Annotated in this window: 43 protein-coding genes (2 of these 43 only partly in view); 18 read left to right on the plus strand and 25 right to left on the minus strand. The window is 56.7% G+C overall.

What is annotated here, in order from left to right; all coding sequences use genetic code 11:
- A protein-coding gene (locus ROI90_RS11725) for an SDR family NAD(P)-dependent oxidoreductase (protein ID WP_315998535.1) crosses the window boundary here: on the plus strand, positions 1–563 show its 3' portion. 196 nt of this gene lie to the left of the window's left edge; only the last 563 of its 759 coding nucleotides appear in the window; its start codon lies beyond the left edge, outside the window; the stop codon is at positions 561–563.
- Positions 564–618: 55 nt separating this feature from the next.
- On the opposite strand, the gene ROI90_RS11730 is transcribed toward ROI90_RS11725, so the two are convergent.
- The 5 genes from ROI90_RS11730 to ROI90_RS11750 all read right to left on the minus strand — a co-directional run bounded on the left by ROI90_RS11730 (position 619) and on the right by ROI90_RS11750 (position 11,478).
- On the minus strand, positions 619–2,028 hold the full coding sequence (locus ROI90_RS11730) for a RagB/SusD family nutrient uptake outer membrane protein (protein WP_315998536.1): 1,410 nt from the start codon (positions 2,026–2,028) through the stop codon (positions 619–621).
- Between the two features lie 11 nt (positions 2,029–2,039).
- Positions 2,040–5,165 carry a SusC/RagA family TonB-linked outer membrane protein gene (locus ROI90_RS11735; RefSeq protein WP_315998537.1) on the minus strand — a complete coding sequence of 1,042 codons (3,126 nt, stop codon included), beginning with the start codon at positions 5,163–5,165 and terminating at the stop codon, positions 2,040–2,042.
- Between the two features lie 217 nt (positions 5,166–5,382).
- A complete protein-coding gene (locus tag ROI90_RS11740; protein ID WP_315998538.1) occupies positions 5,383–6,471 on the minus strand; it encodes a cytochrome c in 1,089 nt (362 codons plus the stop codon).
- 372 nt (positions 6,472–6,843) lie between these two features.
- Positions 6,844–8,289, minus strand: a complete 1,446-nt coding sequence (locus ROI90_RS11745) for a SusD/RagB family nutrient-binding outer membrane lipoprotein (protein WP_315998539.1) — start codon at positions 8,287–8,289, stop codon at positions 6,844–6,846.
- Positions 8,290–8,358: 69 nt separating this feature from the next.
- Positions 8,359–11,478, minus strand: a complete 3,120-nt coding sequence (locus ROI90_RS11750) for a SusC/RagA family TonB-linked outer membrane protein (protein ID WP_315998540.1) — start codon at positions 11,476–11,478, stop codon at positions 8,359–8,361.
- Between the two features lie 416 nt (positions 11,479–11,894).
- Here ROI90_RS11750 and ROI90_RS11755 point away from each other — a divergent pair, with 416 nt between their 5' ends.
- Both ROI90_RS11755 and ROI90_RS11760 read left to right on the plus strand, forming a co-directional pair.
- Positions 11,895–14,939: a SusC/RagA family TonB-linked outer membrane protein gene (locus tag ROI90_RS11755; RefSeq protein ID WP_315998541.1), complete on the plus strand. Its 3,045-nt coding sequence runs from the start codon at positions 11,895–11,897 to the stop codon at positions 14,937–14,939.
- A 35-nt stretch (positions 14,940–14,974) separates the two neighbouring features.
- Positions 14,975–16,378: a RagB/SusD family nutrient uptake outer membrane protein gene (locus tag ROI90_RS11760; protein WP_315998542.1), complete on the plus strand. Its 1,404-nt coding sequence runs from the start codon at positions 14,975–14,977 to the stop codon at positions 16,376–16,378.
- Between the two features lie 71 nt (positions 16,379–16,449).
- Here the strand turns inward: ROI90_RS11760 and prfB are convergent.
- From prfB to ROI90_RS11800, 8 genes are all read right to left on the minus strand, one after another.
- Positions 16,450–17,527, minus strand: a protein-coding gene (gene prfB / locus ROI90_RS11765; RefSeq protein ID WP_315998543.1) for a peptide chain release factor 2 whose coding sequence is annotated in 2 segments (ribosomal slippage) — positions 16,450–17,466 and positions 17,468–17,527 — 1,077 coding nt in all. Because the reading frame shifts where the segments join, the coding sequence is not laid out codon by codon here.
- A gap of 155 nt (positions 17,528–17,682) precedes the next feature.
- Complete coding sequence (locus ROI90_RS11770; protein WP_315998544.1) at positions 17,683–18,747, minus strand: branched-chain amino acid aminotransferase; 1,065 nt, start codon at positions 18,745–18,747, stop codon at positions 17,683–17,685.
- 169 nt (positions 18,748–18,916) lie between these two features.
- A complete protein-coding gene (locus tag ROI90_RS11775) occupies positions 18,917–19,465 on the minus strand; it encodes a cob(I)yrinic acid a,c-diamide adenosyltransferase (protein WP_315998545.1) in 549 nt (182 codons plus the stop codon).
- Between the two features lie 73 nt (positions 19,466–19,538).
- Positions 19,539–20,258 (minus strand): ABC transporter ATP-binding protein, encoded by a 720-nt coding sequence (locus ROI90_RS11780; RefSeq protein ID WP_315998546.1) that lies wholly within the window; start codon positions 20,256–20,258, stop codon positions 19,539–19,541.
- Between the two features lie 19 nt (positions 20,259–20,277).
- A complete protein-coding gene (locus tag ROI90_RS11785; RefSeq protein ID WP_315998547.1) occupies positions 20,278–23,268 on the minus strand; it encodes a hypothetical protein in 2,991 nt (996 codons plus the stop codon).
- Positions 23,269–23,340: 72 nt separating this feature from the next.
- On the minus strand, positions 23,341–23,628 hold the full coding sequence (gatC, locus tag ROI90_RS11790) for an Asp-tRNA(Asn)/Glu-tRNA(Gln) amidotransferase subunit GatC (protein WP_315998548.1): 288 nt from the start codon (positions 23,626–23,628) through the stop codon (positions 23,341–23,343).
- A gap of 46 nt (positions 23,629–23,674) precedes the next feature.
- Positions 23,675–24,493 carry a lysophospholipid acyltransferase family protein gene (locus tag ROI90_RS11795; RefSeq protein ID WP_315998549.1) on the minus strand — a complete coding sequence of 273 codons (819 nt, stop codon included), beginning with the start codon at positions 24,491–24,493 and terminating at the stop codon, positions 23,675–23,677.
- Positions 24,494–24,655: 162 nt separating this feature from the next.
- Positions 24,656–25,228 (minus strand): NUDIX hydrolase, encoded by a 573-nt coding sequence (locus ROI90_RS11800; RefSeq protein WP_315998550.1) that lies wholly within the window; start codon positions 25,226–25,228, stop codon positions 24,656–24,658.
- A 449-nt stretch (positions 25,229–25,677) separates the two neighbouring features.
- On the opposite strand from ROI90_RS11800, the gene ROI90_RS11805 reads away from it, so the two are divergent.
- Both ROI90_RS11805 and ROI90_RS11810 read left to right on the plus strand, forming a co-directional pair.
- Positions 25,678–25,917, plus strand: a complete 240-nt coding sequence (locus ROI90_RS11805) for a hypothetical protein (protein ID WP_315998551.1) — start codon at positions 25,678–25,680, stop codon at positions 25,915–25,917.
- A 318-nt stretch (positions 25,918–26,235) separates the two neighbouring features.
- Positions 26,236–26,811: a ribonuclease HII gene (locus tag ROI90_RS11810; protein ID WP_315998552.1), complete on the plus strand. Its 576-nt coding sequence runs from the start codon at positions 26,236–26,238 to the stop codon at positions 26,809–26,811.
- 149 nt (positions 26,812–26,960) lie between these two features.
- Here the strand turns inward: ROI90_RS11810 and ROI90_RS11815 are convergent, their stop codons facing one another.
- The 3 genes from ROI90_RS11815 to ROI90_RS11825 are packed head-to-tail and all read right to left on the minus strand — an operon-like array spanning position 26,961 to position 29,387.
- Positions 26,961–27,404 carry a response regulator gene (locus ROI90_RS11815; RefSeq protein ID WP_315998553.1) on the minus strand — a complete coding sequence of 148 codons (444 nt, stop codon included), beginning with the start codon at positions 27,402–27,404 and terminating at the stop codon, positions 26,961–26,963.
- 50 nt (positions 27,405–27,454) lie between these two features.
- A complete protein-coding gene (locus ROI90_RS11820; protein WP_315998554.1) occupies positions 27,455–28,996 on the minus strand; it encodes a sensor histidine kinase in 1,542 nt (513 codons plus the stop codon).
- Positions 28,997–29,021: 25 nt separating this feature from the next.
- Positions 29,022–29,387: a CZB domain-containing protein gene (locus ROI90_RS11825; protein WP_315998555.1), complete on the minus strand. Its 366-nt coding sequence runs from the start codon at positions 29,385–29,387 to the stop codon at positions 29,022–29,024.
- A 198-nt stretch (positions 29,388–29,585) separates the two neighbouring features.
- Between ROI90_RS11825 and gcvT the strand changes: the two genes are divergently transcribed.
- Positions 29,586–30,692 carry a glycine cleavage system aminomethyltransferase GcvT gene (gene gcvT / locus ROI90_RS11830; protein WP_315998556.1) on the plus strand — a complete coding sequence of 369 codons (1,107 nt, stop codon included), beginning with the start codon at positions 29,586–29,588 and terminating at the stop codon, positions 30,690–30,692.
- 147 nt (positions 30,693–30,839) lie between these two features.
- Positions 30,840–31,580: a 2-phosphosulfolactate phosphatase gene (locus ROI90_RS11835; protein ID WP_315998557.1), complete on the plus strand. Its 741-nt coding sequence runs from the start codon at positions 30,840–30,842 to the stop codon at positions 31,578–31,580.
- 129 nt (positions 31,581–31,709) lie between these two features.
- Here ROI90_RS11835 and aceA read toward each other — a convergent pair whose 3' ends face one another.
- Positions 31,710–32,996 carry an isocitrate lyase gene (gene aceA / locus ROI90_RS11840; protein WP_315998558.1) on the minus strand — a complete coding sequence of 429 codons (1,287 nt, stop codon included), beginning with the start codon at positions 32,994–32,996 and terminating at the stop codon, positions 31,710–31,712.
- A 187-nt stretch (positions 32,997–33,183) separates the two neighbouring features.
- On the minus strand, positions 33,184–34,815 hold the full coding sequence (aceB, locus tag ROI90_RS11845) for a malate synthase A (protein WP_315998559.1): 1,632 nt from the start codon (positions 34,813–34,815) through the stop codon (positions 33,184–33,186).
- 202 nt (positions 34,816–35,017) lie between these two features.
- Here aceB and ROI90_RS11850 point away from each other — a divergent pair, with 202 nt between their 5' ends.
- The 4 genes from ROI90_RS11850 to ROI90_RS11865 all read left to right on the plus strand — a co-directional run bounded on the left by ROI90_RS11850 (position 35,018) and on the right by ROI90_RS11865 (position 40,476).
- On the plus strand, positions 35,018–36,502 hold the full coding sequence (locus tag ROI90_RS11850) for a helix-turn-helix domain-containing protein (RefSeq protein ID WP_315998560.1): 1,485 nt from the start codon (positions 35,018–35,020) through the stop codon (positions 36,500–36,502).
- Between the two features lie 125 nt (positions 36,503–36,627).
- Complete coding sequence (gene mltG / locus ROI90_RS11855; protein ID WP_315998561.1) at positions 36,628–37,662, plus strand: endolytic transglycosylase MltG; 1,035 nt, start codon at positions 36,628–36,630, stop codon at positions 37,660–37,662.
- A gap of 141 nt (positions 37,663–37,803) precedes the next feature.
- Entirely contained in the window at positions 37,804–39,039 is a 1,236-nt protein-coding gene (locus ROI90_RS11860; RefSeq protein WP_315998562.1) for an OmpP1/FadL family transporter, read from the plus strand.
- Positions 39,040–39,057: 18 nt separating this feature from the next.
- A complete protein-coding gene (locus ROI90_RS11865; RefSeq protein ID WP_315998563.1) occupies positions 39,058–40,476 on the plus strand; it encodes a hypothetical protein in 1,419 nt (472 codons plus the stop codon).
- A gap of 74 nt (positions 40,477–40,550) precedes the next feature.
- Here ROI90_RS11865 and ROI90_RS11870 read toward each other — a convergent pair whose 3' ends face one another.
- Entirely contained in the window at positions 40,551–42,038 is a 1,488-nt protein-coding gene (locus tag ROI90_RS11870) for a hypothetical protein (protein ID WP_315998564.1), read from the minus strand.
- Positions 42,039–42,177: 139 nt separating this feature from the next.
- Here ROI90_RS11870 and dtd point away from each other — a divergent pair, with 139 nt between their 5' ends.
- Both dtd and ROI90_RS11880 read left to right on the plus strand, forming a co-directional pair.
- On the plus strand, positions 42,178–42,627 hold the full coding sequence (dtd, locus tag ROI90_RS11875) for a D-aminoacyl-tRNA deacylase (RefSeq protein ID WP_315998565.1): 450 nt from the start codon (positions 42,178–42,180) through the stop codon (positions 42,625–42,627).
- A 72-nt stretch (positions 42,628–42,699) separates the two neighbouring features.
- Entirely contained in the window at positions 42,700–43,026 is a 327-nt protein-coding gene (locus ROI90_RS11880) for a nucleotide pyrophosphohydrolase (protein ID WP_315998566.1), read from the plus strand.
- A 62-nt stretch (positions 43,027–43,088) separates the two neighbouring features.
- Here the strand turns inward: ROI90_RS11880 and ROI90_RS11885 are convergent, their stop codons facing one another.
- Positions 43,089–44,264: a ribonuclease D gene (locus ROI90_RS11885; protein WP_315998567.1), complete on the minus strand. Its 1,176-nt coding sequence runs from the start codon at positions 44,262–44,264 to the stop codon at positions 43,089–43,091.
- 303 nt (positions 44,265–44,567) lie between these two features.
- On the opposite strand from ROI90_RS11885, the gene ROI90_RS11890 reads away from it, so the two are divergent.
- Both ROI90_RS11890 and ROI90_RS11895 read left to right on the plus strand, forming a co-directional pair.
- A complete protein-coding gene (locus ROI90_RS11890) occupies positions 44,568–47,618 on the plus strand; it encodes a SusC/RagA family TonB-linked outer membrane protein (RefSeq protein WP_315998568.1) in 3,051 nt (1,016 codons plus the stop codon).
- A 23-nt stretch (positions 47,619–47,641) separates the two neighbouring features.
- Positions 47,642–49,000, plus strand: coding sequence for a RagB/SusD family nutrient uptake outer membrane protein (locus ROI90_RS11895; protein WP_315998569.1), 1,359 nt, complete (start codon positions 47,642–47,644; stop codon positions 48,998–49,000).
- Between the two features lie 34 nt (positions 49,001–49,034).
- On the opposite strand, the gene ROI90_RS11900 is transcribed toward ROI90_RS11895, so the two are convergent.
- A complete protein-coding gene (locus tag ROI90_RS11900) occupies positions 49,035–49,508 on the minus strand; it encodes a hypothetical protein (RefSeq protein WP_315998570.1) in 474 nt (157 codons plus the stop codon).
- A 158-nt stretch (positions 49,509–49,666) separates the two neighbouring features.
- Here ROI90_RS11900 and ROI90_RS11905 point away from each other — a divergent pair, with 158 nt between their 5' ends.
- Entirely contained in the window at positions 49,667–49,927 is a 261-nt protein-coding gene (locus ROI90_RS11905) for a hypothetical protein (RefSeq protein ID WP_315998571.1), read from the plus strand.
- A gap of 91 nt (positions 49,928–50,018) precedes the next feature.
- On the opposite strand, the gene ROI90_RS11910 is transcribed toward ROI90_RS11905, so the two are convergent.
- A complete protein-coding gene (locus ROI90_RS11910) occupies positions 50,019–51,956 on the minus strand; it encodes a CocE/NonD family hydrolase (RefSeq protein ID WP_315998572.1) in 1,938 nt (645 codons plus the stop codon).
- Between the two features lie 142 nt (positions 51,957–52,098).
- Here ROI90_RS11910 and ROI90_RS11915 point away from each other — a divergent pair, with 142 nt between their 5' ends.
- Positions 52,099–54,690 carry a M14 family metallopeptidase gene (locus ROI90_RS11915; RefSeq protein WP_315998573.1) on the plus strand — a complete coding sequence of 864 codons (2,592 nt, stop codon included), beginning with the start codon at positions 52,099–52,101 and terminating at the stop codon, positions 54,688–54,690.
- Between the two features lie 71 nt (positions 54,691–54,761).
- Here ROI90_RS11915 and ROI90_RS11920 read toward each other — a convergent pair whose 3' ends face one another.
- The 3 genes from ROI90_RS11920 to ROI90_RS11930 all read right to left on the minus strand — a co-directional run bounded on the left by ROI90_RS11920 (position 54,762) and on the right by ROI90_RS11930 (position 57,291).
- Entirely contained in the window at positions 54,762–55,079 is a 318-nt protein-coding gene (locus ROI90_RS11920; RefSeq protein ID WP_315998574.1) for a hypothetical protein, read from the minus strand.
- Positions 55,080–55,245: 166 nt separating this feature from the next.
- Positions 55,246–56,475 carry an S-adenosylmethionine:tRNA ribosyltransferase-isomerase gene (locus tag ROI90_RS11925; RefSeq protein ID WP_315998575.1) on the minus strand — a complete coding sequence of 410 codons (1,230 nt, stop codon included), beginning with the start codon at positions 56,473–56,475 and terminating at the stop codon, positions 55,246–55,248.
- Positions 56,476–56,514: 39 nt separating this feature from the next.
- Positions 56,515–57,291 (minus strand): class I SAM-dependent methyltransferase, encoded by a 777-nt coding sequence (locus ROI90_RS11930; RefSeq protein ID WP_315998576.1) that lies wholly within the window; start codon positions 57,289–57,291, stop codon positions 56,515–56,517.
- Between the two features lie 225 nt (positions 57,292–57,516).
- Here ROI90_RS11930 and ROI90_RS11935 point away from each other — a divergent pair, with 225 nt between their 5' ends.
- Positions 57,517–57,671, plus strand: partial view of a hypothetical protein gene (locus ROI90_RS11935; protein ID WP_315998577.1) — the 5' end (the start) only. It continues 421 nt past the right edge of the window; the window shows 155 of its 576 coding nt (coding positions 1–155); it begins with the start codon at positions 57,517–57,519; its stop codon lies beyond the right edge, outside the window.

Genomic DNA, 57,671 nt, shown 5'->3' on the forward strand with positions numbered 1-57,671 from the left:
CTGTGCAGAACAACCTGCATAAGGTATTTCCTCCCTTTTCTGAGGCTAGCAGCATCACCCTCATTAACAATGCAGGTGTGGTAGGCGAAATAGGCTACATGGGGGAACAGCAGAATGAGCACTTTGAGTTTGTATTCGATGTGAACCTAATAGCGCCGGCCATGCTCATGAACACCTTCCTGCGTACGTATTCTGGCCTACCAGTAACCCGTACTATTCTCAACATCAGCAGCGGTGCCGCTCAACGGCCCGTGGATGGCTGGGCCGCCTACTCCGCCTCCAAAGCTGCCCTCGATGCCCTTTCCCGCACCGCCCAGAAAGAGCAGGATATCCGCGGTACCGGTGTCCGGATTCGCAGCCTCGCGCCTGGTGTGCTCGACACGGCTATGCAGGAGCACATCCGCTCAGCTGATGTGCAACACTTTAGTGAGGCAGATAAATTTCTCGGATTGCATAGGGGGGGCCAACTGGTAAAGCCAGCCGAAGTTGCGTCTAGGATAGTAGCGTGGTTGCAAAGTGATAAAATGACATCAGAAGTAGTAACTCGAATTGATACCATATAAGCCGGTCAATAAAAAAAAGCCCTGGTGATTCACCAGGGCTTTTTTTATCAGATCCTTAATAGCTGGGATTTTGTACCAGGTTAGGATTTAAACGAATCTGTTGATCCGGAATGGGGAAGATAACTCGCGGATCGTTGTACTTAATTGCTGTAGCAATTGTGCTATGCGGCGGAATGTCACGCTTGTAGCGGAGCAGGTCGTACAACCGGTGGCCTTCGAAAGCCAGTTCCAAGCGACGCTCTTCCAGAATGGCGTCAATCAGGGCTGCTTTGGTAAGGAAGGACGTTGCTGGATAAGCAGTGGTAGAACGGCTACGTACTTGGTTCAGTAGCGTAATCGACTCTGTGTTTACTCCGTTCAACTGTGCCAAAGCCTCTGCGCGGTTCAGCAACACTTCAGGGTAACGCACAATTGGAACATAGTTATCTACAAGGTTGAACTTGGCCGTAAACCGGTTGGTCCCTCTGGAATCAATCAGTTGCGTACGGCGCAAGTCAGTTGTCGACAACGAAGTCAGGTTGAAGTAAGGCGTGATGGTGATATCCGCTCTCCGATCCGGGCCATAATGCTGTCCAATAGCATTGTTGGTATTGGGATTGTCAGCGGGGTTCATAGCCACCGAGAAGATAGACTCCTTGGTATTGTAGGTGCGAAATGGAGTCAATGGGCTGGCATTCAGCGTATAACCTCCAGTTGTGATAACTTGGCCAGCCAAGTCGGCGGCCTTGGTGTAGTCAGCCTTATACAGGTATACGCGTGACAACAAGGCTTGAGCAGCTCCCTTCGAGATTCGAATATTGGAGTTAGCACCAGCGTAGGTAGCAGGCAACACAGGAATGGATTCCAGCAGATCCTTTTCAATCTGGTCGTACACCTCCTTCACAGTTGCCCGAGCCTGGCGCAATGCCGGATCAAACGCTTCTGCTGCCGACTTAGGAGCGGTTAGTTGCAAAACGACTCCAGGATGCGAGGCATCAGCGGTGAAACCGTATGGTTGAGCAAACAGATTGACTAAGTGGAACATAGCTAAGGCGCGTATGCTCTTGGCCTCGGCCGTATACTGTGCTTCCAGAGCAGCCGACGATTTACCGGAGTTGGCTGCCAGGTTTTGAATGAAGGAGTTGGCTGTAAAGATGGTCCGGTAACCTCCTGCCCATGAGCTGGCTGCAAACCCATCAGTAGAAAGCATCTGGTAGCGTCCTACGTTACCAAAATAAGTTGGTACGTCTGTGTCGCCACTCCGGATATCTGAATAAATCAGCGCACGGCCACCCAGAAATTCAGCGTTTTGTAAACCGTCATATACTCCAATCAACGACTTTTCAATGCGGGTAGCATCAGCAAATGTTTCGTCGATGGTAAAAGCAGTTGGTGGCTCCTGGTCCAGAATATCACACGCAGGAAGGGTGCCAATTAGAGTTGCGGAAAGGATAGCTTTCCACAATATCTGAGAATGGTATTTCATGAAAGCGGAAATTAGAGGCTGATGTTGAGGCCAAGGGTGTAGCTACGAGGCTGAGGTACTGACCGGTTATCAACCCCGAAAGCAATGTTACTGTTGTTGCGGTTAGAGTTTACCTCTGGGTCAATGCCTTTGTAGTTCGTAATAACAAAAGCGTTTTGTACTTGACCGTAAACGCGCAAGTTGTTCAGGCCAAAGCGCTCATACAATCCTTTCGGCAAGTTGTAGCCTAAGTTGATCTGACGGAGACGGAGGAAATCCCCGTTCTCCAGCCAGCGAGTAGAGGCTTGGTTGGGCAGGTTGTCGGCGAGGTAAAGACGCGGTACGTCCGTTTCCTGACCAGGAGTGGTCCAACGCTCTTTGATTTCCTCTATGTTGTTGTTATAGAGGTTAGTCATCAGCTGAGCGCGGGAGGAGTTATAGATTTTGTTACCTCCGCTGAACTGTAAGAACACACCCAGCTCGATGCCTTTGAAGCTGAAGGTGTTGTCAAAGCCTCCGTAGTAAGTCGGGTAACCCCCAGCCTTCGTGTATACTGCGTCAGCCTGCGTGATGGGAGTAGTCAAGTCGCCCGATGTATTACGGTAGGCGCCTACAACCGGATCATACTGTTTAACCTCACCAGATGCAGTTAAAAACTGAGCATTACCATTGGCGGGGTTTACACCGGCCCAGCGTACGAGTTTATATACACCCAACGACCGGCCAATGCTAGCTACCTGTACACCGCCTGGCAAATCAGCCGGATCATTCAGACCGGTAACACGGTTTTTGATAACTGTTCCGTTGATAGAGGAAACCCACCGGAACCCACTTTCGGTTTCAATATTGGTCGTAGAAAGGGATGCTTCTACCCCGCGGTTGTACATGGAGCCTACGTTCCGGAAGATGGAGCCTCCAGGCACCCCGAATTGGGTAGGAATGGGAGCAGCAAGCAGCAAACCGCTGATGTTGGTATTGAAGAAGTCGAATACCAGGTTGACGCGGTTCTGCAGAAAGCCGACATCAAGGCCGACGTCCAGTTTGCGGGACGTTTCCCACTTAATCTCGTTGTTGCCAATTTGCGAAATACCGAAGCCGTTCAGCTCTGTGTATTGAGCGCCTCCTGCCAAGTTCCGTGATGCGTAGGAGCCAATACCGTTCGAGTTACCTACTAGGCCGTAGCTACCACGCAGCTTCAGGTTAGAAACAAACTCATAGTTCTGCATGAACGCCTCCTCCGAAATCCGCCAGCCAGCGGAAACAGCAGGGAATACGCCCCGACGGTTCTCAGCACCGAAGCGCGAGTCTTCGTCAGCTCGCAAGGCAAACTGTACGTAGTATTTGTTGGCGTAGTCGTAAGATGCCAGGCCGAAAACGGAGCGGAATGCATTGCCGAAAGCAGTACCACCAGCGAAGGGTGTACCGGAAAACAACCCGTCCAGAATGGTGTTGAATTTAGGATCGGCCAAGCCCGGCGCGCCAGTATATACTTGCTTCTCCTGCGTTTCTTGGTATTCTAAACCAGCGGTAGCCGTTACAGTGTGTTTTTCGGCGAATGTTTTGTTGTAGTTGGCATAGTTCTGCCAGTTCCACTGCGTCCGGTCCAACCGGTTATTTTGCACCAGACCGCCATAAGAGCGGCCTAGGCCCGACAGACGGCTGTCACTGTACTGGTCCTCGAAGTTGTCGAGGTAGTCAACCCCATACTTGGACGTAATCCGAAGGCCTTGGATTGGCTGGATTTCTACGTACCCATTGGAGAGCAAGCGGCGCGACGTATTGGCGTTCCGGTTCAGTTCCAGCACCGCAAGGGGGTGGCTTACGTTGTTGGCAATGAAGGCAGCAGTGGTGGTGTTATTGCCACTACCCAGGTTACCCGCTGCGTTGAGGTAATACTGTCCATCCGTACCGTATACTGGTACGTTAGGCGCTGCATTGAAGCCAGAAACGGTTGCCCCGGCCAAATAGCCGTCCGTTAGTACCCCGTTGTTCTGCGACTGAGCGTAGTTGGCGCTTACACCTGCTTTCAGCCATTTCTTAGGGGTAATATCCAGGTTCAGGCGGACCGAGCCACGACGCAGTCTGTTGGTATTGATGATACCATTCTGGTCGGAATAATCGCCTGAGCCGTAATAGCTGGCTTTATCATTGCCGCCTGACAAAGCTACCTGATAGTTCTGCGAGAAGCCTGTACGGAATACCTCTTTCAACCAGTCGGTGCGGTCGGCCTGGCCGTCCCCGTTTAGGTCAATGTCGCGGGCAATAACCGAATTAGCAGTTCCCGCTCCATAGCGGTTGAATGCCTTTTCGTTCTGGATAGCGTTGAAATCGTCCCCATTCAGCAGTTTGGGAAGGCGCACTGGTTCATTCCAGCCAACGTAGGAGTTAAGGGAGATGTTATTTTTGCCAGCCTTACCACGCTTCGTTGTAATAATAATTACTCCGTTAGCGGCTCGTGAACCGTAGATAGCAGAAGCGGAAGCGTCTTTCAAAACGTCCACCGATTCAATATCGTTAGGGTTAATGTCAGCCAATGGGTTGTACCGAGTACCGTTGCCACCATTGAATACGTTGGCATTTTCCCGAGTGCTTACTGGCACACCGTCCACTACATACAGGGGCTGCGAACTGCCGCTGATAGAATTGGCACCCCTGATGCGTACGGCTACCCCATCACCGAGTGTACCACCCGTGCTGGTTACCTGTACCCCGGCGGCCCGACCAGTAAGAGCTTGGTCTAAGCTGGAGACTGGCTGATTAAGAAATTTATCGGCTTTGATGGTGGCAACCGAGCCCGTAATATCCTTTACGTCCTGCGAACCGCCGTAGCCAGTCACTACAACCTCGCTCAGCGTCTTGGTATCAGCGGCTATGCCAATGTTGAAAGACGTTTCATTGCCTAGCTGAACTTCCTGCGTAATGAAACCAACTGAGGAAACGCTGAGCGTTGTGGCTCCAGCCGGAACATTCAGAGTGAAAGAACCGTCAGAATTAGTGGAAACGCCGGTAGTAGTACCTTTTACTAGAACCGTTACGCCCGGAAGACCTTCTCCGGTTGCGCGGTCCGTAATGCGACCAGAAACAGCTCGTGTCTGAGCCATTACCTGAGTCATAGCAGCCACCAATAGCGGGGCTGTTAGCAGTAGGTGTTTTTTCATGAAGCAGAGAATTGAAAAGAAGCGCGCTTTATCCAGTGTATATCTGAATGAATCCTAAAAATACAGCCCAAAAATTGAAAACCAGGCAACTGGGTTTGAAAAAAATGATAAATCACGTTTAATAATCGGTATTAGCGGGTGAGAGTGCTATTTATCACGACTAACAGAAGTTAGTCGGCACTTTAAAAATGCCTCTATCGGTAAGCCTACAGCCTATCTAGTTCATGTGTTCATCACCTGGCTTGTACTCCAGGAAGAGCATAATCAGATTCAACATCTCGCTCCTAGATTCCATCAGGTCCTGAGATATGATCATCTGGGGGGGGCTGAATGGATTGTTGGGATTCTGCGAAGTGTTGTCGTATGTGCCGCGTATGTGAATAGTGGAGCCTTTTGGTATATGCAGTAGGTTCTTAAACTTGTAAGACTCCTGCCAGCGAAAATCCCACTCTGGTATTTTGACCATTGGTAGCGTCTGATTATCGGGGGTAGTAGCCCAGGCTTCGAAGTTTTTGCCTAGTAAGTGCATATGGGGCCACACATACAGGACAGATAGGTCAAGAGACGTAACCATATCTACCCGGAATGTCTTGACGCTATCTGCCGGAATAATCAGGGGGGGCTCAATCTCACCAATACCTCCTGAACCTATACTGGTTGCCTGCACAACCCGAGTGATAGGGGCGGAGGAGAAATAGATATTTAGCTTGGAAAGGTCCTGAGCAGGCACACCGGAAGGGCCATAATGCATGGTTAGTAGAATAACTCCCCGTGTTGGCATCGTGAAACCCATGCCAGCAGGGAAGCTTTGTGGGCTGGCTCCAGGAATCCAGCCACCGTAGTAGACTACATCCTGCATAAAGGGCTGAAATTCTCCCAGATTTGTTTGAAACTGATCCGATAGAGCTACCTCACTGCCCCGGTAAATGTCTACCTCTTTGCCAACTGCCTGGACTGCAAAGTTGGCGTGATGCACTAGTTTACGGTTGCCCGGAATAAACTCGAGGGCTTTGACTGCTTTACCTTGAGGCAGCTCAAAAGGAATTTTAAAAATTACGAATGTCTCGTTTCCGTCGCCCTTAATCTCCAAGGCCTGTTTCGGCTGCAGTACCATATCCGGTTTGTTCGGTACATCAGTTGCTGCCTGTACCAGTGCAACACTGGAAGCCCCACTACCTTGCGGGCCACCTTTCTCAACCCAACGGCTGATTAGTTGAATCTCAGAATCAGTAAGGCGCCGTTCGTTAGCAAAAGAGACGTAGTGCGGATCAGCCTTCCACGGAGGCATGTAACGGTTTTTCGTCACAGCCTGAATGGTTTTACGGTGACGAAATACCTCCTCATAGGAGGTTAAAGAAAATGGCCCTGCCCCCCCAGGCTTATGGCACGAAACACAATTTCGGCTAACGATAGGGGCAATATCTTGAGCGTAAGTAACTGCCTTATTCTGTGCCCAAACAGGTTTACACACAAGCACGGAAACCAAGCACAAGACAAGAGTGATGACCCCGGATGAAATTGAAGGACGCACGATAAGTTGCCGAGAAGTAGTGTGAAAGGAGAATTGCGGTTCTAAACAATATGCAAGCTACAAGACTTGAAAATAGTATTTAGTTCATCCACAAAAAAAGGCTCTCACGTAACGTGAGAGCCTTTTTTTGTGGATGAACTATCTGTGCTAGAATTTATCCCACCACAGTTTAGTGGTCAGAAGGTCGGCGCCCTGACGGGCAACAGCAGCTGAGTAGCTAGCTTGGTTGATCGACTGTTCCTGAGTAGGATAAAGGAAGCGTACGGGGATTTTACCACCAGCAGCAGTCACCGGACGACGAGCTACAGTCAGGGTAGGAGCATCAAGACGACGCCATTCCGACCATGCTTCCAAACCTTGGCCAAACAGAGCAATCCATTTCTGGTTGCCAATGCTGGTTTTGTAAGAAGCAGGGTTGTACGCTACATCAGCCTGAGCCAAGTACGTAGTAATAGCTGCGCCGTCAGTAATACCATGCTGATTCATGGAGGCCGTAATGGCGGCGTTATATTCCGTAGCTGCTACACCAGTAACGAATCCACGCTGAATGGCTTCAGCTTTGAAAAACAGCACCTCCGCGTACGTCATCAGCACAGCAGGTGAGGTTTCGCGGCGGAAAGCAATACCAGGGAGTGAGGTTTTCTCGAGACCTAATGCGGTAGCATCAGCCGCCAATAAACCATTCGGCACACCCTTGTAGTCGCCACCAGCAACCGGACGGTCGGCATATACAGCCAAACGGGGGTCATTAACAGCTTTAAGACGCGTTACGAGCGTTTCACTTACCCGGTGGTCGTCACGCGTTTTATACGTTTCGTATACGGGGTTGTCGTTCGGGAACGTGGCGTCCAAAAATACCAACCGGGCGTTGTCGCTGTTGGAGCGGAACACGTTGTCAGCACCCAGAACTTCAGCAACTACAGCACGCGCAGTAGCCGGATCAGCATCAGCAATCCGCATAGCCAAGCGCAGACGCAGCGAGTTGGCAAAGCGGCGCCATTTTTCAGTGTCACCGTTGTATAGAATGTCGCCCTGAATGCTGCCCTGCTTGCTGGCCAGTAAATCGGAAGCCGTTTTAAGGTCGGCTAGCAACCCCTTGTAAACGTCCTGCTGCGCATCATAAGCCGGCGAAACGAATTTGTCGGCTTGCAGTGCCTGCGAATATGGAATGTCACCAAACATATCCGTCAGCAGTGAAAACTGCCAGGAGCGCATGACGAGTCCAACACCCTGGTAAGAGGCATTGTTGGCAGCCTTACCCTGGTTGATGACCACGTTGGCATCCTGCAGACCACCAGCGTAGAAACCATCCCACAGTGCCTGAATAGCCGCTGGGCGGAAAGAATAACGGTCTTCGTTGGTATACTGAATTTTGGCCCAGTGCTGCACAATCAGCAGACCACCATCCATGTTCGCCGCTACGTCCCAAGAACGAGTAACGTTGGAGCGGATAATTTGCGTGAGCAGCAAGTTAGGCTGCGCAACCTCCGAGTTATTGGGGTTGGTGTTGATTTTGTCGAAGTCACTTTCGCAAGCACCCAAAGACAGGGCTAGCGGAAATAACAGAGCTAGTTTTTTGTATGAAGATTTCATGAGCAGTAAAGCTGTTTCTTAATGGCACCGCTGCGAAAACAGCGGTGCCTAATAAAAGAGTTCAGTGATTTACAGAGTCAGGTTTATATTAAAACCGTAGCTCCGAGTCGAGGGAATCTGACCGAACTCCAAGCCCTGAACATCACCGCTGTTGAAGGAAGTTTCGGGGTCGATGTTGGGAGCTTTCGACGAAATCAGCCACAGGTTACGACCAACGAAGGAAACCCCAATGGTTTTGAAAGGCGTTTTACCGATAATGCCTTTGGGCAACTGATAACCCAGTTTCACTTCGCGCAGCTTCACAAAAGAAGCATCGTATACACTTGGCTCGTGCAGAGCGTTAACGTATGTTTCTTTGTAATACGTCTCGGCATCAGCTGCAACAGTGTTGGGGCTGTAGCTACCGTCAGCGTTCTGTACTACACCTTTGCCAACTACACCACCTTCGCGGCCGGCCAGTGAGTTTTTCAGCACCCCGGCGTAGTTACCCCAGGTGTTGGTTACGGAGTATACCTCGCCGCCCTGACGAGTATCCAGCAAGAAGCTGAAATTCACGCCTTTGAAGGAGAATTCGTTGTTCAGACCACCAAACCAATCGGGGGTGTAGTTACCAAGTACCCGGCGGGTTGGGTCAACAACTGGAAGACCATCTGCTGAGTAGATAACTTCTCCTTTGTAAGGACCATCTGGTACGCGCAGGTAGCCGTTGCCAAACAGGGCACCATATGGCTCCCCTACGCGGGCTTCCACGTTTAGGCTCCAGGTTCCACCCAATACTAGGTTGTTGATACCGGGCAGCAGACTTTCTACGCGGTTGCGGTTAGCAGCAGCATTGGCCGTCAGCGTCCACTGGAAAGCACTTTCGGGCTTCAGGGGAGAGATGGTCAGGATACCTTCCAAACCTTTGTTGGAAATTTCCCCGGCGTTTACCAGCGTAGTAGTGTAGCCCGTAGCAGCAGTTACCGGCAAGTTGATGATCTGGTCAACCGTGTTGTTTTTATACGCGGTCAGTTCCAGGCCCAGGCGATTCTGGAAGAAGCGAACTTCGGCACCAACTTCGGTAGAACGGCTACGCTGAGGCTTCAGGTTAGGGTTCAGACGGGCGTTGGAAGTGGTAACCGTTGGCTGGGAGCCGAATGGCAGGCCACCGCTGAGGTACACGTCATTCAGACGATACGGATCAGTGTCGGAGCCTACTTCAGCGTAACCGCCGCGCAGCTTGGCAAACGACAGGAAAGAATCTTCCAGTTTGAAGGCTTCCGTCAGCACCAAGCTAGCGTCAACCGAAGGATAGAAGTAAGAGTTGTCGCTGTTTGGCAGCGTAGAAGACCAGTCGTTACGGGCTGTACCACCCACGAACAGGAAGTCCTTATAGCCAAACTTGACGGAAGAGTACAAGCTGTTTACCCGACGACGGTAGTTACGGCTGTTAGCTGTAAGCGGCGTTGAGAAGTTGTCAAGCGTATACAGACCAGGAATTGCCAGGTTGCTGACGGCAGTTGCGCCAGTTTCTGAACGGGCATCCCGACGGTTAGCACCAACCAAGAAGTCCAGCGTTACGTCCTCCGTGAGGTTACGGGTAACGGTGGCCAGGAATTCCGTGTTACGCTCCAAGGCATAGATTCTCTCCTCGGTGTAATCGTCTACGATGGACTGCTCAATATCATCCTGAGCAATCCGGCGAGTATGGAATTCGTTATAGAAGTCGTTAGTGGTACGGCCTGTCAGCGTCAGCCAAGAGGTGGGCGAATAGCTCAACGTAATGTTACCGATTACACGGTCACGACGGTCGTCGTTGAGGTTTTCGTAGAGCGTAAAGTAGGGGTTGTTGTGGTAGTTATAGTTCCAGTTATATTTCTGGCCACCCCGGTTGTAGTCCTTCAGCTCGGCAATGTTTACCTGACGGCCAAACCATACGAACTGCTGCATTACGTTCTGAGCATTATAGCCCAGCTGCGGACGACGGCCCCGGTTTTGCACGTAGTTCACGTTCGTGCTGAATTTCAGCTTGTCCGTGAGGTCAGCACCACCATTCAGGTTTACCGTATTACGACGGATGAAGGTGTTCGGGAGAATACCATTCTGGGTGAGGTTGGTATAAGAAAGACGAACCCCAGCCTTCTCGTTGCCACCCGAAAGGGCAATGTTGTTGGTGAACGTGCGGCCAGTTTCAAAGAAATTACGGACGTTATCAGGATTAGCTACCCAAGGAGTAGCCTGACGCACACCGTTTTCTACGGGCGAGTTGAATTGAGGAATCAGGCGGCCGTCCAAACGGGGACCCCAGCTTTCATCCACCCCGTCGTTGACTCCACCACCGCGACCATTAACGAACGAGAATTCACCTCCGTTGCCTTGGCCATATTCGTTCTGGTAGTCGGGCAGCTTCAGTACGCTTTCGAAAGAGGTAGTACTGTTTACAGCAATACCCAGACCACGGGATTTACGGCCTGATTTGGTTGTAATAACTACTACACCGTTTGCGCCCCGCGAACCGTACAGAGCGGCGGCGTTTGCACCCTTAAGTACCGAGATGCTCTCAATATCGTCGGGGTTGATGTCAGAAGCAGCGTTACCGTAGTCAACACCACCGTTCGGGCCACTGTTGGCGTACGAAGAGTTGTCAATGGGCTGGCCGTCAACTACGAACAGGGGTTGGTTGTTACCAATGGTTTTGGCACCCCGGATTACGATACGTGACGAGCTACCAACGGCACCCTGGCTGTTCGAAATCTGAACACCAGCGAGCTTGCCTTGCAGCGAGTTCACCACGTTAGACTCGCGGGCCTGCGTCAAAGCTGCTCCCTGAACGTCCTGTACGGAGTAACCCAGCGTCTTTTTCTCTTGCTCGCGGCCCAAAGCCGTTACCACTACTTCACCAAGAACTTTGGTGTCAGCGGCCAGACCTACCGAAATATTAGTTTCGGTGCCGATAGCACGCTCTACCGTTACAAAGCCTACCGAGCTGAAAACCAGGGTAGAAGCAGTAGTAGGGGCGCTAATGGTGAATGAACCGTCGCTGTTGGTAGAGGCACCAATGGTAGTGCCTTTCACCAGCACGGTAACGCCCGGCAGACCTTGACCATTACCACGGTCAGTGACCCGGCCGGAAATCTCGCGGTTTTGAGCGGCCACCTGCTGCAACAGGATAGGCGAGATCAAAACCGCACTAAATAGTGCTTTACGCATAATAAAGTGAGTGTGAAATGTGAGAAAGGTGAGTGATGATGAATGGATGGAACGCTTCCCAACTTCTAAAAAAAGCCAGCAGCAGCATGGCATGCAAGTTTCGGCGCGAAATGTTATATTTATTCACGCAATAATCATGTGGTGCCGGCTCCTGTTAGCAATAATAGAACAATTTGCCCTGATAATTACCAACCTATTGAATAACACACTCTGCTAGGTAGCTAATTCACAATGCTGTAGCACATCACTTGGAATGTTGCAAGACTGATCTAGTGCCTGTAAACAGAAAATATATATTGTATTGAATATATTAGTTGATTATGAAAAACATAATATATTGGGTATATTTTTGATAATAATCCTGTTGTCAACTGATTTTAGTGCCCTTCCCTTCATTTTTCTCAACACTCACTCACATGCGGAAAACATTACTTTCTGCGTTTCTGGCCTCCCCCATTCTGTTGCAGCAGGTGGCCGCCCAGAACCGCGAAATCTCTGGCCGAGTCACGGATTCAGCCAGTGGTCAGGGGCTGCCGGGCGTTACTGTACTCGTCAAGGGTACTACTGTCGGGGCCTCTACTAACAGCGACGGCTCATTCACTCTCAGTGCGCCTGCAACTGCTTCCACCTTAGTCTTTAGCTCGGTAGGCTTTGTAACAGCGGAGCGTGCTATCGGCGCCAGTTCCACATTTGCGGTAGCACTATCGGCCGACTCACGCGCGCTGGATGAGGTAGTAGTAACCGGGTTGGCCACCTCCGTTAAGCGGTCTAATTTGGCCAATGCTATTACCACTATATCGGCAAAGGAACTGACGGGAAGTACGCGGCCCGTTACGGTTGATGCAGCACTGAGTGGGAAAGTTGTTGGGGCCAATATTGCCCAAACAAGCGGTGCGCCGGGAGGGGGCTTATCGGTGCAGTTGCGGGGTATCTCTACTATTAACGGCAGCTCCCAACCACTCTACATTATTGATGGGGTATATGCTGTGAATGCCGAAGTGGGCAACGGTGCCGGAGCTGCTGCTTTCAGCGGGGCAGCTGCCGGCACAGGACGCACTAGCCAAGACAACGGTATAAACCGCCTTTCCGACCTCAACCCTAATGACATTGAGAGTATTGAAATTCTCAAAGGACCAAGCGCAGCGGCCATTTATGGGACGCGAGCTAACGCTGGGGTTGTAATTATTAAAACAAAACGAGGAGCTGCCGGGAAAACGCGTATCAGCTTTAACCAGGATTTGGGGTATGCCGAGGCATGGCGCCTGCTAGGGAAAGAGGACTGGACGGACAGCAAGATAGATACCTATTACGCTTATCCTAACAATGCTACGCCGGCTCAGATAGCGGGCGTGAATGCTACTCGCGCAAGTGAAAAAGCAAAGTTGGCGGCAGCACAAGCTTCGGGCAATATCCACGACTACGAGAAGGAGATTTATGGCAACACTGCTTTCCTGCGTAACACTGGGCTGAGCATTTCGGGTGGTAATGAGCGGACAAAGTTTTTTGTATCGGGCTCTACCACAAACGAAGAAGGTATTGTGAAGCGAACGGGCTTTGAGCGCCACTCTATTCGGGCCAACGTGGACCACAAGATTGGTGAGCGGGTTGATTTGGGCGTAAGCGCCAACTATATTAACTCGATGAACCGCCGGGGATTTACCGGGAATGACAACCGGGGAGTGGCGCTGGGCTATACGTTGGCCTATATTCCTAGCTACGCTCAGCTCAACAAGAACGAGTTAGGGCAATTCCCCGATTCGGAATACACGGGCGACAATCCGCTGGCCGTAGTGGAGCGAGCTATTAATGAGGAAACAACGAACCGCTACGTACAAACGGCCAGCTTAACGGTGCGGCTGATTGATAAGGAGTCGTCGTCGTTGCGTTTTGCGGCCCAGGGTGGGGTCGATTTTTCCAGCAGCAATGCCTTGCTGGCGTTGCCCTCCGACATGCAGTCGCAGCGTAGCCTGGCCTTGCCGGGGGCAGCTCGGGTGGCCAAAAACCAATTCTTCAACTCCAACCTGCAGGGCTTCCTGATTTATGACTGGAAACTGGGGGATGCTGTTAGCCTTACTTCACAGGCAGGTACCGTCCGCCTGTCGCAGAAACAGAACCTGACGTATAACCAGGGGCAAAACCTGTCGCCCGGCCCGCCTTATACGCCTAACCGGGGCACCGTAACAACGCAGGAAACTACCATTACTGAAGAGGCTGATTTGGGCTTTGTGGCTCAGCAGGAAGCTAACTTCCGGGACCAGATTATTGCAACGGCCGGGGTTCGTTTTGATAAATCGAACCGGAACGGCGACCCTGAAAAATACTATGCCTTCCCCAAGGCATCCTTGGCCGTTAACATTGCCAAGTTCGGGTTCTGGTCATTTGATGCGGTGAACTTAGTGAAACTACGCGCCGCTTACGGAGAAACCGGCGGCCCGGCTTTCTTCGGTGGTCTGTACTCCCCGTTGGTAGCTACTTCTACCGGGGGGCGGCCCGGCCTGCTGACGTCAACACTGCTCGGAAATCCTGACATCAAGCCGGAAACTGCTTCTGAGTTGGAATTAGGAATTGACCTAGGATTTCTGGAAAACCGCATTGGTCTGGAGGCCTCGGTGTATAATAAAAAGGTATTTGACCTGATCAATACCTACGCACTAGCACCAGCTACCGGTCTAACATCTATTCGGGCGTACAATGTGGGTGATTTGCGCAATCAAGGGCTGGAACTGGCGCTGAACATAAATCCGGTGCGCAGCAATTTTATCAACTGGAACTCGACTACGCAGTTTTGGCTGAACCGCTCTGAGGTAACCAAGCTTTACACTGATCCGCTGGTAGTGCCTCCGTTCAACACTGGTTCTGGCTTCGGAGCCACATTCGGGCGGAACGTGTTTGTGGTGGGCGAATCGCCCTCCCGCTGGTACGGTACCCCCGCCGACCCCAATAGCCCAAACTTCAGCGGGCTGACGCGCTACGAGGATGCTCAGCCCACCTTCCAGATGTCCTTCCTGAACTCGCTGACCATTGCGCGAAGCTTTGATGTGTCGTTTCTGTTGCACTGGAAGAAAGACGGCTATAACAGCAACCTGAGCCGTTTACTGAAGGATGAGGGAGGTACAACCGAGGACTGGAGCACGCCTAGTCCGGAGTCAGGAGTGCCCAACGGCCTGTACCGCCAGGGGCTGACGGCCCGGGAGTTTATTCAGAACTCAGGATACGTGCGTTTGCGGGAAGCATCCATCTACTACTCGCTACCGGCCCGCCTGCGCACCAGCTTGTTTAAGGAGTATGTGCAAAACATTCGGATTGGAGTTTCAGGGAACAATTTGATTACCTGGACGGATTACGTGGGCTACGACCCGGAAGTATCCAACTTTGGCTCAACGTCCAATTTTGCTCAGGTAGACGTGGCTAGCTACCCGAGCACCAGACGGATTTTCTTCCACGTCAATATTGACTTCTAGCCTTGAATTCCTCTCCACATCAGCATTTCACTCTCATGCAATATTTTCGTCAGAAGCTAGTAACCGCCACCGTGGTGTTGGGGTTACTAGGCACAACCTCCTGCGGTTTCTTTGATGTAGAAGCCGTAGAGGATCCTAACAACCCCAGCCTTGGCTCCGTGCTGAGCAACGCCAGCAAGGCGCAGCTCGATGCCCTGGCTGTTGGCGTTGAAGCCTCTTTGCGCAATGTACACAACGGCAATGCTCCGTATAACTGGTTGGCGGGTACGCTAGGGCGGGAAGTAACTATCCTGGCCTCCACAGAATCTCGCTGGTACGGGGAGTTGCAAGGCACCCGCACTACCCTAGATGATGCTGCCTACTACAATGGCTATTATACCCCCCTGGCCCAAACGCGCCGGGCAGCACAGGTGTACCGGGAGTCGGCTAATAACAGCCAAGCCGTTACAGCTGAGCAACGCCAGGGTATTGCTGGTTTTACGCATACCTACGAGGCCTTGTCCAAACTGCTGCTGCTAAACCTGCAAGGGGCCAATGGCATTCGTATTGCTGTGGATGATCCGCTGAAACCGGGCAAATTCGTTACGCCAGCCGAGGCCCTAACCAACATCCGGCAACTGCTGGACCAAGGAGCCAGTGAGTTGGACCAAGCCGGCAGTAGCTTCGGTTTCTCATTATCCTCTGGCTATACAGGATTCAACACCCCAGCTACATTTAAGCAATTCAATCGGGCTTTGGCGGCGCGGGTGGCCTTGTATCAGAGCGATTATACGGGAGCACTTGCCGCGCTTGGCTCCTCGTTCATCAGCACCACCGCGGATTTGAAGCTTGGGCCGAAAATTACCTTCAATCCAGCCATTGCCGGGGATGCCGGCAATACGTATTTCCAAGTAGCCAACAACACGGGAGCCAACGTTATCGGCGTGCCAGATAACTTTGTAACAGAGGCAGAAGCCGGGGATGCGCGTCTGAGCAAAGTGGCGCTACGCACAGCGCCGCGGGTAACCGGTGGTATTTCTCTGGCTTACGAATCCCGTTTATTCCCCACCAACACAACTTCGCTCGACATCATCCGCAATGAGGAGTTGATCTTGATTTCGGCCGAAGCCAAGGCTAATAGCGGTAATCTGGCCGGGGCTCTTACCGATGTCAATATCATTCGCACCCGGGCCGGTAACCTGGCCGCTCTGCCGGCAGGCTCCTTCACCTCCCTGCTCAGAGCCATGGACGAAATTATTAAGCAGCGCCGGTATTCGCTGTTCTTTGAAGGCCAGTATTTCGTTGATCTGCGACGTACAAACCGTTTGAAGCCAGTGGTAACGGTGGACCCAGCCTCTACGCCCATTCAGACGCTGGCGTTCAGCTCCAGCCCGTACAACCTGATTGCCAATATGCCTAAGCCAGCTGCCGAAAAGGCCTGGGACGCCACCAACCCGTAAGCTGAAAGTACTGTAACATAAAAAGGCCCCGAACAATTATTCGGGGCCTTTTTTGCGCGGAAAATGAAGGGCTAATTCTGCATCAAATATCCTTTAATATACTCTTCCAGGTCGCCATCCAGCACGTTCTGCACGTCGGTGCGCTCGATGCCGGTGCGTAGGTCTTTGACGAGCTTGTATGGGTGCAGCACGTAGTTGCGGATTTGGGAGCCGAAGTCAATGCGCTTTTTGCCGGCTTCCACCACGGCGCGGGCTTCGTTGCGCTTGTCCAGCTCTAGCTGGTAGAGGCGGGATTTAAGCATACGCAGGGCGTGTTCCTTGTTCATGAGCTGACTCCGCTCAATCTGACATTCGATAACGATGCCGGAGGGAGCGTGCTTGAGCCGAACGGCCGTTTCTACCTTGTTCACGTTCTGGCCACCGGCCCCACCGGCCCGGTATGTGTCCCAGGTTATGTCGCCGGGGTTGATTTGGATGTCGATGGTATCATCAACGACCGGATAGGCGAATACGGAGGCAAAAGAGGTGTGCCGCCGGCCGCTACTATCGAAGGGTGACATGCGTACCAAACGGTGCACCCCAATTTCGCTTTTCAGGTAGCCATAGGCAAACGGTCCATCAATTTCCAGGGAGGCTGATTTGATGCCAGCGCCCTCCCCGGGCTGGTAGCTAACCTGCCGAACCGTGAAACCTTGCTTCTCGCCCCACATGATGTACATGCGCATGAGCATTTCGGCCCAGTCCTGGCTTTCGGTGCCACCGGCGCCGGGGTTGAAATCCAGAATGGCGGAGAGCTGATCCTCCTCATCGGAGAGCATACGCTTGAACTCCAGGCGCTCCACCGCCTGCTCGGCAGCACTGAACTCGCGCTGCATTTCTTCCTCGGAAACGTCGCCTTCCCGGTAGAAGTCGAATAGCACTTCTACGTCGCCAAGAATCTTCTCTACGGCTTCGTAGTCGTCCGTCCAGACCTTCACGGCTTTGATTTCGCGCATAACGGCCTCCGCTTTTTTGGAGTCGTCCCAGAAACCAGGCGTAGTGGTTTGCTGCTCGGTAGCTAGTACCTGGGCTTTGCGGGCATCGTAGTCAAAGATACCTCCTCAGGGCCTCAGCGCGGCCCTTCAACTCCTTCACCTGATCTTGGGTCATGGAAAAAAATGCGTGAGTGAAATAAAAAACACCTGGGGCTAAAAGCCTAAGGTGGCCGAAAGGTCGGAAGAAATCAGCCGACCCGTAAAAGCACTTGCGGAGCACCTCCACTGGAAGCACTCCGCAAGCGTAAAAATATACGAGTGGTAGGCCAGCTACACGCGCACCATCCAGCCGTGCGTATCCGTAGCCTCGCCGCTCCGGATAGCCGCCAGCGCATCGGAAACGCGCTTAGAGAAGGCATCGGCCCCAGCCGCGGGTAGCTCAAAATCCTGGCCCTGGTAGCCGATAACGGCAATGGGCGCAATGGTAGCGGCTGTACCAACTCCAAAGGCCTCCTGCAGCGTACCGCTAGCGTGAGCATTCAGAATTTCCAGAGCCGAAACCTTCCGTTCCTCCACCGGCATACCCCAGTCGCGGGCCAGTTGCAGTACGCTACGGCGAGTGATGCCATCCAGGATAGAAGTGCTGAGAGCGGGCGTTACCAGACGACCGTCGATGACGAACATGGCATTCATGGTGCCGGATTCCTCCACGTACTTGTGCTCAGAAGCATCCGTCCAGATAAGCTGATTATAGCCTTCCTGCTGGGCCAGTTTGGTGGGGTACATAGCCGCGCCGTAATTACCGGCGTTTTTGGCAAAGCCCGCGCCGCCTTCAGCCGAGCGCACATACTTCTCCTCAAAACGCACCCGTAACGGCTTGTTGTAGTACAGCCCAACGGGGCAGGTAATAATCATAAAGCGGTAAGCGTCCGAGGGGCGCACGCCCAGCATGCCATCGGTAGCAAACATGAAGGGACGAATGTACAGGGCGCTACCGGTAAAGTTGGGTACCCACTCAGCATCCAGTTGAATCAGCTGGCGCAGGCCCTGCATAAAGATCTCCTCGGGCACCGCCGGCATGCACATACGCTCGGCAGAGGCGTTGAGGCGGTGCAGGTTATCGAGGGGGCGGAAGATGAAGATGTCGTCTTCCGTATTCTTGTATGCCTTCATTCCCTCAAAAATGGCTTGCCCGTAGTGCAGGGCCGAGTTGGCGGGGCTCACCAGCATGTCGCCGTAAGGGACAATCTGGGGTTCCTGCCACTCCCCGTCCTGGTAGTCAACTACCAGCATGTGGTCAGCGAAGGTTTTGCCAAATTCGAGGTGGTCAAAGTCCACCTCAGATAGGCGGGATGCGGCCGTGCGCTTGGTAGAAATGGTCAAGGCGTCAATCATGAGGAGTGGGGTGGGATAAGGAGGTGGAGGCACTCTGCCCAACTGCCGGCTACAACCGAAGTAGCGGGGGGTAAAGTGCCGGAACGGGTGGGGGAGGTGGTAGGAGAACGGGCAAGTAAAGGTGCAGAATTTCTTCCGAACACTTGTTAGTTTGGGATGGTGCCCGCCCTCAAAGGCGCGGTTCCCACTTCACTTCTTCTGCCTGCAGCTCATGAGCCATCTGGCGGCTAAGCACGAACAGAAAGTCGGAGAGGCGGTTGAGGTACATGACCACCAACTCGGCCACGAACTCATCCTGTTGCAAGTGAATTACCAGTCGCTCGGCCCGGCGGCATACACAACGGGCCACGTGCGCAAAGGATACGGACTGATGCCCGCCTGGCAGCACAAATACCCGCAATTCCGGTAGGCCATCGTTCATGCGGTCCATTTCTTGTTCCAGCAAGACTACGTCTTCGGCGTGCAAATCCGGAATCTTCATCTTCGACTTCTCGGGGTCGGAAGCCAGGGAAGCGCCAATGGTGAACAGCCGGTCTTGAATTTCCTTGAGCAATGGCCGCCGCCCAGCATTTACATCCTGGTCGCGCACGAGGCCGAGGTAGGAATTCAGCTCATCAACAGTGCCGTAGCACTCAATACGCAGGCTGGACTTGGGTACGCGCGTGCCACCAATAAGGGAAGTCAGGCCCTTGTCGCCGGTTTTAGTATAGATTTTCAAGCGAACAGGAGAAACGGTGGTTGGAAAGCTATACTACCCGCAACGGACTGAAATGTTAGCAGCCAGCGGCCACTCACTGGCTAGTTAACTGATGGATAGCCAAGTCGTGGTTCACCACATCGGTTTCCACCAGACCGTCGCGCAGACGCACAATGCGGTGGGCATGGCGGGCAATATCTTCCTCGTGGGTTACCATGATGATGGTGTTGCCCCGCACGTACAGTGCCTCAAACAATTCCATAATCTCGTGGCTGGTGCGGGTATCGAGGGCACCAGTGGGTTCGTCGGCCAGGATGATGCTGGGGCTGTTTACCAGGGCGCGGGCAATGGCTACGCGCTGGCGCTGCCCACCCGAAAGCTCGTTGGGGCGGTGTAGGGCCCGCTCAGCCAAACCTACGTTGCGTAGGGCTTCACGGGCCATTTCCTGCCGTTCACTCTTGCCATAGCCAGCGTAAATCAGTGGCAGGGCAACATTATCGAGGGCAGTGGCGCGGGGCAGCAGGTTGAAGGATTGGAATACGAAGCCAATTTCCTTGTTGCGCACATCTGCCAACTGGTTGTCCGTCATGTTGCTGACGTCCTTACCATTGAGGATATACTGCCCGCCCGAGGGAGTATCCAGGCAACCCACGATGTTCATAAGGGTGGATTTGCCGGAGCCTGAGGGGCCCATAAAGGCCACGTACTCGCCGCGCTGAATGGTAATGGATACCGACTGAAGCGCATGAATTTCCTCAGTCCCCATCCGGTAGACCTTGGAAATATCGGTGGTTTGGATAACGGGAGGCAGCATATCCGAGAGGGGGCTGGGGTTAGTTCCAGGGAGCAGCGGTAGTGGCCCGAGCGGCCCGCCGCGTCTCATACTCTGTACGAAAGGTAGCGTAATCTGCGGGGGAAAGCAATGTGCCCAACCGGTAGAGTGGCGACTGTGCGTATTCAGTGAGGCCAACCGGAATAGAGGCTAAGATGTAGGCCTTCAGCAGCGGGACAGAGGCAGGGTTGTATTCGATGCCGCGCAGCAAAGTGTTGTAGGCCAGGTTATAGTCGCGTTGGCGTGCGTGAAAGCCTGCCGCCGCCACCAGGCCATTCTCCACAAAGGGGGCTTGCTGCGTGAGCTGGGCGTATAGCTCCGTTGCTTTCTGAGGCTGTTTGTTGGCATCGGCCAGGGCTGCCCGGAAATACAGCTGCTGGAACTGGTCGAAGCCTTCAAAACGCCCCTGCTGCACTAACTGCTGCAAAGCTGGCCATTGCTGAGTACGCACGTACACCTCCCCCCTAATAACGTTCCAGGCGGATGCCCCGGCCGCCTGCACCGGCGGAGCCACTTGCTGCAAGGTTTGCTGCACGGCTGCTGTCTGGCCCTGCTGCAAGGCGCGGGGCAGTTGCGCAAGCGTGGCAGTGGTACGCAGAGCTGGAGTTATAATAATAGCAGCGGCTGGTAGGAGGTCAGTGGCGGGCAGCTCGTCGCCGCGCACGACCAAAAACTGCGTGCGCAGAGAATCCGAAACCTGGGCAAAGCGGCCCCGGAAATCAGGCTCCAGAATCGTCAACAGCCGTTGCGCCACCAAACCAGCCGCCGGGTCAGGATTGAGGGGAATACGGCGGGCTATCTGGCGGGCTGAATCGGGCTGCCCGGCGAGGGCGAGGGCGTAAGCAGTGGGTAAGGCAGCAGTAGGAGCACCGTTTTCGCGGGCTTCCTGCAAGCGGCTGGCCGCCGGAGCGGGAAGGCCCTGCTGCAACAGCCAAAGCCCTTGTAACTGCTGGTAGTAGCCTGCACCCGGGCCTGAGCCGATAGCCAGGGGCGCCAGAGTGCCTTGCGCCGCTACCAACTGGCCGCCGTACTGCTGGGTTAGCGCCTTGAGAAACAGAAGCTGGTCGTGGTACCCCTCATTAGCCGGGTGAGCCAGCAGTGCGGGCAGGTGGGGCAACAACGTGGTATCACGCTGCAAAGCGCGGCCCAGCGCCTCGTGATACAGCCGGGCAAAGCCGGCCGGCGTGAGTGCGCTATCAGGATAGGCCGGAGTGGTGGTAGTGGCTCGCTCATTGGCCAACCTGGCTAGCAGAAGCCGGTTGCTCTGGAGGGCATCGTCGGGGCTGGTAATGCTTGCCTGCGCTAGCTCCTGGGCTTGGGGCCACTGCTGCTGCCGAATGAAATAGGCTAGTTTATTCGCCTCTAACACAGCATTGCCCGAGGACGCGGCCTCGGCACGAGCCTGGTAGAACTCGACGGAATCGGTGAGGGAGGAGCGGGAGTATAGTTGGGCCAGGTCGCCATTGAGGGCCGCGCTATTAGGGTTGGCTTTCAGTGCTTCCCGCAGTATTGCCAGCCGGTCAAAGAAGTCAGTAGGCTCGTTGTAGAGGGCCGCCAAGCGCAAGGAAATCTTCTCGGAAGGGCGCCGCGCCAGCGCCCGCCGCAGAATATTGATTTCGTTCTGACGCTGCAGCCGGAACCGGTACAAGGCTGCCCGGCCTAGGCTGGCCTTGTGGTTGTGGCGGTCCAGCGCATCGCTCTCGGCATAGTAGCGCTCAGCCAGCAAGGCCTGCGCCATGTCGTCGGGGGCGTACTCGCTTTCCAGGCGGGCCAAGTCGCCGAGGTTGTTGAAGGAAGCGGCTTGCACCTGGTCGAGCAGGAAGAAGCTGCTGCGTTGGGCTACCACCAGCAGGGCGGAAAGCCCCAGGATGTACATGGCGTAGAACGGAAACCGGCGCGGCTCAAACACTACCCGGTACACCGGCAGCTTTTGCCGAAGCAAAGGCGCAAAATTCAGCAGCACGTACAGCAAAAACGCGGCGCCCACGCACAGAAATGCCAGTACTGTAAAGTCGCGGCCGGCTTGCAGCATGGGGTCGTTGGCCGTAGCCAGGGCGTAACCGAGCACCGCGGCGGCCAAAAGCACCAGCACACCGTACAGAATCCTGACAGTTTCGGGATACGGTACCCATTCCTGATAGGTAGCTGCCCGCCGCCGCAAGCCAAGCCCCCCAACCACTACGGCCGGAATCAGCAGCACATACGGGTCGAGATGCAGGCCGGGCAGGAGCACCACCTCGCTCTGATTGAGATAATACAGCAGGAGCATCCCCAGGTACAGAGCGCTGACCAGCAGAAACGGCCACAGCCCATAGCGGCCCGCCGGGGTATCAGCCTGAGTATTCAGCCACAGCAGGCCATGCACATTCTCAAACGCCACCCACAGAACCAACAGGGCAAACGCAACGGCTCCACTGGCAGTAAAAAAGGCGCTCAGGTGCAGCGCCGTCACCTCTGGCGTCCCGGTACTACGGAAGAATAACACGGCCCCCAACCCGCCTACCAGCAGTGCGAAAACGCCGAGGCGGGGCAGCAGCGGCACCTCGGGCCGGAAAGCGTGGAAGTAGTACGCCGGGCCACCCAGCAGCGCCAGAGCAAGCAGCAGAAAGTATTGCTTCTGTACATCAAATACTCCCAGCAGGTCGGCATTCAGCGACATCAGCAGGAAAATGACCAAGGCCATACCCCCGACAAAAACCAGCCGGGTAGTGCTGCTGATAGCCGCCAGAAAATACACCAGGGCCACGCCCACTAGCACCACCAGTGCCAGGGCAGCATTGGGTTGCAGGAAGGGGCCAGCTACATCAAACGTCTGGGTTACGAGGTAGCCGTTAGCCTGCACTGGCAGTTTTTCCAAACCAACGGCCACGTTAGCCACCGTTACGGGAACTGGCGTAAGCTGAACAACGGGCCGTAAAGGCAGTACCACATCATCGGCGGTGGCGTACTGCCAGCCAATTAGGGCTACTGCCAGCGTAATGCACAGCGCCAAGAATAGCAAAGGGCCTCGCCACCAAGCTGAGCGGGCCGAAGCTGCGGGAAGGAAAGGAACCGACACCAGGGGCTATTCCAGCACTTTGGGTACGCGGAAATAATCGGAATCCTTGCGCGGGGCGTTGCTAAGACCCGCCTGGTGGCTCACCGTGTTCCGGGATTCATCGGGGCGCAGCACGTTGATTTCCTGCGACAGATGAACCAGGGGCTCTACATCGTCGGTATTAAGCTGGCGGAGCTGGTCTACCCAGTCCAGAATTTTGTTTAGGTCGCCGAGCATTTGCTGCTCCTTGGTTTCGTCAAATTCGAGGCGGGCCAGATGGGCCAGGCCCCGCAGGGTGTTCAGGTCGGTGCTCACAGTAGTATGAAAAGCTGAAAGTCAAAAATACGCAAACGACGACGCCCTAAGCCGAAGTACGTTGGCAGGCAGGCGGCGGGGCCGGTGCGGGTTTACGCCACGTGCTGGCTTCAGGAATGCCACCCGCTTGAGGGCGCAGCGCACTGGCAATAACGGAAAAAGCCCGCTGTTTCAACTCAGGCGCATCTTCGGCAGTAAGGCCCGCTGTCGGAATGGGTTCATGCAGAATGATGGCCAGCGGGGAGTAGCGCACCCGCAGACCCTCAACGTCGGGCATGAAGCGGTGGTTCAGGGGCATGGTAACCGGCACAATAGGTACGCCCGCCGCAATAGCCAGCTGGAAAGCTCCTTCCTTGAACTCATCCAGCTGCTGACCGGGGTGCTGACCAATACGGCCCTCCGGAAAAATGACCACTGAGCGGCCGGCTTCCAGCGTGCGGCGGGCCTGCACCATGGCCCGGCCCCGACTCACGGCACTGCTGCGGTCAACGGTGATATACACGCTGCCGAAGATGGGCCCCCAGAGCGGTACTTTTGCCAAGGAGCTTTTGCCCATGATGTTCAGCCAGCCCGGAATAGAGCGAAATAGCAGCGGAATATCAATGTAGGAGCTGTGGTTGGCCACGTACACACAGGGCTGGCCGGGTGGCAACGGCTGCTTCCGAATGGTTTCAACGGGCACGCCCCACATCAGAATAAACAGGCGGGCCCACTGCCGGTTAAGGGCGTGCAGGTAGCGGTGGTGCTGGGGCCGGCGGCTCAGATACCATTGCAGGGGATACGTCAGCACGAAAGGCAGTACAAACCAGAACGTGGCCCAGGTAGTGTATAGCCGATGACCGATATAGCGAAGCAAACGCAGCATACGCACAAATTTAGCGTGGAAAATGTGCGGAACGTGAAGAGCTGGAGAAATGAGGCCGTTGGGCAAGCCTCATCCTACGCTTTGAGAAGATGCCGGCAACCTGCTTGACACGCGTAGCGTCGGCATCAGCTGATCCTGCGCATCGGCCCTTCTTCACGCAGCTCAGATGCCCAATACGCGGGCAGCCTTAAGCAGACCCGCTATACTGATGGCGTCCGTAATACGGCCGTTCATCACCAGTTCCACCGCTTCCCGCAGAGGCAGCTTCCACAGGCGCAGGTCCTCGGTTTCCTCGGGTTCCACCTCGCCCTGCTCCAGCTCCTGGGCCAGAAAAACAAACCCCTCTTCGTCGGTTACCGAGTTGGAGGTGTGCAGGCGCATCAGGTTGGTCCAACGGCGGGCCAGCAGGCCGGTTTCCTCCTTCAGCTCCCGTTGCGCCGAGAGTAGCACATCCAGCTCAATTGGGCCACCGCCCATCGGAATTTCCCAGCTGTACTCGCTCAGGGTGTAGCGGTACTGGCCTACCAGCCAGGTATTGCCCTGCTCATCTACCGGAATAATACCCAAAGCTTTGTTCTTCATGGATACCACCCCATAAATGCCGGGGTTACCGGCCGGATTGGTAATCTGGTCTTCCCGCACCTGTATCCAGGGGTTTTGGTACTTGATTTCGGTGCCGTGCACGTGCCAGGGGTTATGGCTTTCGTCGATTTCCGGGGCAGCAAATTCGCTCATGGGAGGCAGCAGATTGATGAAAAGCTGGGGCAAAGGTAACCTACAATCCGGGCTTCACGGCGTTACCCGCTACCCTCGCCGGGCAGATGCAAGCATTGGCCGGCCATCCGCAGCCGTTGGTCAAATAAAGCCCCTGCCGCCTGCGCATTCATCTACCTTTGACTCACTAATTATTCAGCGCGCGTCGAGTTTATGGAAAGGAAGGCTCTTCCCGCGTAGTATTGGCTTTGGCGAAAGGAGTAGGGTGGATGAATGAAATTTTGCCGACCAATGCGAAGGAAAAGGCCGCTACCCCGGGTAGCGGTTTTTTTATTGCCCTTTGGGTAGCTGTGGGTAGTACAGCCTGGAGCGGTAACAAAATCCTGTAGCTGCTGAGGTAAACCCTGGGCAAAACGGGTGCGTACCAAGGCAAGGCAACCGTTCACTTTCCGGCTGCTGCCTTGCTCTGTATGGCTAATCAAGCTAAAAACCAGAACTCGCAACCCCAACCCGGCGACCCGCTGTTCAACCTGAAGCACGCTGAGGCCGAAGCTGCCTTGAAGCAGAATACCGGCGGCCTGGGCCCCACCACCAACGAATATATTACCACCGACGAGGATAGCGCCCTAGACGAGGGCCCGCGCGACAAACAAGGATTCCGCCGGGGCGAGTCGACTCCCGATACTGGCTCAACGGCTGGCAGCCATTAATCTGCCCGCTACGCACATAGTAGCTTTCTGCTCCACTCTTTTTACCCAGAAAAAGCCTCTGCGGGCGCCTCGGCCACCGCAGAGGCTTTTTTATGCCCTATCTTCTGCCAGGCTGTGTGGATAGTGGTGCAGAAAGCACGTCCTGCAGAGTATGTGGCGCCTTGAGCCAGTGACGAAACTCTCGCGTACTGCTATCTGAATTATTCTTGCAACGTCAGCACGCGAGATGCTTCGCCTCCGGCTCTGCATGACGTTCTAGGCAGGACAGTTTATCAACTCTCCACACGCTCTAGAAAACCGGGCCGTACTTTTGTGGCTATGTTAATAGCATCTCATACCGGTCAGTTCTTGGAGGCAGGCCTTGATGAAGCCGGGCGGGGCTGCCTGGCCGGGCCGGTTTTTGCCGCCGCCGTTATTCTGCCCCCTGATTTTACGCCGCAGTTTCTTAACGATTCCAAGCAGATGACGGCCAAGCGACGGGAAGCAGTACGCGCCGAAATATGCCGGGAGGCGGTAGCCTGGGCAGTAGCTGAAGCCTCGCCCGATGAAATTGCCACCATCAATATTGCCCAGGCTAGTTACTTGGCCATGCACCGGGCGGTAGCGCACTTAGCCGTAGAGCCCACCCACTTGCTGGTTGATGGTAACCGGTTTCGTGCGCATGCCACGCTGCCGCACACGTGCATAATAGGCGGCGACGGGCTATACCGGAGCATTGCGGCTGCCTCGGTACTAGCCAAAACGTTTCGGGATGAGCGTATGCGGGAGTTGGCGGCCGCTTATCCGCACTATGGCTGGGAGCAAAATGCAGGCTACCCCACAGCCCTGCACCGGGCTGCCATCCGCGAGTTTGGGCCTACTGAGCACCACCGGATGGGCTTCCGGTTACTGTAGTTGAGAACGACTCTGGCCAAGTAAGAACAAAGTCACTCCGCTTAATATCGAAGCTGTAGTAAAGCCATACGCCCTGATAACCGAGCGGTTATCAGGGCGTATGGCCTAGGGGGATGGAACGTAGTAGGGCAGGCTATTCTGCCGTGTGGTTACGCTTTGAGCCGAAGTAGGTCCAGAAAGAGGCTGAACCCATCAACTGATGTGCCGCCCTCCCCAAAGCTTTCAAAGCTCAACGGCTTAATGATGTAGCCGCTCACCGCTAAATCCTGGGCCTTTAGGCGGTCCGTTTCCAAGTCAGAGGTAGTGGTGATAAATACATTCAGGCCCACGAAATCAGGGTCGGAGCGGAGAATTTCCAGCAGTTCCAAGCCGTTCATGCGGGGCATATTCAGGTCGAGCATTACCACGCTGGGCCTGGCAATCTGCTCCTGTCCGCCCTCCCCGCGCAGCATATTCAGGGCTTCACGGCCGTTGCGGGCTATGTGCAGCGGCACATCTACGTTATGTTTTCGCAGCTCCCGCTGCACGTTCATAATATCCATCTGGTCATCCTCAACCAGAAGAATGCTTGATTGATCCGCTTCAGAGTTCATAGGTGGTTGCACTAGTACGGGCCTTCGGTGGCCGAGTGGTTATACGGTACTCAGCGTACTACGGTGGAAGCAGGGGGCTTATTTGGCTGGTCCTCGCGGCGGCGGCGGGGCTCTTTGGGCCAGGTGAAAATAAAGGAAGCGCCTTGTCCTTCAGCAGATTCAACGTGAATGGCACCGCCCTGGCCTTCCACAATTTTCTTGACGATGGCCAAACCTACCCCCGTACTTTCCAGGGTATCACGCTCCGTAAGAGTTTGAAAAATTACGAAAACTCGCTCGTGGTATTCCGGTGCAATACCAGGCCCATTGTCGGCCACCGAGAAGGTATAGAACTTGGGGCCTTCCACGCAGCCAATGCGCACCACACCCTGGGCCGGCTGATGATGGTACTTGGCGGCGTTGCTGATCAGGTTGGTGAATACCTGCTGCAGCTGCACCCGGTTGGTATGAATCGTGGGCAGATAGAAGGGCAGCTCCACCTCAAACCCAGTGGGTAGCTCCAGGGACTCGATGATTTCGCGCAGGAGCTGGCGCACAAATACGGCCTCGTCGGCTTGGGGGGTGCGGCCCACCCGAGCCAGGTCCAGAATGCCGGTGATGAGGTTTTCCATGCGCCGCACGCGGGTGCGCATCAGGATCAGGAACTCCCGGATGTGGTCGGGCAGGCCCTGGCCCATGTCCTCCTCAATCCAGCGCGAAGCCGACTCGATGCCCCGTAGCGGGGCTTTCAAGTCGTGGGAAACTACGTAGGCAAACTGGTCCAGTTCCTGGTTGCGGCGCTCCAACTGCCGGATGTTGGTGTTGATGGTGTCGGTCATGACGTTGAGTGATTCCGTCAGTTTCGACAGCTCATCATCATCCGCATCCTGCATCTGGGTGGAATAGTCACCATCGGCAATGCGCTTGGCCTGTACCACCATGCCCTTGATGCGCCGGGAAAACTGTCGCACCAGGTAGGAGGCGTACAGCAGCCCCAGAAAAATGGTAGCCAGCGTGATGCTAACCGATAGAATGCGGGTTTCGCGGATGCTCTCCTGCAGCTTTACGCGCTGCTTCACCCGAATATCGGCCTCCTCCTGGTCGAATACCGTGAACAGCACCCGAATCTGGTCCATCAAGACTTTGCCCGTGAGGTCGGTGGTGAGGTTGCGGTGCTCCAGGCCATTGATGCCCATCTGATTTGGGTCGCGGCGCATAGCTTCGCGCTTTTCCCCAATAAGCAGGTGAGAGTACGCCGACCATTGCTGAAACAGGTACTGGGCCCGCACCATGCGCTCATACTGAGGTGTGCCTAGGGTCAGCTCGTTGCGGAGCTGGGCAAACCGCCCTAGTAGGTTCCGCTCCCCCTCATAGTAGGAGTCCAGCACAATCTCATTGCCAATGAGCAGGTAGCCCCGGAAGCCGGTTTCCATGTCAATAATATTGCGCAGCAGCGTGGTGGCTTCGCCCGTAATGCGCTGGGAGCGTTCCACGCGCTGGGAGTTGCGCAGCACAGCCCGGGAGAGTTGATAGTTGATAACTACCACCGCCGCAAATAGCCCGGATATAATCAGAAAGCCCGCAAATAACTTAGTAGAGAGTTTAAACTTCATGCAGGAGCGGCGGCAGAACGGACGATTAACGGCCAGTACGAATTTTATCCTCCAACGTACGGAGCAGCCGGGTAATCAGGTCGGCCAAGCGGTTAATTTCTGCCATGCCGGCAATGGCCTCATCCTGGCGGCCGCGCTGGGCCATATCCATCAGGCGGTTGGCTTCGAGGTGAATTTGGGTATGCACGGCATCCAGTTCCCGGCTTTCCGGCAACTGGCCGTAGCGGGTGAGCACATAGGTGGTAATCCACTGCCCAAAAGAGCATTGTCGCGGGTCACGAATGGGGGCTTCAGCTGTGCTGCTACCATAAAGAAAGGAGCGAAGCTTGGACTTAAAATGCAGGTGCTTAATACGGGCACCATCAAACTCCTGCTTCAATTCATCGGTCATAGGGCAGAGTATACGTTTGCCGGAGCGGAAACGGCAGAAAAATAGTCCGGTAATGCGCGGGGCAAGCTAAACAGTTACAGCAAAGATAACCGAAAATCAGGGCTGCCAGCCGGGCATTATTGGCTACTTTCGCCCGACCAACGCTGCTGCTTTGCTGGCGGCCGTTGGCTGTTCATCTTCCCATTTCCACTCCACCCCATGTCTGAGTCGCTCAAAACCGTTCCGCTCAATGATGTGCACCAGCAGCTCGGTGCCAAAATGGTGCCCTTTGCCGGCTACAATATGCCCGTCCGTTACTCCTCCGACCTGGAAGAGCACCACACCGTGCGCCGGGCGGTGGGCATTTTCGACGTCTCGCACATGGGTGAGTTTCGGGTGCGCGGGCCCCAAGCCCTGCCGCTCATTCAGCGCGTAACCAGCAACGACGCCAGCAAGCTTGCGCCCGGCAAGGCCCAGTACAGCTGCCTGCCCAACCAGCAAGGCGGTATCGTGGATGATTTGCTGGTGTACATGCTGGCCGAAGAGGACTACCTGCTGGTGGTGAATGCCTCCAATATCGACAAGGACTGGAACTGGATTCAGCAGTTCAACACCGACGGCGCCAACATGCAGAACGTGTCGGATGAGATGAGTCTGTTTGCGGTGCAGGGCCCCAAGGCTACGGCCGCCCTGCAGAGCCTCACCGAGGCCGACCTGAGCACCATTCCCTACTACTCCTTCGTGCAGGGCACTTTCGCCGGCGCCCCGGACGTGATTATCTCGGCCACCGGCTACACTGGGGCGGGCGGTTTTGAGCTGTACGTGCCCAACCAATACGCCCAGCAGGTGTGGGAGAAGGTAATGGAAGCCGGCCAGCCTTACGGCCTTAAGCCCATTGGCCTGGGCGCCCGCGACACGCTGCGCCTGGAAATGGGCTACTGTCTCTACGGCAACGACATCACCGACGAAACCTCGCCCCTGGAAGCTGGCCTGGGCTGGATTACCAAGTTTACCAAGGATTTCACCAATTCTGACAGCCTGAAAGCCCAGAAGGAGGCCGGCGTAGAGCGCAAGCTGGTGGGTTTCCTGATGGACGGTCCCGGTATTCCGCGCAGCCACTATCCGCTGGTGAATGAAGGCGGCGAAGTAATTGGCGAGGTAACCAGCGGCACCCAGTCGCCGAGCCTGAGCAAGGGCGTGGGCCTGGGCTACGTGCAAACTGAGCTGAGCAAGCCCGGAACCCAAATCTTTGTGCAGGTGCGCGGCAAAAACCTGCCCGCTACCGTCACCAAGCTGCCCTTCGTGCCCGGCACCGAGGAGGTGTAAACGGATCTATTGCCTGTCATGCTGAGCGAAGGCGCAGCCGCAGTCGAAGCATCTCTACCTCTGGCTAAATCCTTTGATTACGCCTAGTAGAGATGCTTCGGCTGCGGCTGCGCCTTCGCTCAGCATGACGTTTTTTAACTTTCCCCGATGACCAATCAGCTCCCCACGCTCGACGTGTGCTTCTCCCCCGAGTTGCTTCCTCTCTATGACCTGCGCGGTAAAGTAGCCGTGGTGGTGGATATTCTGCGCGCTACCAGCAGCATCGTAACGGCGCTGGCACAGGGTGTTACCCACTTGGTGCCGTTCAGCGAGCTGGCAGAGTGCCAGGCTCAGGCGGCGGCCGGCTATCTTACCGCCGCCGAGCGGGACGGCCGCCAGGCCGAAGGCGTCGACCTCGGCAACTCCCCCTTTGGTTACCTGGACGGGGTAGTACCGGTGCGCGGACGGTGCGTGGCTATTACTACCACCAATGGTACCCGAGCCCTGCACCTTTCCGCCGCCGCTGATAAGGTGCTGGTGGGTGCGTTCCTGAATATTGGGGCCATAGCGGAGCACTTGCGCCGCCTGCAGAAGGATGTGGTAGTGGTGTGTGCCGGTTGGAAGGGTAATTTTTGCCTGGAGGATACGCTGTTTGGCGGAGCCCTGGCTGCCCTTTTGCAAACCGACTTCGATACTACCAGCTCCGATGCTACCCTGGCCGCGCTGGACTTGTGGAAAACGGCCGAGGCTGATGTAGCTGGTTACCTACTGAAATCATCCCATGTACGCCGCCTCAACAGCTTAGAAGCCCATAAAGACATGGAATTCTGCATCCGCCAAGATGAGTACACCATCGTGCCGGTTTTTCAAGATGGTCGGATAACGGCCGTTGACGAACTCATTGGATAGCGTAGATTCGTTCCGGGAGAGCTGCCTCTATGGCAACAAATAAGAGCAGCCCCCTCACATCGAGGGGGCTGCTCTTGTCTTAGTCAAAACGAGGCCGTGCTATCCGATATAGCCCGTTTGCATCCGTGCTTAGTGGTTGAACTGGGCTTCCTCGGTGCTGCCAACCAGGGCGCCCGTACTAGTTTGGCCCGATGTTACCAGGTTCTGTACGGCGTCGAAGTACCCAGTGCCCACAAAGGCCTGATGCTTTACGGCCCGAAAGCCCTGCTGCTGTAAGGCAAACTCGCGCTGCTGCAGCTCGGAGTAGCCGGCCATGCCCCGTTCCTGGTAGGCGGTGGCCAGCTCGAACATACTGGTGTTGAGCGCGTGAAAACCGGCCAGCGTGATGAACTGAAACTTATAGCCCATAGCCGCTAGATCCTCCCGAAAAGTGCTCATTTCCCGGGGAGTAAGCTTTGCCGCCCAGTTGAAGGAAGGGGAACAGTTATAAGCTAGCAGCTTGCCTGGAAACTGCGCGTGAATGGCCTCCGCAAACTGTCGGGCCTGTTCTAGGTCGGGGTGGGAGGTTTCCATCCAGATTAGGTCGGCGTAGGGGGCGTAGGCCAGGCCCCGGGCAATACCGGCCTCTACCCCGCAGCGCACCCGGAAAAAGCCCTCCGACGTTCTTTCTGCTTCCTGCAGCACAAAGGGCTGGTCGCGCGGGTCCACGTCGGCGGTGAGCAGGTCGGCGGCATCGGCATCGGTGCGGGCCACCAGCAAGGTGGGCACGCCCAGCACATCGGCCGCCAGGCGGGCGGCAATCAGCTTGTTGATGGCCTCCTGGGTGGGTACCAGTACCTTGCCGCCCAGGTGTCCGCACTTCTTGGCCGAAGATAATTGGTCTTCGAAATGCACCCCGGCAGCCCCGGCCTCTATCATCATCTTCATCAGCTCAAACGCGTTCAGGTTGCCTCCAAACCCGGCCTCGGCATCGGCCACAATGGGTACCAGCCAGTGCACTGCGCCCTCCCCCGATACGCTCTGAATCTGGTCAGCGCGGAGCAGGGCGTTGTTGATGTGGCGTACCACAGTAGGTACCGAGTCGGCGGGGTAGAGGCTTTGGTCGGGGTACATGTGGCCAGCTCCGTTGGCATCGGCTGCTACCTGCCAGCCCGAGAGGTAGATGGCCTTGAGCCCGGCCTGCACTTCCTGAATAGCTTGGTTGCCAGTAAGCGCGCCCAGGCCGGCCACGTACTCCTCGGAGTGCAGCTGCGCCCAAAGCCGCTCAGCTCCGCGCCGGGCCAGCGTGTACTCCACCTGCACCGAGCCGCGCAGCTTCAGCACATCTGCCGCCGAGTACGGCCGCTCAATTCCTTTCCAGCGCGGGTTACTAGCCCAATCCTGTTGTACGGCGGCAATCTGTTCCTGCTTGTTCATAAGGGTAAGGGGTTAGGAGGTGGAAAAGGAAGGCAAAGCGCGGCCCGGCCGGCTGGCAAAGCGGCTCTTTTTAAGTCAAGAAATGGGCGGGAGGCAACGCCTCAGGTTGCCACTCCAAGCGAAGCGAGGAATCGGGGTTTACCTTCTGGTGAGTATATCAGACTCCTCGCTTCGCTCGGAATGACAGTTAAGTCAGCTGCTCGTAGGCTGGCACGGTCAGAAATTCGATGAACTGCTCACTCGTCACCAGTTGGTCGAAGAGGCGGGCGGCTTCCAGGTAGCGGCCGGCTTCGTACGGCTGCTCACCTACTAGGGCCTTGATTTTAGCCAGCTGGTCGGGCACGAATGAACGGTACAGCTCTACTGTCACGGGGCGGCCATCCTGCAGCGTAGTACCGGGCGTGTGCAGCCACTGCCACACCTGCGCCCGGCTGATTTCGGCGGTGGCCGCGTCCTCCATCAGGTTGTAAATGGGCACGCAGCCGTTGCCCCGCAGCCAGGATTCCAGGTACTGGACGGCCACGTCAATATTCAGCCGCAGGCCGGCCGCCGTGATGAGGCCTTGCGGTGCCCGTACCAAATCAGCGGCCGTCACGTGCACATCTTCGCGCTTGTTGATAATTTGGTTAGGCTGGGGCATCAAGTCATCAAATACGTCCAGGGCCACTGGCACCAGGCCAGGGTGGGCTACCCAGGTGCCGTCGTGGCCGTTGCGGGCTTCCCGGATTTTATCCTGGCGTACCTTCTCCAGAGCAGCTTCATTGGCTTCCAGGTCGTTTTTGATGGGAATTTGAGCCGCCATACCGCCTATGGCGTGCACGCCCCGGCGGTGGCAGGTCTGGACGACTAGTTGGGAGTAGGCCGCCATGAACGGCACCGTCATGGTTACCTCGGCGCGGTCAGGCAGCCGAAATTCCGGCCGCCGTCCCAGCCGCTTGATGTAGCTGAAGATATAGTCCCACCGCCCACAGTTCAGGCCCGCCGAATGCTCCCGCAGCTCCCACAGAATCTCGTTCAGCTCGAAGGCGGCTGGCAGCGTTTCGATGAGCACGGTGGCTTTAATAGTGCACTTGGGCATCTTCATCGACCACTGCGCAAACCCGAATACGTCGTTCCAAAGGCGGGCTTCCAGGTGGCTCTCTATTTTGGGCAGATAGAAGTAGGGTCCGCTGCCCCGGGCGCACAGCTCGTGGGCATTGTGGAAATAGTACAGCCCAAAGTCGAAGAGAGCGGCGCTGATAGGCTCCCCATCCACCAGCACATGCTTCTCCACCAGGTGCCAGCCCCGGGGCCGCACCATGAGCACGGCCGTTTGCTCGTTGAGGCGGTACTCTTTGGCGGGCGTGCTCAGGGAAATAGTGCGGCGCACGGCGTCGCGCAGGTTGCGCTGGCCTTCTACCAAGTTGGCCCAGGTAGGAGAGTTGGAATCCTCGAAATCAGCCATGAACACCCTGGCTCCCGAGTTGAGGGCGTTGATAATCATTTTGCGCTCCACTGGGCCAGTTATTTCCACGCGCCGGTCCAGTAGATCAGCTGGCAGCGGGGCCACCGTCCAGGGCTTTTCGCGGATCAGGCGCGTTTCGGGCAGAAAATCAGGCAGCCTGCCACTAGTAAACTCGCGCTGCCGCTCCTCGCGCCGTTGCAGCAAGGCCCGCCGCGTGGCATCGAAGCGGCGGTGCAGTTCTGCCACGAAAGCTAGGGCCGAGGGTGTCAGAATCTCGGCGTACTCGGGCGAGTACTGCCCTAGCACTTTCACCCGCTCGGGCGTGCGGTAGGTGGGCGGTGGCACCAGCGTCTGCGAATCGGAGAAGGGCGGCATGGGCAAGTTGGTTTGGAGAGTAACACAAACTGAAATCTGTTCCGGCTGAACATGTCAAACATAGTAAAGCGAATTTTATATAACAAGCGAATATTCGCTAATTTTTTAGAACCACTTCAGAAGCGTAGATTTGCGGGTTCATGGTGTAGAAGTTGCTGAGTGCCTAGCCCATCAGTAGTTTTTCGCCCGTATCTGTTTAATTATGTTGAGTCACGGCCAGGTTGTCCGGTTGATATTTGGGTTGAAGCTGCGCGAGTTGCGGCAGGAGCGGGGCTATACTCCCGCCGAGCTGGCCCGCGCCTGCGACGTGTCGGTGTCCTATCTGAATGAGATTGAAAAGGGAAAGAAGTATCCTAAAGCCGATAAAATACTGAGCCTGAGCAAGGTGCTGGGCGTTACCTACGACCAGCTCACCTCGCTCACGCTCAGCCGCCGCCTGGAGCCCATTTCGGAGTTGCTGCAGTCGGACCTGCTCAAGGAGTTTCCGTTGGATATGTTCGGGCTGGACCCCTTGCGCATTGTGGAGCTCATTGCCGATGCCCCGGCCAAGATGAACGCCTTCATCAGCACGCTCTTCGAAATAGCCCGCAACTACGAAATGCGCCAGGAAAACTTCTTCCTGGCCGCGCTGCGCTCCTTTCAGGAGATGCACGACAACTACTTCGAGGAGCTGGAGCAGGACGTGCGCACGTTCCAGGTAGAGCACAAGCTGCAAGCGGCTGCCCCCTTCGACCGGACCCAGCTGGAGCGGGTGCTGGTGGAGAAGTATAATTACACCCTCGACCGAACTGGCCTGGATGAGTACGCGCATCTGGGGCGGCTACGCTCCGTATTTCAGCCTAAATCCCGGCGGTTGTTGCTGCGCAAGGGCCTCAGCGGGGCTCAGGAAGGTTTCGTGCTAGGCCGGGAAGTGGCTTTCAACTACGTGGGCTTGAAGGAGCGGCCCTACGTGAATGCCTCGTTTCCGGTACGCTCCTTCGAGGAGGTGCTCAACAACTTCAAAGCCAGCTACTTTGCCGGGGCGTTGCTGATGGAAGAAGATACCCTGGTGCGGGACCTCACGCGCTTCTTTAACGCCAAAAAGTGGGAGCCCACGCTGCTGCTGGATTTGCTCACCAAGTATGCCGTGTCGCCGGAGATGTTCATGCAGCGCATTACCAACCTGCTGCCGCGCCACTTCGGTATTCAGAGCCTGTTTTTCCTGCGCTTCGACCAGGCCAATTCCTCGGCGGCGTACAAGCTGACCAAAGAGCTCCACCTTTCACGCTTACACAACCCCCACGGCAACGAGCTGCACGAACACTACTGCCGCCGCTGGATTTCCCTGCGCCTGATTGCCGAGTTGCGGCAGCAGCCGGCCAACAACGCGCCCAACTATACCCTGGGTGCCCAACGCTCCGTGTACCCCAACGGCGACGAGTATCTGTGCCTGACGCTGGCCCGGGCTGGTTCGGCCACCGAGCCGGCCGTGAGTGTAACTGTTGGTCTGCTCTGCGACGACAATTTGCGCCAGAAAGTCCGTTTCCTGGATGACCCGGCCATTGTGCAGAAGGAGGTAAACGAAACCTGTGAGCGGTGTACCATTCCGAACTGCGAAGTGCGCGCCGCTGCCCCCGTGGAAGTGGAGCGCCGCCAGCGCCAGCGGGAGCTGGAGGCTGCCGTAGCCGCGCTGGTGAATGAGGGGTAGTATTCTGAAGGAGTCAAGTAACCGCCTGTCATCCTGAGCGAAGCGAAGGACCATATTACTTTTGAAAAACTGCCGTAATAAGGTTCCACGCTTCGCTCAGGATGACAGCGTAACCAATTCAAGGTTTGCGTAAATTCTGGCTGATTTTCCTGCTGACGCTGAGCGTGGCTGTATTGGCCGGGCTGGGCGCGGCGTGGTACGTATTCTGGAAGCCAAATGTGCGGTATTCGGCGTTCGGGCCGGCGTACCTGTATGTCCGCACGGGTGCTGGCTACGGAGCCGTGCTGGATTCCTTGCGCAAGTATGAGCTGCTGCACGATGAGGCCTCGTTTGAGCGGGTAGCCCGCTGGTACAATTACCCCGAGCAGGTAAAGCCGGGACGCTACTTACTGCGGCCGGGCCTGGGAAACCGGGTGCTGGTAGAAATGCTGAGCCGGGGCGAGCAGGATACGGTGGCCTTCACCCTCGATGCCTTTAAGTACAAGCCCCAACTGGCCCGGCAGGTAGCCTGCCAGCTCGAAACCGACTCGGTGAGCCTGCGCCGCCTGTTGCAGCGCAATGCCTGGCTGCAGCAACGGTACGGCCTCGATACTACCACCATTCTCACGCTGTTTCTGCCGGGTCCCTACCGCCTGCTCTGGAATACCTCGCCTGAGCAACTACTGGATTCAGCGGCCGCTACGCACCGCCGGTTCTGGACGCCGGAACGCCGCCGCCGCGCCGATTCGCTGCGGCTTAGCCCCGCCGAGGTGCACGTACTGGCCAGCATTGTGCAGCGCGAAACTGCTCAGAAAACAGACAAACCCCTTATTGCCGGGGCTTACCTCAACCGCCTGCGCCGGGGCATGCGCCTGCAGGCCGACCCTACGCTGCTCTGGGCCATTGGCAACTTCGGAGTGAAGCGCGTGCTTAACAAGGATAAGCTCGTGGACTCGCCCTACAACACCTACAAGCACAAAGGGCTGCCCCCAGGCCCCATTACCTCCGCCAACCGCCAGAGCCTGGATGCCGTGCTCAAGCCGGCCCGGCACAACTACGTGTTTTTCTGCGCCCGCCCCGGCGGTAGCGGCTTCTCTGATTTCGCCGCAACCTACGCCGAGCATAAGCAGAATGCCCGCCGCTACCAGCACTGGCTCGATAGCCTGGGGGTTAGGCGGTAACCGGTTTCATGCTGCGGCAACAATACGGCCGCAGGCCGCAGGAATACGTCCGCCTAATCAATCCTCCGCACGCAATTTTGGCCTCTCAATTCAGCTGAATTCCAGCTACCTTTGCAGCTTATTATCCGAAAAACTGCCTGCATGACGCGACGTTTCCTCTCCGTTGGTTTTTTGTTTGTTTCAAGTGCGACCCTGGGGGGCGGTTTTCAGAACGGCCCGCAAAGTGCTCGGCTGGTAGGCCTGGGCGGAGCGGCCACGGCCTACGCCCGCGACGCGTCGGGCATCTTTTACAACCCCGGCATTCTGGGCCACCTCGATTCACTGACCCACCTGAGCTTTGGGGGGCTGGGTACGGCCCGCACTACCTCATTTCTGGGTACCGACTCGCGCCGGCAGACTTTGCAGGAGCTGGCCATTCTGCCCGGCGGCTATTTCTACGCTACGCATCCGCTTTCTGACCGCGTGAAAGTGGGCCTGAGCGTGAACACGCCCTTCGGCTACGATACCCAGTGGCCCGGTTCGTGGGAAGGCCGCAGCCTAGTGCGCTCGGCCAGCATGCACACCGTATTTGTGCAGCCCACGGCCGCTTTCCGGGTAAACGAGAACTTCAGCTTGGGGGCCGGCTTTATTTACGCCCGCGGCAGCCTGCAGCGGGAGCGTAGCCTGGGCCAGTTTGACGACTTGGGCGCTGCGGTCAGCTACAAAGCTAGCGGCAGCGGCATCGGGTACAGCTTGGGTATGTACGGCCGCACCGGCGAGGATTTGTCGTTCGGCATCAGCTTCCGGGGGCCAGTTGCGCTCCGGATGAACAACGGTTCGGCGGAAACGGTAGTGAATGGCGGAATAGGTAATGGGCGGAGTACCGATGCTTTCACAACCCGCGTGAAGCTGCCTTCCACGCTGGCCGTGGGCCTGGCCGACCAGATGACCAAGAAGCTGCTGGTCACCTTCGACTTTGCCCTTACGGGCTGGAGCAGCTACGATTCGCTTAATTTCAAGTTCAAGGACACCAGTATACCGTCTGTGCGCCAGGGCCGCCGCTACGAGGATGCCATGTCGTTTCGGGTAGGCGGGGAGTACACGGCCTCCAATAATCTGCTGCTGCGGGCCGGGGTGAGCTACGATGAAACGCCCATTCGTGACGAATTTATTTCGCCGGAGCTGCCCGATGGCAACCGCCTGGGCGGCTCTTTGGGGGTGAGCCTGGGCCTGCGCCGCGTAATGCTTGATTTGGGCTACGGCCTGGAAGTGGCCGGCAAGCGCACGGCCCGCGTGAACCGCACCCAGTACCAGGCACCCAGTATTGCCGGCAACTACCGCACGCTGGTGCATACGCTGGCCGCTGGGGTTTCGTACTCGTTCGGCTCCAAGAAATAACCGCTTCCGCTTTTTTCTATGCAACGCTCTTTTCTTCGTTCTTCGGGGTCGATTTTTCGCCGGGTGCTGCGCCCGGTCGTAGCGCCGCTGGCGCTGGGCCTGCTGGCTGCCGGCTGCACCCTACATCAATCGGAGCCGACGCCGACGGCCGGCACGCTGGATGTGTACCGCTACGTGGCCATTGGTGACGGCTATACTGCCGGGTTTAGTGAAGGTGGGCTCACGGCTACTGGCCAGCAGTACTCCTTCCCCAACCTGCTGGCCCAGCAGTTTATCCGCATCAACCCGCCGGCTACCTTCACCCAAGGCCTTTTACCCGCCGGCACTGGTACGGGGTATCTTACCTCACAATCATCTACCGGAGTAGGGGGCAAACCGTTGCTGTATCATACCTGGCTGGTGCGGAGGGGCCGGGCACTACGGGGTAGTTATGTAGTAAATGCAGCCGCTTGTGGCGGCCCCGATACTACCTTTCTGTACTCGCAAGCCGCAAGCTCGCCCCTTAGCCAAAACCTGGGGGTGCCCGGATTGGGCTTAGCGCAGGTAGAAGTAGCGGGGCTGGGAAATACGGCCAATCAGGCCCGTTACGGTAGCTTTAACTCCTACTTTGAGCGGCTGCTGCCGGCCAACGACAACCGCACCTACCTGCAAGCCGCCACGGATGCGTCGTCGTCGGCTACGTTCTTTACCTTCTTCATGGGCTTTGGGGATGCCTTGCCCTATATTTTGAGTGGGGGCGAGTGTGGCACGCCCCCCAGCTCCAGCATCCTGACCGGCAACGCTAAAAAGATGCTGGACCGCCTCGCTGCCAACGGCCGCCAGGGGGTTATTGCCCTTACGCCTTCCATTCAAAACCTGCCTTTGTTGCAGCTGGGTGGCAAAAATGGTGTCCGGGGTCAGTTGGTTGAAGGCCTGAATCCTGATTCTATCTACATACGCTCGGCCCCGGGCAACGTGGTGCGGGCCATTGATGCCGGCGACTTTGTTCTGCCCGCGGGCTTAGACCGCTTGGGTGCTCCTGAGAACGTAACGTTGCCCAACGGCACCACTGTATCCGTTCGTTACGGCCTGAGCAAGCGCAACCCTCTGGTTCGCCGCGACGTGCTCGACTACTTCGAGTTTAACCGGATCAACACGCCGCTGGTTACGCTGAACACGGAGCTGGAACGCCTGGCCAAGAACGTGTACAAGCTGCCCTTCGTGAGCCTGGATGACGAACTGTTTACGCAGATTAACCGCCGGATTTCGGTGAATGGGGTGGAGTATTCTTCGGATATAATGCGGGGCAATTTTTACTCCCTGGATCTGTATTCCCTTACGCCGCGCGGAAATGCGCTGCTGGCTAATACTTTTATCAAGGCAATTAACGGGCAGTATCGGGCCAATATCCCTTTCATCGACCCCAACACATTGCCCACCACCACCCGGCCGCAATAATTGCAGCTAGTTTCGGTTACAGCCAAGGCCCCGCTTCAGCGGGGCCTTTTTGCGTTTGGTAGTAGTAGTCGGAATTACTGCACCGGAACCAGCCGCAGCTGCAAGGAGTCGTGGGCGGCGGCTTGCTGCCGCTGCAAGGTTGCAGTATAACTCAGGCCGGTGAACTCGGAGTGCTCCAGGAAAAGCAGGGGGCAGGTTAGCAGTGGCTCGGGCCAGGCGGCCGCGGGTTGCTGCCGCTGCAACTCCTGAAAGCGGGCCACGTTGGTCACCCGCCAGTAGCCATCCAGCAGCACGTAGCGGAAGCCCTGGCCCCGGCGCAAAGCGGACAATTCCTGCTCGTGCATGAGGGCCCGCACAGTGTCGGTGGGGAGTTGAAAAGGCGCCAGCCCGATGCCCACTGTGCTACCTACTGGGCCCGCCTGGTGGGCGCGCAGCCACGCCGCCACCCGCGGATAATTAGTAGGGGAGTAGGCATAGATTTCCCGCTGAATGCGGTAGAGGTTGAGCCCGATGGCCGTTGCCAGCACTGCTATCAGCGCCGGAGCCGGCAGCCGCCGCAGCTGCAGCAGCGCCAAAGCGTACCATAGCCCGTAGGCCCACAGCAGCCCCCGCGGCGCCTTCACTAGCAACGACATGCCTGCCAGCAAGCACCAGCCCCACACGGCTATGTACAGCTCGGGCGGCAGCGGTGCCCCGCGTCGCGCTTGCCGCAGCTGCCACAATGGACCCAGCAGCCCCAGCCACACCAGCCCCGATTCAAAGTCCCAGAGGTAACGCAGGTAGTACAGAAAATCGGGGTGAAGCGTGGCGGCGCGGCCGGCGGCGTTGGCGGCGTCCGGAAAGGCCACTTTATAGTAGATGGCCGGCCACAGGTACCAGGGCAGCCCTGCCACTACTCCTACCGCACCCAGCACCACGTAGGGCGTCAGCAGCAGCAGCAGCACCCGCCACCAATGCCCGTTGCGCAGTAGTAGTCCATCGGCCTGCCACCACTCCAGCACCACCAGAATAGGCAGCGTAAGCAGAAACTTGTAGTTGAAACACAGGCCCAATACCAGCCAACCGGCAGCGCGGTATAACGCCGGGGCGGAAGGGCTCAGTAGCCGCTGGTAATAGGTGCCTAGCAAGCCCGCGAAGCACAGGAGACTCCAGGAGCTCATAGTAAAATCGCGCCCCGAAAAGGTGAGAAATACGCTGGTGCCCATCAGCAGGACCAACAGGGCTGCCAGCCAGCCAGGAAGGCGCGTGATGCGGGCAATCTGCCAGCTCAGCAGCCCTACTGCCGCCACGGCCACCAACGCGTTGAGATGCTGAAATACTCGATAATCGGTAGTAAGCCACGCTACTGGTGCGTATACCAGCGCAAAAGCCGGGCTGCCGTGGTGAAACAGATGGCGCAAATTGCCCTGGGCTACCTCCTGCACAATCTGCCAGTTTCGTACCGAGTCGTAATCGGGTAGGGCAGCGGCGGCCAAGCCGTGCAGGCGCACCGGCACCAGCACAGCCAGGGCCAGCAACCAAAGCCAAAATGGCTGTAAATGAGAGAAGCGGGGTAGATTCATGCCGCGCGGGCTGCCCTCAGCAGCGGTGTGCTGCGGAAGACAAGAGGTAGGATTTTCCTGGTGAATATTGCCGATTCCGGGCAATACCGCCGTACTTGCACCCGGCCCGCCCTATTTCCCGGCTGCCTGATTGATACGTATGCGGATTGTAATTCAGCGCGTGCGGCACGCCCGCGTAACCGTGGAGGGCCATGTAACCGGCCAAATTGGTGCCGGCCTCCTAGTGCTAGCTGGCTTCGCCCCGGATGACTCGCCGGCCACCCTCAACTGGATGGCGCGCAAACTGGTACAAATGCGCATCTTCTCTGATGAGGAAGGTAAAATGAACCGCTCGGTGCTGGATACGGGCGGGCAGGTGCTGGTGGTGAGCCAATTTACGTTGCTGGCCGATGCCCGTAAAGGCAACCGGCCCAGCTACACGGGCGCGGCCCCGCCCCCCATTGCTATTCCGCTTTATGCGCAGTTTGTGGAAGCCGTAAGCCAGTTGTTGGGCCGGCCCGTAGCCACCGGTGAGTTTGGCGCCGACATGCAGGTAGAGCTCCTCAACGATGGCCCCGTAACCATCGTGCTGGACTCTCTGCAAGGATGAAGTTGTGAAATGGTGAATGGTTAGTCAACACTATTTTCACAACTTCACCTTTCACAACTTCACCTCTCACCTATGACCATCGAAGAAGCTCAGCAGACTGTTGACCACTGGATTCAGACTACCGGCGTCCGGTATTTCAACGAACTCACCAACATGGCCATGCTTACTGAGGAGGTGGGAGAGGTAGCGCGCATCATTGCCCGGCAGTACGGGGAGCAGTCCTTCAAAGAATCGGACAAGGATAAAGTGCTGGCTGAGGAGCTGGCCGATGTACTGTTCGTAGTTATTTGCCTGGCCAACCAGACCGGCGTAAACCTCACGGACGCCTTACAGCGCAACCTCGCCAAGAAAACCCAGCGCGACGCTACCCGCCACCAGAACAACGAGAAACTGCATTGATTACCCACATAAAAGCCCTGCCAGGTACACTGGCAGGGCTTTTATGTGAGTGCCGAAGCTGTTTAGCCTTTGGTGTCAAAGGGTTCTGCAAGCTGCCCAAAGTCGAGGCCATGCCGTTCCGCCGTTTCCAGCAGCAAGGCCCGCTGCCAAGGCCGCAACGACTGGTCGGCTCCCAGCTCAATGATTTCGGCAATAAGGCGGTTGCTGAGTACCAGGTTGGCCATAATGGGACTGTGGTCTTCGGCCAGATGCGTTTTTAAGGCCATTAGCAGCGCCTCACGGGCATCGGCCTGGGCAGCCTTGGCCCCGGTAAGCCGCCGCCGAAATGGAAAGCGGCGCTGCTCGGCGGGCAGAGCGGGCTCGGGGGCGCGGTCTTCAGTGGCTAGCTCCACGAGGCGCTCGGCAAAGGGGCTGCGCTTCAGCTCGGGGTGTAAGCCGGGCGCATTGCGCAGGTGGCCCGAGCTGGTTACGGGCAGGCGGGTAAGCTCCGCCAGCCGGTCGTTGCTGGCCACCATGTACGTGGGACGGTCAATGTAGCGGGCCACCTCATCGCGCAGCATGAACAAGTCCCGGAACATGGGCAACTCCTGGGGCTGAATGCGGTATTTGCCAGCCAGCCGCAGGTAGGGCCGTTCGTCGCGGGAGTAGCGTACCTCTTCCAAGGCTTTGTTTTCCTGAGCTGCCCAGGCGGTGCGGCCCAAGGCTGCCAGCTTAGCCTGCAGCCGGTCCGTTAGCTCAAATAGGTAAAGCACATCGTTGGCCGCGTACTGCATCTGAGCGTCGGTGAGGGGGCGCTTTAGCCAGTTGGATTTCTGCTCACCCTTGTCCACTTCCAGGCCGAGCTCCTGCTGAATCAGGCGGCCCAGGGAGATGTTGTTATCGGCCTCTGCCAGAAGGGTATACTGCACGCTCGTGTCGATGATGGTACGCACGTGCACGTCGTAGAGCTCATCCAGCAGCAGAATATCCGACTTGCAGCTGTGGAACACAATGGCTACCTCCGGGTCGCGCAGAATGGCCCACAGAGGCTCCAAGTCGTGGGCGGGGTTGGTGAGGGCCAGCGGGTCGATGAGGTAAACCGTGGTGCCATCAAACAGCTGAATCAGCGCCAGATTGCGCCCATACCGGTAGCGCATATCATCAAATTCGAGGTCAATGGCCAGGCGGGGCTGCTGACGGACTGCTTCCGCAACCTGCGCAACGGCGGCGGCATCGGTGATATACTGGATATCAGGCATTAAAGAAGGATTACAAAATTTGATCCGGCCCGGCAAAAAAGCACTGCGGCTGTAAACTGAGTAAAGGTAACCAGCTCCGGGCACCGAAACCAGATTCTCGGCCAATGGAAATTGTAGTGATTTACTTAAATCCTCTATGATATTGCTATTCGCCTATATATTTTGCATTGAAGGGCACTCATAGTTGAGGCCACGCAAGGCTTGGGAAAGGTAAGAGAGCAGACCGCACCCACGAATACCGCTGCATAGCGTGGTTATAAAGCATTTTTTCACTCTAACGGGCCTGTAAAAGGGCCGGATTGTATGAAACAGCATTACTTTATTCCAGTAGCATTCGGGGTACTGATGGCCTCGTCGGCAGCAGCCCAAACCCGAGCGGTAAGCGGCCGCGTCACGGATGCTGCCGGGGCCGCACTACCTGGCGTTACCGTGTTGGAGCGTGGTACCAGCAACGGCACCAGTACCGGGGCCGATGGTGGGTTTACCCTGACTGTACAACCTGGCGCTACGCTGGTGCTGAGCTCCATCGGCTTCGAAACTCAGAACGTAGTAGTAGGCGACCGAACTAACGTAGTGGCCTCGCTCAAGAGTAGCGCCACGGAACTGGGCGAAGCAGTGGTAGTAGGCTACGGTACTCAGGCCAAGGCAGATATTAGTGGCTCCATTGTACAGCTCGGGAGCAAGGACGTACAAAATACCCCCGTGCCATCGTTTGAGCAGGCTATTCAGGGAAAAGCGGCTGGCGTGTTTATTGAGAATAGCAGCGGCAAGCTGGGGCAGGGTATTAAAGTGCGTGTGCGGGGCGCAACCTCGGTAAGCGGTGGTAACCAGCCCTTATACGTGGTAGATGGGGTGCCAATTATTTCAGAAAGCCAGTCGGGTATCAGCGCTGAAACCAACCCTATTGCCGATATCAACGCCAATGATATTGAGTCTATCAGTATTCTGAAGGATGCGTCGGCATCGGCTATTTACGGCTCGCGGGCGTCTAACGGAGTGGTGCTGATTACCACGAAACGGGGCCGGGAAGGCGTAACGCGCTTCAACCTAAGCTACCAGACCGGCACCAGTACGCCCACCCGCAAACGAGACTTTTTGAACCCCACCGAGTACGTGGACCTGGTGCGTGAATCGGCCGCTAATGTAGGCTTAGCGGCCTTCGCTGAGACGCGCCTGCAGCGCTATGCCGCCGGTAATACTGATGTGCTGGCCTATGGTACCGACTGGCAGGAAGAAGTTTTCCAGTCGGCTCCATTTCACCAGATTGACCTGAGCGCCAACGGTGGCTCCGACAAAACAAAGTTCTACGTTTCGGGGGGCTACAGCGACCAGAAAGGTATTCTGGTGGGTAACCAGTTCAAGCGCATTACTACCCGTACCAATCTTGACCATAAAGCGTCGGACTTCTTCTCCCTGGGCCTCAACTACTCGCTCAGCCGCACCGAAAACAGACGTCTGGCCGCCGATAACGCCTTTTCCAATCCTATGCAGATTGTGGCGTTGTCCCCCATCACGCCTCTGATAGACCCACGGACCAACCAAATCAGCGGGGCGCTGGATAACGCTACGGGCCAACCCAATACCAACTTCCCGGTGTATTACAACCCACTGCTGAACACCATTGGGGCCTCTTATCTGGCTACGGTGTGCCGCAACCTGGGCAACATCTATGGGCAGTTGAACCTTACTAAGCAACTTTCCTTTCGCTCGGAGTTAGGTATTGACTTGCTCAATCAGGAGGAAGATTCTTATTATGGCCGCTTGACGGCCCGTAACACCTCTTTCGCCGACAATGGCAACGGTACCAACCGCACCGTAACCAACGGCCGCTTTATTACCAACAACTTCGCCACGTTTCGGCCGGTTTTGGGTGAGCAGCACAGCCTAGAAGTGGTGGGTGGGTTTTCGTTCGAGAAGCGCCGGGTGAAGTCCAACAGCGTATCGGGGCAGCAATTCCCCAGCGACGCGTACCGGCAGATTACCAGCGCCGCCCTGATTAGTGCCGGCTCATCGGCGCGCACGGAAAGCTCTCTGGTATCGTGGTTTGGCCGGGCTAATTACATCTTCAACAACCGCTACCTGATCAACGCCAGCTTCCGGGCCGATGGCTCTTCTCGCTTTGGCAGCAACAACCGGTACGGTTTCTTCCCGGCGGCCTCGGTGGGCTGGGTGCTTACGGAGGAGGCTTTCCTGAAGGATAATGCCATCATCACCCAACTCAAACCTCGGGTGAGCTACGGCATTACGGGCAACCAGTCGTTCCCGGACTTTCCTTGGCAGGCGCTGTACTCCGATGCCGGTTACGGTGGAGTACCCGGCCAGGCTCCGGTGCAGATTGCCAACCCCGACCTGAAATGGGAAAGCACCAGCCAGTTGGATGTAGGTCTGGATTTTGGATTTTTCAATAGCCGCCTGACGGGTGAGGTAGACCTCTACCGCAAAAATACCTCTGACCTGGCCTTGAACGTGAACGTGCCTGGTACCAGCGGCTTTGCCCAGCAGTTCCGGAATGTGGGCGACCTGGAAAATAAAGGGCTGGAGGTTGCCTTGAATACGCGCAACCTGGAGGGTGCGAACTTCACCTGGAGTACGAGCTTCAATGCCTCTGCTAACCGCAACAAAATAAAAAACCTACAGGGCCAAATCATCGAGGGCGGATTTCTGAACCGGGCTCAGGAGGGCCAGCCTTTGGGTGTGTTCTTCGGGGTTGAGTACGCAGGTGTAGACCCCGCCAATGGTGACGCGCTGTATTACCTGAACACCGCCAATGCCGACGGCTCGTTGGACCGGGGCACCACGCCCGACTATAACGCCGCCCAGCGGGTTATTTTGGGCAACCCGAACCCCAACTGGATTGGTGGGGTCACCAACACCTTCACTTTCCGCAATCTGGTTGATTTCTCGTTCACCTTCCAGGGGGTATTTGGCAATGAGGTGTACGATGGGGGCGGTAAGTTTATGTCGGTGGGCTTCAACAATGGCTTCGACAACCAGACCCGCGACCAGTTGCGCCGCTGGCGCAACCCCGGCGACGTAACCGATGTGCCGCAGGCCCGCCTGTTTGCGGGCAACGGCATTGGTGAGTCGTCGCGCTTCCTCTATGATGCCTCGTATGTGCGCCTGCGCACGGTTACGCTGGGCGTCAATATTCCCAAGTCGTTGACTTCCTACGCGCACCTGAATACGGCCCGCCTGTTTTTCTCGGGAGTTAACCTGCTCACCTTCACCGATTACAAAGGCTGGGACCCGGAGGTAAACACCGACTACATTGCCAGCAATATTTCGCAGGGCAACGATTTTTATTCTGCCCCGCAGGCCAAGACGTTCACCGTAGGGCTGAACATCGGGTTTTAATCATCCTTTGACCTTTTCTGGATATGAAATATTCTGTTGTTCGTTCTCTTTTGATAGCCGCCACGCTGGGGCTGCCGCTAACCAGCTGCAATGATGAGCTGGATATTACGCCCAATAACACTGTGCTGGCTGAAGACGCACTGAAAACCTCTGCCGATGTGGAGGCCGCTATGGTAGGGGTGTATGATGCCTTGGGCAGCCAGGCCCTGTACGGCGGGCAGATGCAGTTCATGGGTGAGCTGCTCGGCGACGCCGGAGATTTGGCCTTCGTGGGCACTTTCAACCAGCCCAACGAAGCCTACCGCAAAGCGCTGCTGGTTAATAATACCTTCGTGGCGCAGTCGTGGCTGGCAGGCTATCGTACCATTAACAACACCAATAGCGTGCTGGCAGCCATTGATAAAGTGACGGCTGCCCGTCGGAACCGCATTGAGGGCGAAGCCCTATTTGTGCGAGGGTTGGTGTATTTCGATTTGGTACGCTATTATGCCAAAGCTTGGAATGATGGCAGCCCGCAAAGCAACCCCGGAGTGCCCTTGGTGCTTACGCCGACCACTAGCCTGGGCAGCAACAATCAAGTAGCCCGGAACACGGTTGCGGAGGTATATACCCAGGTGCTACAGGATCTGGAACGGGCTAAAACGCTGCTGCCGGCCACCAATGGTATCTTTGCCAACCGGAGTGCTGCTTCGGCCATTCTCTCCCGGGTGTACCTGCAACAGGGGCGTTACACGGAGGCGGCGGCGTCCGCCTCGGAGGTAATTGCCAATACCCGCTACTCACTGGACGAATCGGTGGAGGCAGTGTTTACCAACACCAAGGCCTCGACAGAAATTGTTTTCTCCCTACAGGTTTCCAACCAGGATGGTATCAACGAGCTAAACACGTACTTCTCGGAGTTGAGCCGGGCAGATATTGAGATTCAGGAGCAGCACTTGAACCGCTACGAAGCGGATGACACGCGTCTGAATTTGTTCGGTAATACCGGCGGCACCAACTATCTATTGAAGTATGACGACCCCTACGCCAACGTAGTGCTGATCCGGCTGGCTGAAATGTACCTGACACGCGCAGAGTCCCGTTTCCGGGGGGGCAATACCACCGGGGCACTGAGCGACCTAAACCTTGTACGGGTACGTTCTGGCCTAGCGCCGCTCACCAGTGCTCAACTTTCGCTGAATGCTATTCTGCGGGAACGGCGCCTGGAACTGGCCTTTGAAGGTTTCCGCCTGCACGACGCAAAACGCACGCAAGAGGCTATTGTTAATGCAGCGCCTAATGTAAACGTGAACCTGGCCTGGAACTCCTCCCGCTTGATATTCCCCATCCCACGCCGCGAAATCGACGTGAATCCTCGTTTAGTACAGAACGACGGGTACTAACAACGAAAAAGGCCGCTCCCAGAGCGGCCTTTTTTTATTCGTCGTCGTCTGCCAAGTGGCTGAAGTCGAGCTTGGGGCCTAGCCGCAATGCTTCCCGAATTACGTCGTCCATGAGTGGTTGGGAATCGGCATCGAGGGTGCGCTCGAAGAGGTGGAGGAGTTGCTCGCCTTCCTCATTTACGTAGAGGTTAGTATAGAGCCGTTCAAACGTAGCCGCGTCCTTTTGAATGGTAGCGTCAATGGCCCCCACGGAAGGTGCCTTCAACGCCCGGTGTAATACATCCAGCACGGCACGGGCCTCGTCTAAGTCACCGAGGTCGGAGAGCAGCTTCATCAGGGACAGGGCCACGCCGAGGCGCACCCGCTCGAAGCGGTAGGCAATATCCTGGGGGCTGGCCTGCTCAAAAGTGCGGTAAGCCGCCAGGGTAGTAGGGTGGAGGTAGCGGGCGGTATCGGCGGGCTGGGCGAAGACCAGCTCCAGCAACCGCTGGTAGGGAGAAACAAGCATGGAAAGCACCTCAACGCCGGCACGCGGCTGGCCAACAAAATATAATTGGGGTGTGTTGTAACCCCGTAGCACAAAGGTACGATTGTGAAAGATGAAGCAGGCTGCTGCATCTGATAATGTCTGCTCTGCTGTTTGTTCATCACTCTCCCGCACTTCTCATGACGCACAAGAAAAAATGGCTGATTTTTGCCCCCGCCGGACTAATGGCTATTGGTCTGGGTAACTGCCTGGTTCAATGGGCCGCCGATAAAAAACGCAACGGCCATTCTACCACCGAGTGGGTGGCGGCTGGTACAGCTGCCTTGGCCGTCTTCAACGCCGGTATCAGTTTGTTCGGCAGAGGCGTGGTGGAGAAAGTAAAACACGATCTGCAGGAAAAGCCCCAGGAATTGGATTACGCTAACGTAGCCCGGCTGTGAGTGGTGAAGCGGTGAAATGGTGAGTTTGACGTTCAACATGCTCAGATGGCGCAAGCGGAACGTCAAACTCACCATTTCACCATTTCACCACTCACAGCACCCGCACTTTCAACTGGGAGGCGTGCTGGGGAGAGTGGTAGAGGCGGTGCGTGGCGGCCTGGAAATCCTTCTCATCCGCCTGAAAAATGTTTGGGACGAAGGTCTGCGGGTTGCGGTCGACCAGCGGAAACCAGGAGCTTTGCACCTGCACCATCAGGCGGTGGCCTTTGCGGAAGGTGTGGCACAGGTCCTGCACCACGAACGGCACGGCCGTTACCTGATTTGGCACGAAGGCTTCGGACTGGCTGAAGCTGTTGCGGAAACGGCCGCGCATCACCTCTGAGCGCACCATTTGCTGGTAGCCGCCTAGTTTCACGGCCGGGTTCAGGCTGGGGTTATTGGGCGTATCATCTGGGTACACGTCAATTATTTTCACCACCCAATCGGCGTCGGTACCAGTGGTGGCCACTTGCAGCAGGGCATCAATGGGCCCGGCCAGGGTCAGGTCTTCCGTAAGGGCATTCGTCTGGTAGGTCAGCACATCGGGGCGGCGGCTGGCAAAGCGCTGGTCGTCGGTCATGTACTCCCGGGTCATGCCCACGGCCGTGGCTTCGGTGAACGGTACAGGGTGAGCCGGGTCACTCAGGTATTGGTCGAACTCCGGACCGCTGCCCGGCTGCTCAAACCCGATTTTGCCAGCTGGCTGGAAATATAGAGTGCGTACCTGCGCGGCTTTGGGCGGCCAGGCATCAAACGTGCGCCAGCGGTTGGTGCCGCCCTCAAACACGGTGGCCTCCGGTACGGATGCCGGCTTGCCATCTTTGAGGTAGGCCTTGAAAAACGGGGCCTCAATTTCTTTCTGGTAGTACAGGGAGGGTGATTCGCCGTAAGCCACATTGCCCACCAGCTCGCCGGTGCCCCTGGCCCAGCCGCCGTGCACCCAGGGGCCCATTACCAGCCCGTTGCGCATGCCGGGGTTCTGCTTTTCGATGCTTTCGTAGATTTTCAGCGCCCCAAACAAGTCCTCAGCATCGTTAAAACCGCCTACCGTCAGCACGGCCGTGCCTTTTTGGAGGTTTTTGAGGCGGGGGCGCAGGTTGCGGGCCTGCCAGAACTCGTCGTAATTCGGGTGCTCCATCATCTGGTTCCAGAACGCCACCTGCCCTTTGTAGTATTTGGCGTCGGCATTTTTCAGCGGCCCCATCTTCAGGAAGAAGTCGTAGCCATCGGGAGTGCCGTGCTTGAAGCCGGGGTTGCCGGTGGGCGTGGGCTGGGGCCGGGGCAGTCCAAAGGAGGCCAAAAAGTTAAAAGCGTGGGGCAGGAAGAAGGCTCCATTGTGGTGAAAATCGTCCCAGAACCAGTCGGCAATGGGGGCCTGGGGCGAGGCCGCTTTCAGGGCCGGGTGGCGGCTGAGCAGGCCTGTGGCCGTGTAGTAGCCGGGGTAGCTGATACCCCACTGACCCACGCGGCCATTGTTGCGCGGGCCTTTCTTCAGCAGCCACTCAATAGTATCAAATGTATCGGTACCCTCGTCAATGTCGGTTTTGCCCGTGTGTGTATCTTTCTCAGGGCGCACATCCACAAACTGGCCCTCCGACATATAGCGCCCACGCACATCCTGGTAGGCAAAAATGTAGCCTTCGTGCAGCATAGTGCTGCTGGGCCCCAGGTTTTTCTTGTATTTGCCCGCCCCGTACGGCCCCACCGCGTAGGGCGTGCGGTTGAGCATAATGGGGTACTTCACCTTATCGGCGTCGTTGGGTGCGTACACCACTGTGTACAGCTTCACCCCGTCGCGCATTGGAATGTGGTACTCGGTTTTGGTGTAGTGCTGCTGAATATAGAGCGTGTCGGCCAGCACCTGCGCCAACTGCTGTTTGTCGGCTTCCGAGGGCAGCGGGTAGGAGAGGGGAGTTTGGGCGTGGGCGGCCCAGGTGCCGGTAGCTAGCAGGGCGGTCAGCAGCAGCAGGCGTACAGAGGGAATAAGCATAGGAAGAAAGAAATAGGAATGAAGTCTAAAAGATGCGGCCAAAAAAGCAGAACTGCGTCTTTCGGTACGGGTTTGTGCTTTATTTGAGCACCGAATCCTACCTCCACCTGCTGGCGGCTGCCGGCGCAAGCCTTTTCTATTTGTGAGAAAACATACTTTCCGGCTACTTGCACTGCTGGTGACACTCTTGGCGGCCGCGCCCACCTGGGCCCAGAACACTGCCCCCGGCCCCCTGCTGACGCCCCGCCAGTTTCTGGGCTATGAGTTGGGCACCCGCTTCACGCCCCACGCGGAGCTGCTGCGCTACGTGGAGCACGTGGTGGAACACAGCCCCGGCCGCACCAAGCTGCAGCGCTACGGTCGCACCTACGAAAACCGCCCGCTGGAGCTGGTGTACGTGGCCACACCCGAAAACCTGAGCAACCTGGACGATATTCGGCGCAACAACCTGCGTCTGGCCGGCCTGGAAACCGGCTCGGCTGCCACCAAGCAGCCAGCCGTGGTGTGGCTGAGCTACAACGTCCATGGTAACGAGTCGGTATCATCGGAAGCGGTAATGCAGGTGCTCTACGACCTGGCCAACCCCCAAAACCAGCAGGTACAGCAGTGGCTCCAGAACCTGGTGGTCATCGTGGACCCCTGCGTGAACCCCGACGGGCGCGACCGGTACGCGCAATGGTACAACCGCGTGGCCAACCAGCGTCCCAATGCCTCGGCCCTGAGCTGGGAGCACCATGAGCCCTGGCCCGGCGGCCGCTACAACCATTACTACTTCGACCTGAACCGGGACTGGGCCTGGCAAACCCAGCAGGAAAGCCGCCAGCGCATAGTAGTGTACAACCAATGGCTCCCCCAGGTGCACGCCGACTTCCACGAAATGGGTCCTAACAACCCCTACTACTTCTCGCCGGCCGCCAAGCCCTTTCACGCCGACCTCACGGACTGGCAGCGCAAGTTTCAGAACATCATTGGGGACTACAACCGCCGCGTATTCGATAAGAACAACTGGCTGTACTTTACCCGCGAAACTTACGACCTGTTCGCCCCCTTCTACGGCGACACCTGGCCCAGCTTCAACGGAGCTATTGGCATGACCTACGAGCAGGGCGGCGGTGGCCCGGCCGGCCTGAGCTACGTGAAAGCCGATGGTGATACCCTGACCCTTGCCCAGCGCATTGAGCATCACCACGCCACCAGCATGGCCACGCTGCAGGCCGCCTCCGACCGGCATCAGGAGCTAATCCGGGAGTTTCAGAAGTTCTACACTGATGCCCGCACCAAACCCAAGGGCGAGTACAAATCCTACGTGCTGGCTGGCTCCTCCGACCCCGGGCAGGTGCGCGCCCTCACCCAGTACCTCGACCGGCAGCAGATCAGCTACGGCTTTGCCACCAAGCGCAACCGCCAGGTAGGCTATAACTATACCACCGGCAAAACCGAAAGCGTGCAGATTGAGCCCCGCGACGTGGTTATCAGCATGTATCAGCCTAAGTCTACACTGGTAAAGGTGCTGTTTGAGCCCCAGGCTCAGCTGGAAGATTCCCTAACCTATGACCTGACCGCGTGGTCGTTGCCCTATGCTTTCGGGCTGAAAGGCTACGCGCTGAAAAACCAGTTATCAGCCACCAGCGCCCAGCCGCTCGTGGCTACGGTAGTGGAAAAAGGCGGTAAACCCGTTCCGGCGCCCACCAACTCCCAGCCCACCACCGACCGGCCCTACGCCTATGTAGCGCGCTGGAACAACCTGCAGGATGTTCGGTTTCTGAGCCGATTGATGCAGCAAGGCGTGAAAATGAGAGTAGCCGACGAGCCCTTTGAAACCGAAGGCCAGAAGTACCAGCGCGGTACGCTCATCATCCCGCGCACCGGCAACGAGCGGCTGGGTACCCGTTTTGATCAATTGGTGCACGCCCAGGCCGACTCGGCGGGCGTACTGGTACAGGCGGTGCAGTCGGGCTTGTCCACCACCGGCGGCGACTTGGGCTCCCGTTCCGTGCGGCCCCTCAAAATGCCCAGCGTGGCTATTCTGGCCGGCCCCGGCATTGATGCCACGGCTTTCGGGGAGGTATGGCACTTCTTTGAGCAGCAAGTAGGCTACCCCGTCACGGTGCTGGGCACCGACTACTTTAATGGCGTGCCACTAAGCAAATTCGACGTATTGATTCTGCCGGATGGGCGCTACGATGACGTGCTGACGGAGCGGGGGCTGGAAAATGTGAAAACCTGGGTGCGGGGCGGCGGCCGCCTCATTGCCCTCGAAGGTGCTTCCCGTTTCCTGGCGGGTAATAAAGACTTCCTGCTCAAAACCAAACCCGCTGACACGGCAGCCAGCAAAAAGGCCAGCCCCTACACTGCCCTGCGCCGCTACGCCGATGCCGAGCGGGAAGAAATTGGGGAGCGGGTGCAGGGCAGCGTGTACCGCGTACAGCTCGATAATACCCACCCGCTGGCTTTCGGCTACAGCGACACCTACTACGCCCTGCTGCGTGACATTCCCAACTACCGTTTTCTGCCCAGAGGCGGCTGGAACGTGGGTGTACTGAAAAAGGACAGCTATGCAGCCGGCTTTGCGGGCCGCGGCGCCAAGCGGGCCCTCACCGACAGCTTCGTGCTGGGTACCCAGGACCTGGGCCGGGGCCAAGTGGTCTACCTCGGCGACAACCCCTTGTTCCGGGCATTCTGGCAGGGCGGTAAGCTGCTGTTCGGCAATGCAGTGTTCATGGTAGGTCAATAGTGGCCAACGGTTGAACAGCAAAAAGCCCCGCTAACCGAGTTAGCGGGGCTTTTTATTGTTTGGGCTGTAGACTAGTCTACTACGTCTTCAGCTTTGTTTTTCACGGCCTTGGCACCTTTTTTCACCACTTTACCGGTTTTTTTGGCACCACGCTCAACGGCATTACCCGTTTTCTTGCCGGCGTATTTTACGTCCTCTTTGGTGTTATAGGCCTTTTGGCCAGCTTTCGTGCGGCCCGAGCGGGACTCAACTTTAACCGTACCGTTGTCACGTTCAGTTACCGTGGTTTTGGCACCGCTGGTTTCGTCACGTACCGTTGTTTTGTCACCTTGAGCGAAGGCAGCCGTCGAGAAGACCACGGCAGCAGCCAGAAGCAGTATCTTTTTCATGAGGAGAGTCTTAGGTAGAAACAGGATTCTGTGTCCTTATACGGCCCGCTGAAAATTGGTTGTACTCTGACAGTAAAAACGACGAAAGTTGCTGCTTAATGCTGCCTGCTGACTAGGGTTGAGCTTGCGCATCAACAAGCTGCTAGCCAAGCATCGGAAGTCGGTTCTAAGGTAAAAGCAGAGAAGAGTCGCCGTAGCTCAAAAACCGGTAGTTATGGTTCAATGCGTGCTCGTACACCGTCCGCCATTGGGGCCCAATGAGGGCGGCTACCAGCAGCAGCAGCGTGCTTTCGGGCTGGTGGAAGTTGGTAATCAGCCCCGAGACTAGCCGGAACCGGTAGCCCGGGGCAATAAGCAGCTGGGTAGTAGCATGCAGCAACTCAGAGCCAGTACGCTCTAAATAGTGCAGCAAGGCCTGCAACGCTTGTTCAACCGAAACCTCAGCTTGTCCTTCATAGGGTTGCCATTGCCGTACGTGCCAATCAGGTTCTACTTCGGGCTGCTGTAGTAGGCGGGCTCCCAGCCAGTATAGGCTCTCCAGGGTGCGCAGGCTGGTAGTACCCACCGGGATAATGGGTTGCGGCACCTGGTGCAACAGCTGCCGCAATGTAGCAGCCGTAACGCTGATGGGCTCCCCGTGCATGGCGTGGCCTTCCATGTGCTCAGCCTTAACGGGCTGGAAAGTGCCGGCACCTACGTGCAAGGTCACCCGAGCCGAGGAAATCTGCCGTTGCGCAAGGTCAGCTAGCACTGCGTCAGAGAAGTGCAGGCCAGCCGTGGGGGCGGCCACAGCTCCCTCGTGGGCGGCATACACTGTTTGGTAACGCACGGCGTCCACTTCCGTATCGGCGCGGTTGAGGTAGGGGGGCAGGGGCAAGTGGCCCGCTCCGCGCAGCACTTCGGCAAACGGCAGCTGGGCTGGCTCCCAGCTAAAGCGAATCAAGGCATACCCATCATGCTGCTCCACCCGCTCCGCTGCCAGGATGGCCGCTTGGCCTTGCGCTTCAAATGCCAAGGTTACCGTGCCTTCCTTCCACCGCTTGCCATTGCCAACCAAGCACTTCCACACGCAACTGCCGGTTTGCTGCATAGCGGGCTCTATGGCCCGGTGTGGTGCTACTGGCTCCAGGCAAAATAGCTCCAAGATGCCCCCGGTCGGGCGCCGCGCAAACAAGCGGGCCCGCACCACTTTGGTATCATTGAACACCAATAGGCTACCTACTGGCAGCAGTTCTGGTAACTCCTGAAACTGCCGGTCATAAATTCGGCCCTGCTGATATAGCAGCAGTTTCGACTGGTCACGGTTGGGCAGCGGCTCCGGGGCAATACGCTCGGGTGGTAGCTGGTAGGTGAAGTCGTGAATGGAAAGGTGGCGCGGGTCGGGAGTGGGTACCATAGGCCGCAAAGGTAAGGCCGTCGGAGGGTCACTGCCGAACTATTGGCGGCGGAAAATAAGTAGGTGCTGCTGAGGCAACGATGCTATGGAATCCGTGAGGCGCAACCCAATGGCTGCCATTTCACGCCGGGCCTGGGCAACACTCATCTTGTGAATGCGCTTGATGGGCACTTTGGAGTCCTCGGCCCGATACTCCACCAGTGCTACCCGCCCAGTAGGCGTAAGCGAGTTCCGGATGGCGCGCATCATTTCCCGCGGGTAGTCGAACTCGTGGTAAGCATCCACCAACAGTACTACATCAACCCCCTTGGCCGGCAAATTAGGGTTGCTGGTTGTGCCCTGCAGGGGTACTACATTACTAGCGCGCAGGCGGTCTTTGGTTTCGCGCAGGGCCGTAAGCATTTCCGGTTGAATATCAACGGCCAGCACTTTGCCCTGGGGCACCAGCGGGCTAATGCGGAAGGTGAAGAAGCCAGTGCCCGCCCCAATATCGGCTACCACATCGGTCGGTTTTAGCCGCAGTTCCCGCAACAAAATATCAGTGCCTTCTTCCTGCTGACGGCCGGAGCGCTCCAGCCAGGACGCCCCCTCGTGGCCCATTACGTGCGCAATCTGACGGCCCAGATAATACTTGCCAATGCCATTGAGGTCTTGGGGTGGGCGGCGCTCATAGCCGCTGGTATCCGGCAGCGTCTGGCGGCGCTCCTCAGTTAGTTGGGCCGCCGAGCTTTCAGAAAGGGGCTGCGTACAGGCAAAAGAGCCCGCAAATAATCCGGCGGCGCTCAGCCACACTATTGCTTTGGATGAAAACGGCATATGCACAGGTGCAAAGTAACGATGCCGCTTCAACATCGGTTGAGTGTGAAGCGTTCGGCCAGGGCCAAGATCAGAATGCTAACCTGCGCAACAGAGGCCGGCCAGCAGGAAATAAGTGGCAGAAAATCAGGCGTACATAGTAAAAATCTATTTTTTAATTGGCCCTTCTAGTACTTTAGCCCGTACAAGCCCTGTTTTCCATTCTTTTCATCAACCACTTTCCCTATGAAACACTTGTCCGGAATCCTGCACAAGCTCACGGCCGTGGCTGCCGTAGCAGTAGCCCTGACCAGCTGTAACCGCGCCGAGTATGCTATGCTGCCCAAGACGTCGTCGGCGTACCATGGCACCCAGCGCGCCGCAACGGTTGCCCCGGCTCC

This window comes from Hymenobacter endophyticus (genome assembly GCF_032464715.1).
Taxonomy (GTDB): Bacteria; Bacteroidota; Bacteroidia; order Cytophagales; family Hymenobacteraceae; genus Hymenobacter; species Hymenobacter endophyticus.

What these genes read in the sequence shown, in the direction of transcription:
- ROI90_RS11885 (WP_315998567.1), bottom strand. Translation starts at nt 44,264, where the DNA reads ATGCCTGATATCCAGTATATCACCGATGCCGCCGCCGTTGCGCAGGTT.
- ROI90_RS11780 (WP_315998546.1), bottom strand. Translation starts at nt 20,258, where the DNA reads ATGCTGCCTCCCGTTATCCAAACCACCGATATTTCCAAGGTCTACCGG.
- ROI90_RS11905 (WP_315998571.1), top strand. Translation starts at nt 49,667, where the DNA reads ATGACGCACAAGAAAAAATGGCTGATTTTTGCCCCCGCCGGACTAATG.
- ROI90_RS11755 (WP_315998541.1), top strand. Translation starts at nt 11,895, where the DNA reads ATGCGGAAAACATTACTTTCTGCGTTTCTGGCCTCCCCCATTCTGTTG.
- ROI90_RS11760 (WP_315998542.1), top strand. Translation starts at nt 14,975, where the DNA reads ATGCAATATTTTCGTCAGAAGCTAGTAACCGCCACCGTGGTGTTGGGG.
- ROI90_RS11920 (WP_315998574.1), bottom strand. Translation starts at nt 55,079, where the DNA reads ATGAAAAAGATACTGCTTCTGGCTGCTGCCGTGGTCTTCTCGACGGCT.
- ROI90_RS11820 (WP_315998554.1), bottom strand. Translation starts at nt 28,996, where the DNA reads ATGAAGTTTAAACTCTCTACTAAGTTATTTGCGGGCTTTCTGATTATA.
- ROI90_RS11895 (WP_315998569.1), top strand. Translation starts at nt 47,642, where the DNA reads ATGAAATATTCTGTTGTTCGTTCTCTTTTGATAGCCGCCACGCTGGGG.
- ROI90_RS11835 (WP_315998557.1), top strand. Translation starts at nt 30,840, where the DNA reads ATGACCAATCAGCTCCCCACGCTCGACGTGTGCTTCTCCCCCGAGTTG.
- ROI90_RS11795 (WP_315998549.1), bottom strand. Translation starts at nt 24,493, where the DNA reads ATGCTGCGTTTGCTTCGCTATATCGGTCATCGGCTATACACTACCTGG.
- ROI90_RS11930 (WP_315998576.1), bottom strand. Translation starts at nt 57,291, where the DNA reads ATGCCGTTTTCATCCAAAGCAATAGTGTGGCTGAGCGCCGCCGGATTA.
- aceA (WP_315998558.1), bottom strand. Translation starts at nt 32,996, where the DNA reads ATGAACAAGCAGGAACAGATTGCCGCCGTACAACAGGATTGGGCTAGT.
- ROI90_RS11730 (WP_315998536.1), bottom strand. Translation starts at nt 2,028, where the DNA reads ATGAAATACCATTCTCAGATATTGTGGAAAGCTATCCTTTCCGCAACT.
- ROI90_RS11870 (WP_315998564.1), bottom strand. Translation starts at nt 42,038, where the DNA reads ATGAATCTACCCCGCTTCTCTCATTTACAGCCATTTTGGCTTTGGTTG.
- ROI90_RS11815 (WP_315998553.1), bottom strand. Translation starts at nt 27,404, where the DNA reads ATGAACTCTGAAGCGGATCAATCAAGCATTCTTCTGGTTGAGGATGAC.
- ROI90_RS11890 (WP_315998568.1), top strand. Translation starts at nt 44,568, where the DNA reads ATGAAACAGCATTACTTTATTCCAGTAGCATTCGGGGTACTGATGGCC.
- ROI90_RS11880 (WP_315998566.1), top strand. Translation starts at nt 42,700, where the DNA reads ATGACCATCGAAGAAGCTCAGCAGACTGTTGACCACTGGATTCAGACT.
- ROI90_RS11745 (WP_315998539.1), bottom strand. Translation starts at nt 8,289, where the DNA reads ATGAAATCTTCATACAAAAAACTAGCTCTGTTATTTCCGCTAGCCCTG.
- ROI90_RS11860 (WP_315998562.1), top strand. Translation starts at nt 37,804, where the DNA reads ATGACGCGACGTTTCCTCTCCGTTGGTTTTTTGTTTGTTTCAAGTGCG.
- ROI90_RS11900 (WP_315998570.1), bottom strand. Translation starts at nt 49,508, where the DNA reads ATGCTTGTTTCTCCCTACCAGCGGTTGCTGGAGCTGGTCTTCGCCCAG.
- ROI90_RS11750 (WP_315998540.1), bottom strand. Translation starts at nt 11,478, where the DNA reads ATGCGTAAAGCACTATTTAGTGCGGTTTTGATCTCGCCTATCCTGTTG.
- ROI90_RS11910 (WP_315998572.1), bottom strand. Translation starts at nt 51,956, where the DNA reads ATGCTTATTCCCTCTGTACGCCTGCTGCTGCTGACCGCCCTGCTAGCT.
- ROI90_RS11735 (WP_315998537.1), bottom strand. Translation starts at nt 5,165, where the DNA reads ATGAAAAAACACCTACTGCTAACAGCCCCGCTATTGGTGGCTGCTATG.
- dtd (WP_315998565.1), top strand. Translation starts at nt 42,178, where the DNA reads ATGCGGATTGTAATTCAGCGCGTGCGGCACGCCCGCGTAACCGTGGAG.
- ROI90_RS11810 (WP_315998552.1), top strand. Translation starts at nt 26,236, where the DNA reads ATGTTAATAGCATCTCATACCGGTCAGTTCTTGGAGGCAGGCCTTGAT.
- ROI90_RS11850 (WP_315998560.1), top strand. Translation starts at nt 35,018, where the DNA reads ATGTTGAGTCACGGCCAGGTTGTCCGGTTGATATTTGGGTTGAAGCTG.
- gcvT (WP_315998556.1), top strand. Translation starts at nt 29,586, where the DNA reads ATGTCTGAGTCGCTCAAAACCGTTCCGCTCAATGATGTGCACCAGCAG.
- ROI90_RS11925 (WP_315998575.1), bottom strand. Translation starts at nt 56,475, where the DNA reads ATGGTACCCACTCCCGACCCGCGCCACCTTTCCATTCACGACTTCACC.
- aceB (WP_315998559.1), bottom strand. Translation starts at nt 34,815, where the DNA reads ATGCCGCCCTTCTCCGATTCGCAGACGCTGGTGCCACCGCCCACCTAC.
- ROI90_RS11865 (WP_315998563.1), top strand. Translation starts at nt 39,058, where the DNA reads ATGCAACGCTCTTTTCTTCGTTCTTCGGGGTCGATTTTTCGCCGGGTG.
- ROI90_RS11825 (WP_315998555.1), bottom strand. Translation starts at nt 29,387, where the DNA reads ATGACCGATGAATTGAAGCAGGAGTTTGATGGTGCCCGTATTAAGCAC.
- ROI90_RS11770 (WP_315998544.1), bottom strand. Translation starts at nt 18,747, where the DNA reads ATGATTGACGCCTTGACCATTTCTACCAAGCGCACGGCCGCATCCCGC.
- ROI90_RS11805 (WP_315998551.1), top strand. Translation starts at nt 25,678, where the DNA reads ATGGCTAATCAAGCTAAAAACCAGAACTCGCAACCCCAACCCGGCGAC.
- ROI90_RS11800 (WP_315998550.1), bottom strand. Translation starts at nt 25,228, where the DNA reads ATGAGCGAATTTGCTGCCCCGGAAATCGACGAAAGCCATAACCCCTGG.